Consider the following 56,878-nt stretch of genomic DNA (forward strand, 5'->3'; position numbering starts at 1 on the left):
CCCCTGGTGTCGACGGAGTCGACGGTGCCGGAGTCGACGGTGGACGAGCCTGCCGCCTCCGATACGACGTCGCTCCCGGCCGCCGGGCCGGGTGACGTCTCGACGTCGGGTCCCTGCTCGTCCCCGGACGCCGACTCGTTGTCGGACACCGGCTCGTTGTCGGACACCGGCTTGTCGTCGGACATCGGCTTGTCGTCGGATACGGCGTCGACGATCGTGCCCGCCCATCCGCCGACGGCGTCCCAGTCCCGGAAGTCGCCGACCCTGCCGCCGGACATCCGCACGTGCATCCGTTCGCCGACGCTCAGCCCCTCGGGGTCGAGTTTCCCGGCGAACATGCGATGTTCGCGTGCACCCGTGCGGTGACGGACGGTGAACACGTCGTACGGGCTGTTGACCGGCCGGTCCTGATCCGCGATCGGTCCGGACGAGAAGAGGAACACCGCCCGCCGACGTAGCTCTTCGGCGTGCGCGTCGACGAAGTCCTTGGCCGGGCGCAGCCAGCGCCCGCGGTAGACGGCGCTACCGATCACCACCGCGTCGTAACCCGAGATGTCGCGCACGTCGTGTGGTTCGACGACATCGACCAGCGCACCGCGGTCGCGCAGGGCCGCTCCGAGTGCTGTGGCTATCTCCGCGGTCGAACCGTGTCTGCTCGCCGCCGACACCAGAATTCTCATCCAAGCCTCCAGAGCACCCGCGTCCTTCCATGATCACCATGCCATCTCATCGCAAAACAGGGTCCAAAGTCTCTACACAACGGGCCTGCGACACGAAATAGGCGTTCCGTTCGGGACATTCCCCACATACGGTGGCAATGTGGGCGGCAGAGCTGCCGATCCCGGCAGCGAAGCCCGCAGCGAATGGGAGGACCGGGTGGCGACCACGAACCCGTCTGGGATCGAGTCGGTGGAGGAAACCGAACGCAAGTACACCGCCGACACGGATCTGACTCTTCCCGACCTGTCCGGATTGCCGGGCGTCGAGACTCTCACCGACGAACGCATCGAGCTGGCCGCGCAGTACTACGACACCCGGGATCTGCGGCTGCTCCGCGCCGGGATCACCCTGCGCCGGCGCGAGGGCGGCGACGACGCCGGCTGGCATCTGAAACTGCCCTCGGGCCTCGACACCCGAACCGAACTGCGTTTCCCGCTCGGCGACGACACCGGCACACCACCGGCGGAACTGCTCGGCCTGCTGCGCGGCGTGCGGCGCGATCGACCCGTCGAACTCGCCGCCCTGCTCACCACCTCCCGCCGGCGCATCCGCGCGATGGGACCCGGCGAGACGGTGCTCGCCGAGATCGTCGTCGACGATGTCGTCGCGGTCCGCGGAGCCGACGACGCGCAGGTGCAGTGGCGCGAGATCGAGGTCGAACTCGGCCGCAACGGCGCCGCGCAAGGCGGTGCGAGCCTGCTCGACGCCGTCGACGACCGGCTCACCGCGGAGGGCATCGAGCGCTCGCCGAGCCCGTCCAAACTGCACCGGGTTCTCGGCGATCTGATTCCCGACGAACCGAAGGTGGGTGGCCCGGCCGGGTACCTGCGCGACTACCTGGCCACCGAATTGCGCGAACTCGAGCTCACCGACATCGCGGTGCGGCGCGCGGCCCCCGACTCGGTGCACAGCATGCGCAAGGCCGCACGCCGTGCGCGCAGCGCCCTGCAGACCTACGCCGGCGATCTCGGCCTCGACGAGTCGGTGGTCGACGAACTGCGGTGGCTCGGCCGCCGCCTCAGCCCGTCCCGTGACCTCGAGGTGCAGTGGGAGCGGCTGCTCGACCGGGTAGCCGAGATCCCGGTGGAATCGCACCGGGAACCCGCCAAGGCCCGCATCGACGAGTACTTCTCCAGGCAGTCGGAGATCGCGGGAATCGAAGCGGTCGCGGCCCTCGATTCCGATCGCTACCTGCAGATGCTGCTCGCCCTCGACGCCCTGATCGAGGGATTGGCCACCGCACCGCAGACGTCCCGCAAGGTCCGCAAGGCCAAGGCCGGTGATCTGACCGGCTCGCTGGAACAGCTCGCGCAGAAGGTCTCGAAGCGGGTCCGTGCCGTCGGTCGTGCCGACACACCCGAGGAGCGCGACGCCCGGATGCACCGGGCGCGCAAGGGCGCCAAACGGATGCGCTACGCGATCGAGGTGATCCGCCCGCTGCATCCCAAACGTGCGGGCAAGGCACTCGATCACTTCGACGCGTTCCAGGACCTCCTCGGCGAATTCCAGGATTCGGTGGTCGCGCGCGAACACCTGCTCGACATCGTGTCCGAGCAGGGACACGCCGCCGAGTCCAGCTTCGGCCTCGGCATCGCGTACCACCGTGAGGCTCTGCTGGGCGAAGCCCAGGCGGTGCACCTCGACGACGCGTGGAAGGAAGCACTGCGCGCGGCGAAGCCGTTGTGGAAGTGAACCATCCGGGAGGGACATGAACACCGGACAGACGATGCGGGCGTGGCGGGTACAGACACCGGGACCCATCGCCAGGGGTCCCCTGCGCGCGGTGCGCGAACCGGTACCCGAACCGGGCGACGGCGAACTGCTCGTGCGGGTACTCGCGTGCGGCGTGTGCCGCACCGATCTGCACGTCGCCGAGGGGGATCTGCCGGTGCACCGGCAGCATGTGGTGCCCGGGCACGAAGTGGTCGCCGAGGTGATCGGCGGTGACCTCGGGACACATGCGATCGGTGACCGGGTGGGGATTCCGTGGCTGCGCAGCACGTGCGGACGATGCCGATACTGCCTGCGCGGCGACGAGAACCTGTGCCCGCAGTCCACCTACACCGGCTGGGACGCCGACGGTGGTTACGCCGAATTCGCAACCGTTCCAGCAAATTTCGCTTTACCGCTTCCGTCCGGGTACGACCCGCAGACGCTGGCACCGCTGCTGTGCGCGGGCATCATCGGCTATCGCGCTCTGTTGCGCGCGCAGGTTCCGCCCGGCGGCACGCTCGGCCTCTACGGCTTCGGCGGGAGCGCACACCTGACGGCTCAGGTCGCGCTCGCACAAGGAATTCGGGTGCACGTGATGACCCGCGGCGACGACGCCCAGCGGCTGGCACTCGACCTCGGCGCATCCTCCGCGCAGGGCGCCTACGACACGCCTCCGGAACCGCTCGACTCGGCGATCCTGTTCGCCCCGGCCGGGGAACTGGTGCCGACCGCCCTCGAAGCCCTCGACGCCGGTGGAACACTCGCCCTCGCCGGCATCCACCTCACCGACGTTCCCACCCTGAACTATCAGCGACACCTGTTCCGGGAGAGAACGGTTCGCAGCGTCACCGCCAACACACGCCGTGACGCACACGAATTCCTCACGTTCGCGGGCGAACACCGGTTGCACGTCACGACGACGCCGTACCCGCTGGACGGGGCCGACCGGGCACTCGAAGACCTGTCCGAGGGCCGATTCGCGGGGGCGGCGGTGCTCGTGCTGTAGACCACAGCACGACGCCACCCTCACCTGCCGCGCCAGCGGATAGTCTCGACCTGCAGTCCCTCACGAGAATGGAGGCTCAACGATGAGCACGCACGTGACCAAGGCCGTCGTCGCGGGTCTGGACGGATCCGACACCGCCACTGCCGCTGCCCGATGGGCCGCAGCCCTCGCCGCCCGGCTGGAACTTCCGCTGCGTCTCGTCCACGCGCTCCCCAGCGAGGGCATCTTCTACAGCGAGTCCGCGGTGCTCATCCAGTCCCAGATGTACGAGCAGCTCAAGGCCGACGGCGAGAAACTGCTCGCCGACGTCAGCGACCTGATCCGCGCCGAACAGCCCGGCCTCACCGTCGAGAGCTACATCGGCCCCGGCCCCGCCACCAACGCATTGCTCGAGGCAGCCGACGACGCCCGCGTCGTCGTGGTCGGCGCGACCGGCGCGGGAGCCATCGAGAACTTCCTGCTCGGCTCCACCGTGCTGCGCGTCGCCAACAACGCACCGTGCCCGGTCGTGGTGTGGCGCGGCGACACCGAGAATCCGCTGCCGAACGACAAGCCGATCGTCGTCGGTGTCGACGGCAGCGAACTGTCCAGAGCCGCAGTGTCGTACGCCTTCACGCTGGCGGACACCCTCGGCGTTCCGCTCGTCGCGGCGCACTCGTGGATCGGCGACGCGGCGCTCGGCACCGGCGCGACCGCCACGCTCGTGGACTGGGACGCGGTCCAGGAAGCGGAAACCGCGGTGTTCGCGGAAGCGCTCGCCGGTAAGCACGACGAGTACCCCGATGTCGAGGTGCGTCGCGTCGTCGAACGCGGACCGGCCGCGAAGGTTCTGCTGGGCCAACTCGACGACGCACAGCTCGTCGTCGTCGGCAGCCACGGCCGCGGACAGATCGCCGCAGCCCTGCTCGGCTCGACCAGCCAGAACCTGGTGCACAAGGCACCCTGCCCGGTCCTGATCGCCCGCACCAAGTAACGCCCGCGGCCGCGGCACCGTCTCCTTCGGTACCGCGGCGGGCGGCGAAACCTTCGTCAGCCCGCCGTGGTGCCGAACAGGTAGCCGACCGCGAACGTCACGGCCATCGCGATCGCACCGCCGATCACGACCCGCACCACCGCCCGCCCTCGCCGGGCACCACCGAGGTACGCACTGACGGTCCCGGTGAGTGCCAGCGCCACGAGCACCGACACGAACGTGATCGGGATGCGCAGATGCTCCGGCGGCAGCACCACCACCAGTAGCGGCACGAGCGCGCCGACGATGAACGACACCGCCGACGACAGCGCCGCCACCCAGGGATTCGCCAGCTCGTCCGGGTGGATGCCCAATTCGACCTCCGCGTGCGCGGCCAGCGCGTTGCGTTCGGTCAGTTCCTTCGCCGCCGCGCGCGCGGTGTCCGGTTCGAGGCCCTTGGCCTGCAGCAGCCCGGTCAGCTCCTCGAGTTCCGCCTCCGGCATCTGCTCGAGCTCTCGTCGTTCGAGGCGCAGCAGGGCCCGCTCGGTGTCGCGTTGCGCACTGACCGAGACGTATTCGCCGAGCGCCATCGATACGGCACCCGCCGACAGACCCGCGAAACCCGCGGTGAGGATCGCCGACACCTCGGTGGTCGCGGCCGCGACGCCCACGACGAGACCGGCCGTGGAGACGATACCGTCGTTGGCCCCCATGACACCCGCGCGCAGCCAGTTCAGCTTCGCCGCGGTACCGGTTCCGTGAGGTTCGCGGATGGGGCGGTGAGTGGATTCACGAGTCGACACTTCGTCAGGCTAGAACCATGCGACACAACGCGGTAGCAATGCGAGGCTGTCCTCACCTCGCGTCACCAGGGGCCCGGACCGACCATACGCTCGAGGCGTTCGGTGTCGGGCAGCGTGCCGTCGGTCGTGTCGATCACCTGCGCGGACGGCCACTCCTCGCGGCGATGCAGCTGCTCGTCGAGAACCGCCGGTGTCGCATCGGAAGCGTCACCGCCCTGCTCACGTCGGGAAATGATGCGGCGCAACAGAACTGCCGGGTCTGCGCAGCATTCGATCTCGATCACGTCGGCGCTCGCCTCGTCCGCGAGCCGCCGTGCTTCGCCGCGCCGCGACTCGACGAGCCAGGTCGCGTCGAGCACCACGGACGTGCCGAGCGACAGCGCGATCCGCGCGCGGCGCAGCATTTCGGCGTATGTCGCGTCGGTGTGTTCGCGCGTGTACAACCCGGAATCGACGTCGGTGGTCGCGTCGGTGGCCGGATCGAGACCCGCGAGTTCCTTGCGGATCACATCGCTGCGCAGCACCACCGCGTCGAGATGCGTCCCGATCAGCCGCGACACGGTGGTCTTGCCGGTCGCGGACAGGCCGCCGACGAGAACGAGCCGGACCCGGGCACGGTCGAGATTGCGGGCCACCTGGTCGAGCAGCCCGAGCGACACCTCCCGGGACGCCGCGTCTCCCTGATCGTGACGCAGCGCGGTGACCTTGGCCCGCACCAGCGCCCGGTAGGCGATGTAGTGGTGCATCAGCGAGGCGGGGCACGCGTCCCCGGAGAACTCCGCGTACGCGCTCAGCAGCCGGTGTGCGGCCTCGCGAGCGCCGAGCCGTTCGAGGTCCATCGCGAGGAACGCGATGTCGAGTGCACCGTCGCCGTAACGCAGTTCGTCGTCGAATTCGAGGCAGTCGATGATCCGCGGACCGTCGTCGAGGCAGAAGATGTCGTCGGCGAGCATGTCCCCGTGCCCGTCCACGGCACGGCCGTCGGCGATGCGCGCCGCGAACAGCGGCGCCCGCCCCTCCAGGTAACGGTTCGCGGACGTACGGATCCGCGCGAGCAGCCCGGCGGCGTCGATCCCGACCGGAAGCCGCTCGAGATGGTCGAGGCTCTGGCGCCACAGGTCCGTCAGGAAATCCACGCTCGCGCACCGGTCGATGGCCGGATCCCGCGGCGACGCGGCATGCAGCCCGGCGACCTGCCGGGCCACCTGTTCGACGACCGTGTCGATGTTCTCCCCGCGGGCGACGAGCGCGGCCAGCCGACGCTCGTCCGGCAGTCTCCGCATCTCGACGAGATGCTCGCAGACCTGCCCGTCGGGGCCGTGGACGTCGGCGACCCCCAGATACACGTCGGGCGCCAGCCGCCGGTTCAGATCGACCTCGCGGTGGCACACGCTCTCGCGCGCCGCGCGGGTGCGGTTGTCGAGGAAACCGAGGTCGAGCGGCTTCTTCATCTTGTGCACCCGATCACCGACGAAGAACACCACCGACGTGTGGGTCTCCCGGATCTGCGCGTACGGGCCGGTCTCGGACACCGTCTTCCCTCCGTTCCCGACGGGCCACCTCCGCTGTGGAAGCGCGTCGTGATCAACCTTGCCTCAGCGTGCACCCGTTCGCCCGGCGACGCCAGAGCAGCGGCTCCGTCGTGTCGTTGTACCGAGCAGAGCCCTGTTCACGCGGTAGTTTGCTGTGTGGGGCGGTACCGCAGACGGGGAGGCATGAGCGTGAACGAGCAGCGCGGCTCGGGGACATCGGGTGCGGGGGCATCAGAAACATCGAGCGGACCGACCGTGGTGGTCGCCGCGGCCACCACGTCGATCGAACGGGATCTGATCACCCGCTGGATACGTTCGGGTGGTCTTCCCGCCGAATACTCGGCGGACCCCACCCCCGCGGTTGTCGACCTCGACTCCCGGATCCTGACCACCGAACTGGTGCCGCGCACCGACGATCCGCTCATCGTGCCGGTGAAGGTGGTGTGGTTGCCTTCCGCCCGCGACGGTGCCCGCCGGGTGCGGTTCTCCGACATTCTGGCGCTGACCAATCCACGCAACCCGAACCGATTGATCCAGCAGTGGCTCGTCGGCCGGTCCCCGGACCGGCACCGCATCGTCGTGGCCGAACCGGCACGGCTGAGCGACCTGCGTTCGTCGCTGCACGCGGACGTCGGTGATCCGGCACCGGACTCGCTGGCCCGATACATCGTCCGGCGCGCGGTGGTCGCGCTCGAACGCGCCGAGCGGGCCGTCATCGGCGACCGCTACAAGGTGCCGCGGCTCGTGGCCGAGCAGATCATGGATTCCAGGTCGTTCCGCCGCAGGCTCGACGCGATCGCCGACGAGCACAACCTCCCCCGGGAGGAGGTCGACACGCGCGCCCGTGCCGTCCTCGGCGAACTCGTCGCCGTGCAGTCCCGCCTGGTCACGGACCTGTTCACGCAGGCGATGCGCCCCCTGCACTCGTCGGCGTGGAGTGTGCGGGCGGACGAGTCGGGACTGAGGGCACTGCGTGAACTCAACCGGCGGCGGCCGCTGGTGTTCCTGCCGTCGCACCGCTCGTACGCCGATGCGTTCGTGCTCGGGGACATCCTCGCCAACAACGAGTTCCCCCGGAATCACCTCATGGGCGGGGCGAATCTGACGTTCTGGCCCATCGGCCCGATCGCGCGTCGCACCGGCACCGTGTTCATCCGCCGCAGCTTCGGTGACGACGCCGTCTACAAGGCGGCACTCGAGGAGTACTTCGCGTATCTGCTGACGAAACGCTTCAACCTGGAGTGGTACTTCGAGGGCGGACGCACCCGCACGGGCAAACTGCGTGCGCCCAGGTACGGGCTCCTCAACTACGTGGCCAACGCGATCCGGACCGGCCGCGTCGAGGACGCGGCGCTGGTGCCGGTGTCGATCACCTACGAGGGACTCGCCGAGGTGGCCGCCGTCGCCGCCGAGCAGACCGGTGCGACGAAGAAGCCGGAGGGCCTGACCTGGCTGGCCCGGTACGCACGCAGCCAGCGGCGCAGCGCCGGCAACGTGTACGTCCGGTTCGGGGCGCCCCTGTCGATGCGCGAACTCCTGACCTCCGGGGGCGACCCCGCGCTGTCCGAGCCCGCCCGGGACGAGACCGAGCATCTGGATCGGACCCGGAAGGCACTGCAGAAGGTCGCGTTCGAGGTCGCGGTCGGCATCAACTGTGCCACCCCGATCACGGTGAACTGCCTGGTGACCTTCGCGCTGCTGGGGGTGCGCGACCGCGCGCTCACGCTCGAAGAGGTGCGGGCGGTGATCGCCCCGGTACGCCGGTACATCGAGGCCCGTGACGTGCCGCAGGGTGAACTGTCCGTCCTGGACGTCGAGGGCGGGCTCGCGAGGGTGCTCGACTCGCTCACCGACGCGGGGGTGGTCACCACCTATGCCGGCGGCGAGGAACCGATCTATTCGATCCAGCCCGGCCAGCACCTGGTCGCCGCGTTCTACCGCAACAGCGGCGTGCACTGGTTCGTCAACCGATCGATCCTCGAGCTGGCAATCCTCTACGCGCACCAGCATCCGGGTGAGAACCCCGTCACGTCCGCCTGGGAAGAAGCGAAGAAGCTGCGCGATCTGCTCAAGTTCGAGTTCTTCTTCCCGGATCGCGACACCTTCGAAGCCCAGATGCGCGACGAACTGGCGCTGCTGGTCGCCGACTGGAGCGACGAGCTGCCCGGATCCCCGCAGGACGCGCTCAACGCGCTCATCGAGACCGGGTTCTTCATGGTGCACCGCACGCTGCGGTCGTTCTTCGACGCCCAGCTCGTGGTCGCCGAACGGCTGGTGCCGCGCGACCCGACGCTGAAGCTGGACCGCAAGGCGTTCCTCGACGAGTGCGTGGCGGTGGGTACCCAGATGCTGCTCCAGGGCCGGTTGTACGGACCGGAATCGGTATCGTCGGAGTTGTTCGCGACCGCGCTGCAACTGGCGGGAAATCGTGGTCTGCTCGAGATCGGCGGCGAGGAGATCCGCGAGCGGCGCCGCGCGTTCGCCGAGGATCTTCTCGCGGTCGGTGAGCGAGTCCAGCTCGCGGAGTCCCTCGACGTGTCGAACAGGAAGGCGGATCGGTGAACATCGAGCAGGCACTGGATCGGGTCCGATCGGGGCCGCAGGGACCGCAGGTCGCAGCGCTCTTCGATTTCGACGGCACCATCGTGCACGGATTCTCGGGACTGCACTTCTTCCGGGACCGGTTGCTCGCCGGGAAGGTCAGCGCCGCGGAACTGGCCGGGACGATGCTCAACGGATTGCGTGGAACCGACAGCGAAGCCGATTTCGAACGGTTCGTGGCGATCGCGTTCAAGGCGTGGGGCGGGCATACCGAGGACGAGCTGTACGAGATCGGGCGGCGGCTGTTCGCGTCGACGATCGCCGGACACATCTATCCCGAAGCGTGGCAACTGATCCGGGCACACCAGGAGGCAGGGCACACGGTCGTGATCGCTTCGTCGGCGTCCCGCTACCAGATCCAGGCGTCGGCGGACGCGCTCGGTGTCGAGCACATTCTGTTCACGCCGCTCGAGGTCAAGGACGGGGTACTGACCGGCAAGGTCGACGGAAAGTCACTGTGGCGCAGCGGGAAAGCGGCCGCCGCGATCGCATTCGCGGAGGAACACGACATCGACCGCGCCGCGAGCTACACCTACTCGAACGGCGGCGAGGACGTCGATTTCCTTGCCACGATGGGCAATCCGACTCCCACGAACCCGGACAGCACCCTCACGAAGATCGCACTCGAACGTGAGTGGCCGATCCTGCAGTTCCGGCCGCGCGGCACACCCGGCGTCAAGGAACTGGTCCGTACCGCTGCGGCCTACGGCGGCCTGTTCGGATCGGTGTGGACCGGCATCGGGCTCGGCCTCGTGAACCGAAGCAAGAAGGTCGCACTGGATTCGATGTTCGGGATCGGCTCGGACGTCTCCCTCGCGCTGGCCGGCATCGACGTACGCGTGCACGGCGAGTCCAACGCGTTTGCACAGCGTCCGGCGGTGTTCATCTTCAACCACCAGAGCCAGCTCGACCCGGTGATCCTCGCGAAGGTCCTGCGGCACGACTTCACCGGCGTCACCAAGAAGGAGATGGCGAACGACCCCCTGTTCGGGCCGCTGCTGCGTTTCGTCGGTGCGACGTTCGTCGACCGCCAGAACACCGATCAGGCGAAGGCCGCCCTCGGCCCGGTCGTGGACACTCTGCGCGGCGGCACGTCCGTCGTCATCGCCCCCGAGGGCACCCGCTCGCTGACTCCCGAGATCGGGCGTTTCAAGAAGGGCGCATTCCACATCGCGATGCAGGCCGGCGTACCGATCGTGCCGGTGGTGATCCGCAACGCCGGTGAAATTCTGTGGAAGCACTCCACGTTGCTGCGATCCGGAACCGTCGACGTCGCGGTCCTCGAACCGATCGACGTCAGCGACTGGAAGCCGGAGAACCTCGACGAACACATCCGGGCCGTCGAGGACCTCTACCGCGACACCCTCGCCCACTGGCCGACAGACGCATGACGAGCATGAGTGAAACCGAGTCCGGCGAGCCTCACGACAACGACGGGGACCGCGACGACCGGAACAGCAGCGACAACGGCAGCGGGCTGGACGACAGCAGCGGCCGGGACGGCGCCGGGCGCGGCAGCGACGGTGCCACCGCGGACAGCGACAACGGCACCGACACCGACTCCGAGAACGGCAACGGCCTGAGACCGGCTCACAAGCGATACCTGAAGTGGATCGTCGGGGTCGTGCTCGTCGTCGTTCTGACGGTCGAGGTGGTGCTGATCTGGCCGGAACTGTCGACCAGCGTCAAGTCCCTCGGCGACCTGCACTGGCAGTGGGTCGTGGCCGCGATCGGGGCGTCGCTTCTCGAGATGTCGAGCTTCGCGCGGGTGCAGCGCACCCTGCTGTCCGCTGCCGCTGTCACCGTCACGCAGCGGCAGTCGCTGTCGGTGTCCTACGCCGCGAACTCGATGAGCGTCACCCTTCCCGGTGGTCCGGTCATCGGCACGACCTTCACGTATCGGCAGATGCGCAAGTGGGGCGCGAGCCCGGTGGTCGCGACCTGGCAGCTGGTGATGGCGGGCCTGCTGCAGGCCGCGGGCCTCGCGTTGCTGGGTCTCGTCGGCGCACTGCTCGTCGGTGCGACCACCAACCCGTTCTCCCTGATCTTCTCGATCGGCGGGTTCGCAGCATTCGTCGTGCTCGTGCAGTACGCGGCGAGCAATCCCGGATCGCTCGAATCGATCGGCATCATCGCGCTGCGCGGCTTCAACCGGCTGCGCAAGAAGCCGGAACACACGTGGGTGCGGGCCTGGAAACGGATCGTCGACCAGCTGGGCGCCGTCCAGCTGGACCGCCCGCACACGTTGCGTGCGTTCTCGTGGTCGATCCTCAACTGGTTGTGCGACGGCGCGTGCCTGGCGTTCGCGGCGTACGCGATCGGCGGCACCCCCAGCCTGGCGGGTATTGCGGTGGCCTACGCGGCCGGAACCGCGGCGAGCCGCGCGATCCCGCTGCTGCCCGCCGGGCTCGGGGTCATGGACGCGGTGCTCGTCCCGGCACTGACCGCGAGCGGCATGACCGGCGCGCAGGCCCTCTCGGCCGTCGTGGTGTACCGGCTGATCAGCTTCCTGATGATCGCGGTCATCGGATGGATCGTGTTCGCCCTGCGCTATCGAGGTGCACCGGCGGACGAGGAGCCCGGCCCCGATCTGGGCACCTTGTGGAAGGACGACTGAGCGACGGTCAGGGAAGGTGCATGAGCTGCCCCGCCAGTCCGAACAGCCGGTTGGCGAGCCTGATGACCGGGATTCCGAGTGGCAGCAGGAGGATCGTCACGCACAGGATTGCCCCGAGCAACCACACCACCGCCGCGAGCACTCCTACGACCGTGCCGAGCACGGCGGTCAGGAGTCCCACCACTACGCCGAGCAAACCCTTCAAAGCTCCCATGACCCACTCCAGGTGAAGAATCCCCTGGTTTCAGTGTCCTCTCCGCGGTCCTCTCCACGATGATCGTTGCCGTTCCGATTCGGGCACACACGACATTTCGTTTGGATAACACAGTCGCGCGGCGGGTTCGCCTTCCCGCGTCCGGTGTGGTCTGCTGTCTCCAGTACCCTCAACTATCACTTGAGACTTTAGAGTTTGGGGGTGCGGACGACCACCGTCCCGACACGCACAGGAGCAGTTCATGACACGCAGGACCACCCGTCACCGGATGCGTCTGACGAGTGCGGCCGCCGCCGTCACAGCCGCCGTCGCGCTCGCCCTTCCGACCGTTGCGTCTGCGGACCCCGTCGCCCCTGCCGCCGAGCCGGCACCCGTCGTGACCCCCTTGCCCGCGGTGCTCGACGCGCTGCACAGCACAGCGGGTGCGGACCCCACCGCGGTCGCCGCGGCGGAAGCCATCGCCGGTGCACGCGGCGGCGTCACCGATGTCGCCGACGCGAACCCCGTCTCCGCCTACCAGGACGCCATCGAGTTCCTGCGCAAACTCGGCATCGAGCCGTTCCTGTATCCGACCGGCGCACCGTTCTGCAACGAAGACAGCGGCCTGCCGCTCGGCATCGCCCCCGCCGTCGCGGGCGCAGTCCCCGGACCGTGGCCGGACCTGGCTCCGATCCCGCTGCTGAAGGATCTGAAGATCAACGCCGTCGACGCCGGACAGACGCTGTTCGCGTTCGTCCCGGCCGGGATGGAACGCGACGGCGAGAACACGACCGGCATGCAGGTGGCGTGGTTCAACGTCAGCACCTTCAAGGGCGGCTTCGTCCCGATGGGCACGATCGGGGAGGCCGCGGCTGCAGCGGTCCCGGACTCCGTTCCGGACCAGTTCAAGTCGCTCGCTGCCGGTGCCATCGCGCAGTTCTTCTCGAGCGCCGTCCCACTCGGTGGGGCCCGCGTCGCGCCGGTCGACACCGGTTCCGGCACGGTCCTCGCGGCCGTGTTCGGCACGGTCACCAACGGCGAGACGTCGTGCTTCTTCCTGCCGACCGTCGGCATCGTCGAGGTCCCGGCAGCAGCCGAATAGCACCGGGGCGCAACACCACTCACCCCATACAGCACCCGACCCGGTCCCACCCTCCGTGGGGCCGGGTCAGCTCGCTTTCTGCAACCGCTCCAGCCGGGAGAACACCAGCCCGACCGCGGTGTCCATGTGCGCGATCATCTGCTCCGCCGTCTGCCGTCCCGCAGCCCAGCTCACCAGACTCGACATCCACACATCGGTGATGATGCGGACCGCGTTCTCCAGTTCCTCGGTGATCGTCTCGATCCCCGCCGCGCGCGCGTACATGCCGGTGATGACCTTGCCGAGCCGGTCCAGCTCGGCCGCCGACGAGGAATCGGCGAACATCGAAGCCCGCACCAGCGCGTCGTACAGCCGGGGTTCGCGCTCGAGTTGCGCCAGCGCGCCGTGCAGCACCCACATGACCCGTTCCCGCGGTGACGAACCGGGGGTGTGCTCGACGTCGAACTGCTCGGCGAACTGCTCGAACATCTGCAGGGTGGCCACCACCAGCAGGTGGTTCTTCGAGGGGAAGTAGCGGTAGACGGTGCCGAGCGCGACTCCCGAGCGTTCCGCGACGGCGCGCATCTGCACCGCGTCGTACCCGCCCTCGGTGGCGAGTTCCTTCGCCGAGGCGATGATGCGGTCGTACCGGGCACGCTGCGCCGGCCTGAGTCCGGAACCCGGCGGCCCGTCCGCCCTCGTCGGCTGTGCTCGGCCCGTCGTCGGCTCCTTCGGCATCACGTCACCTTCCGTGTGGTCTACCGAACCAGCGTAGTGGAGCGGTTTCCGCGGCCTTCCGCACTCGACGACACTGCCTCGAGGCCCCGGGCCGGGCAGCGCACGTCCCACTGAGAGGGAACCCGGAGTGCGCACCCGCCGCCCACCGACCAGGGTGAATGCCGCGGTCGGACACAAAATCAGACACCTGTCCATAAAGTCCTTCCCCGGAAAGGTAGAACGCGTTACATTTCTTGCAGTCACCGGAAGAGAGAGGGAGCACCGTGCGCCACGGCATCACCCTGTTCACCAGCGATCGCGGCATCCGCCCCGACTCCGCCGCGAAAGCCGCCGAGGCCCACGGCTTCGACAGCTTCTACGTGCCCGAACACACCCACATCCCGATCAACCGGGAATCGGCGCATCCCGGAACCGGCGACGCGACCCTTCCCGACGACCGCTACATGCGCACCCTCGACCCGTGGGTGACGCTCGGCCTCGCCGCCGCGGTCACCTCGACCATCCGGCTCGGCACGTCGGTCGCGCTGCCGCTCGAGCACGATCCGATCACCCTGGCCAAGACGATCGCGACCCTCGATCACCTCTCCGGCGGCCGCGTCGCCCTCGGTGTCGGATTCGGTTGGAACGCCGAGGAACTCGCCGATCACGGGGTCGACCCCAAGAAGCGCCGGACCGCGTTGCGCGAGTACCTCGAGGCGATGGCAGCGTTGTGGACCCAGGAGGAAGCCGAATACCACGGCAAATTCGTCGAATTCGGCCCGAGCTGGGCGTGGCCCAAGCCGGTCCGGCAGCCGCGGCCGCCGATCCTCCTCGGCGCCGGCCCGACCGACCGCAACTTCGAGTGGATCGTCCGCTCCGCCGACGGCTGGATCACCACGCCGCGCGACCGCAACATCGACGAGCACGTCCTGCGCCTGCAGAAGATGTGGACCGAGGCCGGACGCGAAGGCAGCCCCGAGGTTCTCGCCCTGGCGGGCCGGCCCGACCTCGACGAACTGCGCGTGTGGCGCGAGGTCGGTGTCACCGAAGTGGTCTTCGGTCTGCCCGACCGCACCGAGGACGAGGTCCTCGCGTACATCGAACGCCTCGCGACCCAGATCGCGGAATACTGAGACCGCACGACCAGAACGGATCACCAATGACCTCTACTCCCCTGCACCCCCTGCGCGCCGAGGAGATCTCCGCCTGGGATTTCGAGGCCGACGTCGTCATCGCCGGCAACGGGATCGCCGGTGTCTGCGCGTCCATCGAGGCCGCGCGCGCCGGCGCCGATGTCCTGGTCCTCGAACGCACCGGCGGCTGGGGCGGAGCGGCCTCGCTGTCGGGCGGCATCCTGTACCTCGGCGGCGGCACCCCGTTGCAGAAGGCGCTGGGGTTCGAGGACACCCCCGAGAACATGAAGGCCTTCATGGCGGCGGCACTCGGCCCCGGTACCGACGACGCAAAGCTCACCGAATACTGCGAGGGCAGCGTCGACCACTACAACTGGCTGGTCGAGAACGGCGTCGTGTTCAAGGAGAGCTTCTGGGGTGAACCTGGCTGGGAGATCCCCGGCGACGACGGGCTGATGTACTCCGGTGGCGAGAACGCGGCGCCGTTCAACGAGATCGCGACGCCGGCGCCACGCGGACACGTGCCGCAGATGAGCAACAAGCGCACCGGCGAGCAGGGCGGCGGCTACATGATCATGAAGCCGCTCACCGAGACCGCCGAAAAGCTCGGTGTCAAAGCCGAATACGACGTGCGCGTGCAGCGCCTCATCGTCGACGACACCGGGCGCGTCGTCGGTATCTCGGCCAAGCGGTACGGCAAGGACCTGCACGTGCGGGCGCGTCGCGGCGTCGTCCTGGCGACGGGCAGTTTCGCCTACAACAAGGAGATGGTCGAGGCGTACGCGCCGCGGCTGATCGGCCGGCCCGGCGCCGCGGTCGAGGAGCACGACGGCCGCGGTATCCGCATGGCACAGGCCCTCGGCGCCGACGTCGCGCACATGGACGCCACCGAGGTCGCGTTCTTCGGCGACCCGCAGCTCCTGGCGCGCGGCATCCTCGTCAACGCCCGCGGGCAGCGGTACGTCCCGGAGGACACCTACCCGGGCCGGATCGGGCAGCTCACCCTCTTCGAGAACGGTAATCAGTCCTTCCTCGTCATCGACGAGGCGGCCTACGAAGAAGGTTGCGCCACACAGAGTTCCACGGCGTACTTCCGGTACCCGCCGAAGTGGGTGGCCGAGACGGTCGAGGAACTCGAAGCGGAGATGGGTCTGCCCGCCGGAACCCTGCAGGCCACCGTCGAGGTGTACAACCGGCATGCCGCGAACGGGGAGGATCCGGTCCTCGGCAAGAAGAGCGAGTGGGTCAAGCCCATCGGCACCCCGGTCGCCGCGCTGGACCTGCGCAACTTCACGGCCGGGTTCACGCTCGGGGGCCTGCGCACCACCGTCGACTCGGAGGTGCTGCACGTCTCCGGTGAGCCGATCCCCGGTCTGTTCGCGGCCGGTCGCTGCACGTCCGGTGTGTGTGCCGGCGGGTATGCCAGCGGAACCTCCTTGGGCGACGGCAGCTTCTTCGGCCGCCGCGCCGGCATCTCCGCCGCCAAGGGCTGACGCACCCCGCACCTGCGGACAACGGGTGCCTCTCTGCCGCTCGACGACACTCGGGCGACAGCGAGGCACCCGTCACCGGTCAGAAGACGGCGCCGAGGTCGCGGCGGACGATGTCGTCGGCGCCGAACTCGGCGAGCGCGGCGATCGTCATGGACGGATTGCAGGCTCCGGTCGAGCCGGGAATCTTCGCTCCGTCCACGACATAGAGACCGCGCTGGCCGTGCACGCGGCCGGCTTCGTCGCACACCGCATCGAACGTGGCGCCGCCGAGCGGGTGGAACGTGTTGACGTCCAACGCGTTCACGTCGAGCAGGATCGCGGCCGGGCCGGCGACCTGCCGGATCCGCGCCTCGATCGCACGGGTCAGTTCACGGTCGTAGGCCTGGTCCCAGGTGAGCACCGCGTCGTCGCGCGAGGCGTCGTAGTGCCAGCGGCCGAGGCCCTTCACCGTGCCGAAGCCGATCACCGAGGTGGTGCCCAGATCGACCGGGAACGGCACCGGGCCGGTCACGATCGTCAACGCGCCCGCCGGGTTGTCGAAGTCCCGGAACCCGACGCAGGCCGGACCACCCTGGAACGCACCGGGACCGAGCAGCGGCGTGGTCACCGAGAAGACACGATCGCCGTTGTTGCCCCACCCCGTGCCGACACCGTCCGGCAGGTCCGGTACCAGACCCTTCGCCTTCGCCTTGACGAGAAGCCGTGTCGTGCCGGGTGATCCGGCGCCGAGGAACAGCGCGTCCGCGACGATCCGCTTGCGCTCGACGACGGTGCCGTCGGTCGCGAGACGGTCGGTGTGCGCGACCCACCGTCCGTCCGCGCCGCGTTCGATGTCGTTGACGCGGTGCAGGGTTTCGACGTGGACGTTCCCGGTGGCCTCGGCGTCGGCGAGCCACGTGACGTCGACGGAGTACTTGCCGCCATTGTTGACTCCGTAGATGAGGTCACCGTTGGTGTACGAGGGCGACAGTTCCCCGGTCAGCTCGCGGCGCGCGAAATCCCAGTCGATGGGCATCGGCACCCGGAACGTGTCGAGGCCCTCGACGGCGGCGCGTTCGAGGAACCGACGTGAGGACCGGTACCTCTCGTGGTGCAGCAGGTCGTCGGGAATGGTGGCCAGGTGCAGCGTCCGGGCCACCCGCGGGAAGTACTCGCGGTCGAGCAGGTCGTAGTCGATCCGCGCGGACACCGACCGCGCGAACTGTTCGCCGTCGGGTTGCAACGTCATGCCGTGATAGAGCAGCGAACTGCCGCCGACCCCGGCACCGCACAGGATGTCGATGCCGTTGCCCTTCACCCGTTCCATCAGGCCGGTGTAGGGCGCCGACGGGATCGGAGGGGCACCGGTCATCACCGGCAGCGGCGACAGCCACGACGCCCGATGGTCCGGTGCGAACATGTGCGGGAAGGTCTGCGCGTTCGGACCGGTGGGCCAGCGCAGGCCGCGTTCGAGCACGAGCGTCTGCACACCGGCGCGACCCAGATGCGCGGCGGTGACAGCACCGCCGAAGCCACTGCCGATCACCACGGCGCGGTGACGTTCCTCGGTGACCTCGGCTCGGGCCCGCGGTGTGCGGGCCCGAGCCGAGGCCCGCGGTACGCGGGCGGCGGTCAGGGTGAGTGCGGCGGCCGCAGCACCGGCCAGCAGGGTCCGGCGGGACAGCGCAGTATCCACGTAGGGGCTCCTCGCGAGATGGACCGGCCCGCGACGACAGCGGGCCGTCACGGGCCGGTGCGTCAGATGGTGTGGTGTGCCTCGGTTTTCGACGCGTACTCGTGCGCCCAGCGGTAGTCGGGCTTGCCGCTGGGGGTGCGTTCCACGGTGTCGGACAACCAGATCGAACGGGGAATCTTGTAGCCGGCGAGCGTGCTGCGGGCGTGCCGTTCGACATCGCCGACGTCGAATGCGCCGGCCTCGCGGGGACGGATCACCGCGGCGACCCGCTGCCCCCACCGCTCGTCGGGCACCCCGATGACGATCGCGTCGTACACACCCGGATGCGCCTTGAGGACCGCCTCGACCTCCTCGGCGAACACCTTCTCGCCACCGGTGTTGACGACCATGTTGCCGCGGCCGAGCAGCGTGATCGTGCCGTCCCCCTCGGCGCGGGCACGGTCGCCGGTGACGACGACCCGCTCGCCGTCGATCACCTTGAAGACCTCGGCGGACTGCACCGGAGCGTTGTAGTACCCGGACGGCACATGGCCCTTCTTCGCGAGCCGGCCTTCTCCGCTGATGACCGGACGACCGTCGTCGTCGACGACGAACGAGCCCCGGCCCGCACCGATCCGCGGGCCGCCGTCCTGCACGAGCCCCTTGGACGCGATGCCGATTCCACTGAATCCGGTCTCCGAGGAGCCGACCGAATCGGAGATGAGCACCCCCGGAATCGCGTCGAACATCGCGTCCTTCACCGACTGCGAGAACAGTGCGGCACCGGAGGCCACCACACCGAGCCCGGTCGGGTCGTAGCCGCCGCCGACGAGCGCGTCGACGAGCGGGCGGCCCATCGCATCACCGGTGATGACCATGACCTGCGGCCGGTGCCGCTGCACGATCTCCCAGGAGCGGTGCCCGTCGAAATGGTGGTCGAGCAGCACCGTGTTGCCCGAGAACAGCGAATTGCACATGGTCATCAGGGCGGAAGTGTGGATGAGCGGCGGCAGCAACAGCCACCGGCCCGGTTCCGCGACGGAGGCTCCGAGCCGGGACTGGTGGTATTCGTCCGGGACAGGCTCACCGCTGTAGAAGTCGGAGCCGCCGGCCAGCGCACGCCAGATGTCCTCCTGCCGCCACACCACGCCCTTGGGCCGGCCGGTGGTTCCTCCGGTGTAGACGATGTACCGGTCGTCACCGGAGCGGGCACCGAAGCCGCGTTCGGGCGAGCTCGACGCGAGCGCGTCCTCGTACGAGGAAGTCTCCGCGGGCTCGTCGTCGACGACGAGACTGTGCCGCAGTCTCGGTACCGACGGCAGCACGTCCTCGACGACCTGCGCGTAGGTCCGGTGGAACACGAGGGCGTCGAGATCGGCGTTGTCGTACAGGTATGCCAGTTCGTCGGACGTGTAGCGGTAGTTCACGGTGATGGGCACCGCCCGGATCTTGAATGCCGCGAAGACCGTTTCGACGGCCTCGATCGAGTTGTGCAGGTGGATGCCGATGTGGCTGCCCTCGCCGAACCCGGCGCCGATGAAGTGATGGGCGAGGCGGTTGGCACGGGCGTCGAGCTCCCGGAACGTGACCTGACGGTCGCCGACGATCAGCGCCACACGATCCGGCACCGCGTCGACGGCGTGTTCGAACAGGTCCGCGAAATTGTGGGCCACGCAGAGATCCTTTCGGGTCGCGCGCTCAGACCACAGTGAGCGGCAAGGGAATTCCTCGATCTGCAAAGACGAAGTTCGACCCCGTGCTGAACCGGGTGATCGCGACCTCACCACATTCCTTCGCGGGCGTCGGCTCCACGATCACCTCGACGACGAGCGCATCGGCGTCCTCGGCGACGACCCGCACGCTGAAATGCGGATCCACCCCGCGCACAAGGGCGTTCAGCGCTTCGAGGTGCTCGCCGTCGACGAGCGTCGGCCAGGCACCGTCGGTGTGCGCTCCCCCGCTGCGGCGGATGCTCAGTTCGAGCCGGTGCCCGTCGAACCGGATGTCGCGGTCGACGTACTGCCGCGGCGCGAACACCGGGTGCACCGTCAGCACCGTCGCCAGTCCCTCGAGGTCGGTGGGAAGGCCGAGCGCGTTCCCGATGCGTTCGGAGGTCAGCCCGGCGATGCCGGTGAGCTGCTTGCGGGCGATCGTCAGCGCCGAGTTTTCGTCGGTCCGTTTGCGCACCCCGAGCAGGAATCCGAGCGTGAGCATGTGGTGCTGCAGGCACACCTCCTCGGCGATGCGCACGAGTGCGGAGTGGGAGAAGTCGCCGAAGCGCACGTCCGACAGCAGCGGCCCCGCGTAGTCGGCATTGCCGTCGTCGTCGGGGTCGATGGGACTCAGTTCCACCGCGACCGCGGCGGTCCGGCCGAGTGCCTCGGTGTGTGGTTCCACCGGCGGTGGCTCGTGCGACGGGTCGATGACGACGGTCCACGCGCAGTGCGGGTGCCGGTCCGCGGGCCGCCGCGGAGGCCGGTGGATCGGACGGACGTGCGCGTGCGGATTGGTGGCCAGGGCCGTGGCGTCGAAGGTGGGGTCCTCGATGTCGTGGCACATCGCGGTGACGTACTCGTCGCCGAGCGGCTCCACGTCCATCAGCGCACCGCAATGGTCGAGCCAGAACTCGCCGTGGTTGCGATCGTCCACGCGGTACCGGAAGTCCATGAACTGCGGCGGTGCCCCGATGTCGAATTGCATTCCCTTGAAGATCGTTTCGACGTCGTCGTTCTCGAAACGCAGCGCCCGCTGCATGCGCTTGGTGTACCAGGGGCTCGACGCCTGCCACTCCTCGATCGCAACCTCGGCCATGCCGTCGCGGCCGAACGCCGAGATCAGGTGCGCCATCCCGGATCTGTCTATGAGCTGCCCGCACAGCAGCAGCTCCGGGACGAGCACCGCCAGATCGCGGCGGGACAGCGCCGCGAACGACGATCCGGTAACCCGGTCCCCCGCGCTCACCACAGCGGTACCGGGGACTTCCCCACCGGATACCAGCCCGGCAGCTTCTCACCGGACATCGACCGCTCGATGCGCCTGTTCATGCCGTCGGACAGCGCTCCGGCGGTGATCATCTCGAGGAACAGGTGCGAGACGTTCCCGAAGTCGAAGAAGTCCCGCTGCCAGGACCACTGGAAGTTGCCGCCGTAGCGGAACCAGCTGCCGCCGATGCCCTGCACGGTGTAGTGCGAGCCGTCCTCGCGGGTGGCGTCGGAGATCTGCTTCCAGAAGCCGATCACGTCGCCGGTGCGTTCGTCGACGACGAACTGCTGGTAGGGGTACTCCCAGCCTTCGAGGCCGTCCATCTCCTGGCCGAGGGCCAGCTCACGGATCTCCTCGCGACCGACGGCCATGAACTCTTCCTTCGGGCCGTAGTTCCAGCCGTAGGTGGCGTCCTCGGTGTACATGTCGGCCAACGGTTTCCAGTCTCCGTCGGCCTCGGCTCGCTTGTTGGCATCGATCCAGCGCTGGATCATCTCGTCCAGCTCGGCACGATCGAACGGGGCCATGGTGCCTCCTGTTGTCGGTCTTCTGTTGTCAGTCGTCTGCTGTCGTCGCCTGTGGTCGGTCTTCGAGGATGCTCAGGGCTCGGGTGGGGCAGTACTTGACGGCTGCTTCGACATCGGCGCGCAGCGATTCCGGGACGGTGTCCATGAGGATCTCCACCGTTCCGTGCTTCGCGACCGCGAACACGTCCGGGGCCTCCATCGAACACATGGCGTGTCCCTGGCAGAGATCGAGATCCGCTTCGACCTTCACGGTGTCCTCACTTCCGGGCGCGACGGCGGTACCGCACCGCGCACGGCTGCGCGAGTTGCACCACCATCTTGGAATGATCGTTGTGGTACGAGTCGGCGGGCTGGGACATCTCGAATTCGAAGTCGCGCAGCAGGATCGAGAAGATCGCCTTGAGCTGCATGAGCGCGAACGCGGCGCCCACGCACCGGTGGCGGCCGGCGCCGAACGGAATCCACGTCCAGCGGTTGACGATGTCCTCCTGATTCGGGTCGATGTAGCGGCCCGGATCGAAGGTGTCGGGGTTCGGGAAGTCCTCGGGGATCCGGTTGGAGATCGCCGGGGTCGCGCCGACGAGGTCGCCGTCGGAGATGCGGTACCCGCCGACCTCGTAGTCGCCGCGGGCGACGCGCAGCAGCAGGATGAGCGGCGGGTGCAGCCGCAGTGTCTCCTTGAGCACCGCCTCCAGGACCGGGATCTGGCGCAGCGCATGGAAACTCACATCTGCGCCGTCGGCGTAGAGGGTGTCGAGTTCGTCGGTGACCTTCTCCAGGTACTCGGGGTTGCGCAGCAGTTCGATGAGCGCCCACGCCGCGGTGCCGGACGTGGTGTGGTGCCCGGCGAACATCATCGAGATGAAGATGCCGGTGACTTCGTCCGCGCTGAACCGCTCGGTGCCGTCCTCGTTCTTGATCGAGACGAGCACGTCGAGCAGGTCGCGATCCTCCTTGCCCTGCGGCGGATTCGCGATGCGGCCGTTCATGATCTCCTGGACGAGCGCGACCAGGCCTTCGCGGGCTTCGTCGCGGCGCCGGAAGCTCTCGATCGGCGCGTACGGGTCGACGAAGGCCAGAGCGTCCGTACCTTTTTCGAGGTCGTGATAGAGGTGCGCGAAGCGGTCGTCGAGTTCGTCGCGGAACTTCTTGCCGATCAGACAGGCCGACGAGGTGTAGATGGTCAGCTCGGCGAAGAACTCGAGCAGGTCGATCTCGCCCTCGTCGCCCCAGCCGGCGATCACGTCCTGGACCTCACGGTCGATGGTGGCGGCGTGACCCTTCATCTGCTCGCCGCGCAGCGCCGTGTTGTGCAGCATCTCCTTGCGCCGCTCCGGGCTGGCGTCGAAGACGACACCCTCACCGAAGACGGGCTTCATGAACGGGTAGGCGGCCTGCTGGTCGAGTTCCTCGTCGGCGGCGCGGAAGAAGAACTCGTTGGCCTCGGCCCCCGAGAGCAGCACGACCTTCTTGTCGGCGAGCTGGAAGACGCCGACGTCCCCGCACTCCTCGCGGACTCGCTTCATCAGCGCGATGGGGTCGGTGCGCAGTTCCTCGAGGTGGCCGTGCTCGTGTTCGCCGCCGGAGACGCGGAGCGGAGCCGTCGCAGTACCGGTCATGACTGGGCCTTCCGTTCGTTCTTCCGCAGGGGAGCTTCGGGCTGGACCTCGACGAGCACGATGTGGGCGCCGCGGGGCACGGAAACCACCGACACCACGGCGTCGGCGATGTCGGAGGCCCGCAGGAAGTAGGGGTGACGCGCCAGACCCCAGTGGATCCAGTCCTCGAGCAGTGGTCCGACGACCTCTTCCGGCTGGTCCATGCCGGCCGCGGTCTGGGTCGGGCCCGGGCGCACCGTCGAAGCGCGCACACCGGTGCCTTCGAGTTCCATCCGCATCTGCCGCACCATGGCTTCGAGGCCGGTCTTCGCCCCGACGTAGGCGCCGGTGCGGGGCCGGGCGTCGACCGCGCAGTCGGAGCCGATGACCACGAAGTCACCGCGGGCACGGTCGATCATCCCCGGCACGACCCGGTGGGCGAGACGCTGGGTGCCGCCGAGATGGACGTCGACCTGGAATTCGAAACGGTCCGGGTCCATTTCGTGCACGAGCGAGAAGTCCATGTCGCCGGCACCGGAGACCACGATCTCGGTCGGACCGTGCGCGGCCTCCGCGGCGGTGACGAAGGCGTCGACGGATTCGGTGGAGGACACGTCGAGGAAGTGCGCGATCGCTTCTCCGCCTTCGGCGCGGATCTTCTCGGCGATGGCCTCGCACTCGTCGACGCGGCGGGCGCCGAGCGCGACCGGATGCCCGAGTTCGGCGAGGGCGTACGCGGTGGCGGTGCCGATTCCGGAGGAGGCGCCACTGACGATCGCGGGGCGGCGCGCCGGGTGGGGTTCGAATCTAGGCATGGCGGCGGGTCACTTTCAGGGGCAGTGCGGCGAAGCCCCGGACGTTGGTGGAGTGGACTCGTTCACAGCGGTCGAAATCGACGTCGTAGTCGGCGACGTGGCGGGCGAACTGCTCGAGCGCGATGTTCGCTTCCAACCGGGCCAGGTGAGCACCGAGGCAGAAGTGCACTCCCCCACCGAAACTCGCGAGCTTGTTCGTGCTGTCGCGGCCGATGCGGTATTCGTCGGCGTCCTCGAAGACCTCGGAGTCGCGGTTCGCGGATCCGATGAGCAGCAGCACCTTGTCGCCCTCGCGGATGGTGCCGCCGTGCACGTCGATGTCAGCGGCGGCGGTGCGCGCGACGATCTGGCTCGAGGTGTCGTAACGCAGCGTTTCCTCGGTCCATTCGGGGGCGCGTTCCGGGTCGCGCAGCACCCGCGCCGCCTCGTCCTTGTCGACCGCGCCCCAGTACAGGGCGTTGCCGAGCAGTTTGGTGGTGGTTTCGTTGCCGGCGACGACCATCAGGAACATGAACCCGATGATCTCGTCGTCGGTGAGCCGGTCGCCGTCGATCTCCGCGTCGAGCAGCGCCGAGGTGAGGTCCTCGGTGCGGCGGGTACGACGTTCGGTGAGCATGTCGGCGTAGTAACCGACGAGGTGGAGCGAGGCCTCCATCGCGGCCACGGGGACGTCGAGCACGCCCTCCTCGCGGTGCACGACGAGGTCGGCCAGGCGGCGGATCTCGGCGCGGTCCTGCCGGGGAACGCCCAGGAGTTCGGAGATCACGTCCATCGGCAGCTTGCCGGCGAACTCGGCGATCCAGTCGAATTCGCCTGTCTCCACGGCAGGTTCGAGATATCCCAGGGTGAGCTCGAGGATGCGCTCCTGCATGTCGGCGACGCGGCGGGGCGTGAAGCCCTTGGAGACGAGCTGACGCATCCGCATGTGCCGCGGATCGTCCATCGCCAGGAAGGACATCACCTTGTGCGCGTGCGGCCCGTAGGCGGACGGATCGAGCGAAACACCGTTGGCGCTCGACAGTCTCGTGTTGTCGCGAAATCCGGCGACGACGTCCGCGTGGCGCGACAGGGCCCAGAAGCCGAGGTCGTCGTTGCGGTAGAGCGGCGCCTCCGCACGCAGCCGACGGTAGGTCGGGTACGGGTCTTCGTGGAAGCCGTAATCGTAGGGGTCGAACAGCAACGGCCCGAACAGTGACGTGTCGAGCGAGGCCTGAGTCATTGCTACTCCAATAGAAGTCTGGCGGAGGTTTCCAACCGATCGGCGAGCTTCGCGTAGGTGCCGTAACCCATTCCGGCGCGGACGAGCGCACCCGCGTACAGCAGTTCGAGGGCTTCGAGGACATTCGGGTCGCCGTCCAGCCCCAGGGCGGCCGACAGCCGCTCCCGGATGTCGAGGCCGATGCGGCCGCGCAGGTGTTCGACGTCGGGGTCGCGGCCGAGCAGTGCGCTGGTCACGGCCCCGGCGAGTTCGGGTTCGTCGTCCATGAGCATTGCGATGTTGCGCAGCACGGCGCACACCCGGTCGGCGGTGCTGCCGACGATGTCGGCGGGGTCGGGTGTGGCGGCGAGCCGGCGCCAGAACACCTCGGCGACGAGGTGTTCCTTGGACGAGAAGTAGGTGTAGGCGGTGGCGGGTGCGACCCCGGCCCTCGAGGCGACGGTGCGCACGGTCAGACCTGCGAATCCCTCCTCCCGGAGCACCTCGACCGCGGCGCGGGTGAGGCGGTCCACGGTGTCTGCCTGCTTCTCGGTGAGACGCCGGCGGGTGGATTCGAGATTCACATTTCTGGACACGTGTCTGGACATTACTACGGCAACCTCGCCGCGGCAATGCCCGATCAGGGCCGTATGCACGAAATCAGTCCTGCCGCGGGTGGATACGCACCGGCATCGCCTTGACACCGTTGACGAAGTTCGAGCGCAGTCGCCGCGCCGGTCCGGCCGGCTCGACGCGGTCGAGGCGCCGCGCGAGCGTCTCGAACATCACCTTCAGTTCGAGCCTGGCCAGATGTGCTCCGAGGCAGAAGTGCACGCCGGTACCGCCGAACGCGACGTGCGGATTGTGCTCACGTCCGATGTCGAAGCGGTGCGGTTCCTCGAAGACGTCGCCGTCCCGGTTCGCGGCCGGGTAGTACAGGACGACCTTGTCCCCGCGATCCACGGACTGCTCCCCGATCGTCGCCGGGCAGGTGGGGGTGCGGCGGAAGCCGATCACCGGGCTCACCCAGCGCAGGATCTCCTCGACCGCGCTCGGGACGAGTCCGGGATCGTGCTGCAGTCGCCGCCACTGGTCGGGATGGTCCATGAACGCCTGCATGCCGCCGGTGATCGCGTTGCGCGTGGTCTCGTTTCCCGCGATGACGAGCAGCACGAAGAACATGCAGAACTCCATCTCGGTGAGCGTGTCCCCGTGCTCGTCCGGCCGGACCAGCGCGGACACGATGTCGTCCCGCGGCTCGGCCCGACGCCGGGCGGCGATCTCGTTGGCGTACAGGAAGATCTCGGCGGCGGCGAGTTCGCCGTCCGCCTGGGTGCTGCCGTACTCGGGATCGTCCCAGCCGATCATCCGGTTGGACCAGTCGTACAGCTTGTCCACATCCTCGGCGGGTGCGCCGAGCAGCGCCGCGATCACCTCGAGCGGCAGCGGCGCGGAGACGAGCGGCACGAAGTCCACGACCGCGCCGTCGCGGCCGGCCTCGATCAGCTCGTCGACGGTGCGTTCGCAGATGTCGCGAATACGCCCTTCGAGCTGCTTGACGACCCGCGGGGTGAATCCGCGGCTCACGAGCTGGCGGAGCCGGGTGTGCTCGGGCGCATCGAGATTGATGAGCATAGCGGCCTGTTTGAGCCGGGTCTCGTCGTCGAACTCGTCGATCTGCGTGGTACCGAGCGCGGAGGAGAAGGTGGCGCTGTCGCGGGAGACCGCCGTGACGTCGGCGTGCCGGGTGAGCGCCCAGTAGCCGGGACCGTCGTCCTCCGGCTGCCAGTACACAGGACATCGCCGGCGGATGTCGTCGAACGCGTCGTGCGGCATTTCCTTCTCGTAGACGTCCGGGTTCTTGAGATCGGTGCGTGACGCCGTCATGGGGGGTTACCTCGGGTGTCGTGGAAGCAAGAAACGAATGGCTCTTGTTTACAAACTACTCACATTCGTTTGGAATGGAAGACCCCTAAGATCGCTTTATGGCACGTGACAACGAACGCCCCGTCCGGCGCCGTACGCTCACCCGTGACAAGGTGATCGACGCCGCGCTCGCCGTCGTGGACGAACACGGATGGCAGCAGTTGACGATGAGCACCCTGGCGGCTCGTGTGGGTGTAGTGGGCGCGTCGCTGTACAACCATGTGCGCGGCCTCGACGACGTCCGGTCCGAGGTTCAGATCCGGACGATGATCACCCTCGGCGACCGGCTGCGCGAAGAAGCCATGGGCCGCAGCGGAATCGACGGACTGCGGCACCTCATCGCGACCTATCGGTCGTGGGCGGTCGCGAATCACCGCCGTTACGAGGCCCTCACCGCCGCTCCGATCGACCGCGACGCACTCATCACCTCGGCGCTCGACGCGAACAGCGCTCTGCGCGCGATGCTCGTCTCGTGCGGTGTCCCCGATGGGGATTCGCTCGATACCGCGGTCGCGCTGTTCGCCGCGGTACACGGTTTCGCGATGATCGAGGGCACCGGCTTCCTCGGCGACGAGATGGATCTCGACCGCATCTTCGAGAAGGTGGTGGACAGCGCGCTCGCGTCGATCACCGCGTCACCGTCCCGCGACTGACCCCGGCTACCCTCCGACGAATCCCGCGATCTCCTCGATCGTCCACGGCGGCTCGGCCTTGTGGTCTCGCCATGCCAGCAGGCTCGGCCGGGGCCGCGGGAAGCGCCCGACGAAACATCCCGAGCCGGCGAAGATCTCGCCGGTGACCCCTGCCGACCGCCCGTCGACGAGATACGCGTAGAGCCGGGCGACGAACTCGGGCGGCGCCGGGTCGAGCGAGCCCTGATAACTCACATCGTCGAGCAGGCCCCGGCGGTGGAGCTGCTCGATCTGCCGTTCGTACTCGTCGCCCGTCGACAGCCGCGTCCGCGCCCCCGGGCACACCGCATTGGCCCGGACCCCCTGTTCGCGCAACTCCGCGGCGATCGCCAGGGTGAGGCTGTTGACCGCACCCTTGCCCGCCGGGTAGCCGGTACCGCCGTAATCACCGAGGAAGGCGAACGAACTCGTGTTGACGATGGCGCCCCCGCCGCGCGCCACGAGGTGCGGCGCGACGGTGCGGCAGGTCCGGAACGTGCCGGTCAGGTGGGCGTCGAGCAGTTCGTGCCACTGCTCGTCGGTCACCGACAGGATCGACGACCCGCTGGGCTCGGCGATACCGGCACAGTTGATCAGGGCATCGACGTCGCCGAACTCGTCGAGCGCGGCGGCCAGTAGCGCCTCTGCCACGCCCGGCGCCGCGGCCGATCCGGCGACCCCGACAGCGCGCCCACCTGCGGCTTCGATCTCCGCGACCGTGTCGTGCACCGCGTCCTCGGCCCGCCCGTTCACCACCACCGCGGCACCCGCGGCGGCCAGCTCGAGTGCCACCGCCCGGCCGATCCCCCGGCTCGCTCCGGTCACGATTGCCGCCCGATCCGCCATCCCGCCCCTCCCGTCCGGCGCGATATTGCACCGCGCATCTGCCCGAACTATAGTCCAGACAAGTGTCCAGATTATGAGGACCGTCACACGCTCCACGTCGACCGACGTCTGCCACCGAACCGCCAGAACGGGAGCACCACACATGGCCCTGCGCCCCAGGAACAGCCCGACCGACAGCACTCCCCTGCTGATCGACGGCAAACTCGTCCCCGGCTCCGGGGGCACCTTCGAGACCCGCAATCCCGCGACCGAGGAAACGCTCGGCTACGCCGCCGACGGCACCGCCGCCGACATGGACGCGGCCATCGCCGCCGCCCGGCAGGCCTTCGACACCACCGACTGGTCCCGCGACCACGCCTTCCGCGCCCGTTGCCTGCGCCAGTTGCGCGACGCGCTGCGCGGACACATCGAGGAACTGCGCGAGATCACCATCGCCGAGGTCGGCGCGCCCCGTTTCCTCACCTCCGCCGCACATCTCGAAGGCCCGGTCGACGACCTGTTGTGGTTCGCCGATCTCGCCGAGAAGTACGAGTGGAAGCAGGATCTCGGCAACGCGTCCCCCATGGGTATCCCGACGCACCGCTACCTGCTGAAGGAAGCGGTCGGTGTCGTCGGCGCGATCACGCCGTGGAACTTCCCGCACCAGATCAACTTCGCCAAGATCGGTCCCGCGCTCGCAGCCGGCAACACCGTCGTCCTCAAGCCCGCACCCGACACCCCGTGGTGCGCAGCGCTGGTCGGCAGGATCATCGCCGAGGAGACCGACATCCCGCCGGGCGTGGTGAACATCGTGACGTCGAGCGACCATGCGGTCGGCGCCCGGCTCGCCTCCGACCCGCGGGTCGACCTCGTCTCCTTCACCGGCTCGACCGCGACCGGCAGGGCCGTGATGCGCGCGGCCGCCGAGACGCTCAAGAAGGTCTTCCTCGAGCTCGGCGGCAAGTCCGCCTTCGTGGTCCTCGACGACGCCGACCTGAACGGCGCCTGCTCGATCGCCGCGTTCACCGTGTGCACGCACGCCGGGCAGGGCTGCGCGATCACCACCCGTCTCGTCGTCCCCCGCGAACGCTACGACGAGGCCGTCGAACTCACCGCGAAATCGCTGCGCGGCATCCGCCCGGGCAATCCGAACGAACCCGGAACCGTCTGCGGTCCACTGATTTCCGCTCGCCAGCGTGACCGCGTCGAGGGCTACCTGAAGCTCGCGGTCGAGGAGGGCGGAACGATCGTCGTCGGCGGTGGCCGTCCCGCCGAGCACGACAAGGGCTTCTTCGTCGAACCGACCCTGATCGCGGGCCTGGACAACAGCACCCGCGTCGCCCAGGAGGAGATCTTCGGTCCCGTCCTGGTGATCCTGCCGCACGACGGCGACGACGACGCCGTGCGCATCGCCAACGACTCTCCCTACGGTCTGTCCGGCTCGGTGTGGGGCACCGACCAGGACCGCGTCGCCCACGTCGTCGCCGGGATCCGCACCGGCACCCTCGGTGTCAACGGCGGCATCTGGTACGCCGCCGACGCGCCCTTCGGGGGCTACAAGCAATCCGGAATCGGCCGCGAAATGGGCGTGGCCGGCTTCGAGGAATACCTGGAGACCAAGCTCGTCGCGGAACCCGCGGCGCCCTAGAAAGGTTCACGACATGGGACGTTTCACCGATCGAACCGCCATCGTCACCGGTGGCGCGCAGGGAATCGGCGAGGCCTACGCCCGGGCGCTCGCCGCCGAGGGCGCGAACGTGGTGGTCGCCGACCTCAACACCGAAGCGGGCGAGCAGGTTGCCAAGCAGATCGTCGCGGACGGCGGCAGCGCCGTCTTCCTGCCCGTCGACGTCGCCGACCCGGACTCGGCCACCGAACTCGCCGCCAGGACCGTCGAGACGTTCGGCGGGATCGACCATCTGGTCAACAACGCCGCGATCTACGGCGGCATGAAACTGGACCTGCTGCTCACGGTGCCGTGGGACTACTACAAGAAGTTCATGAGCGTGAACCTCGACGGCGCACTCAACGTCACGCGCGCCGTGTGGCCGCACATGAGGAAGAAGGGCGGCTCGATCGTCAACCAGTCGTCGACCGCCGCGTGGCTCTACTCGGGGTTCTACGGCCTGGCCAAGGTCGGCGTCAACGGCCTGACCCAGCAGCTCGCGGTCGAACTCGGCGGCAACAACATTCGCATCAATGCGATCGCCCCCGGGCCGATCGACACCGAGGCCACCCGCACCGTCACGCCCGGCAACATGGTGGCGGACATGGTCGGCAGGCTCCCGCTCAAGCGGATGGGCACGCCCGAGGACCTGGTCGGCATGTGCCTGTTCCTGCTGTCCGACGAGGCCGGCTGGGTCACCGGGCAGATCTTCAACGTCGACGGCGGGCAGGTGATCCGGTCGTGACCGCGCCTTCCGACGTGTCCGTCGGCTACATCGGCCTGGGCAACATGGGTGCGCCGATGGCCAAGCGACTCCTCGACTGGCCCGGTGGACTGACGGTGCTCGATATGCGTCCCGAGGCCGTCCAACCGTTCACCGCTGCCGGCGCGACCGCCGCCGGAAGTGCTGCGGAACTGGCCGCCACGTGCGACGTCGTCTCCGTGACGGTGCTCGACGACGCGCAGGTCCGCGACGTCGTCGCCGGACCCGACGGCCTGCTCTCGACCGCGCGGCCCGGCACCGTCGTCGCCGTGCACTCGACGATCTCCGACACCAACGCCGTCGACCTCGCCGCGGTCTGCGCCGAGCGCGGCGTGCATCTGGTCGATGCCCCGGTCTCCGGTGGTGCGGTCGGTGCCGCGAAGGGCACGCTGGCCGTCATGGTCGGCGCGGACGAAGAGTCGTTCGCGAAGGTCCGCGAGCCGTTCGGCACCTGGGCCGGTCTTGTCGTCCACGCCGGTCCGGTCGGAGCGGGAACGCGAATGAAGCTGGCGCGCAACCTGTTGCACTTCATCTCGTTCAACGCGGCCGCGGAAGCCCAGCGGCTGGCCGAGGCCGCCGGGCTCGACATCACCGCACTCGGCAAGGTGGTGCGGCACACCGACGCGATCACCGGCGGTGCCGGGGCGATCATGTTGCGCGACACCACCGCTGCGCTGGCACCGGACGATCCGTGGTTCCCGATCCTCGCGCACGCGCGGTCGCTCGGCGAGAAGGACCTGACGTTGGCGCTGGAACTGGGCGAGCGACTGGGCGTCGACCTGCCGCTCGGCACCCGGGCACTCGCCGATCTCGGCACCGGGCTCGGTGTCGGCCCCGGCGAACTGGCACAACAACGTTCGACGAAGGAGAACGCGTGACCGACGAACGACGACAGCGGGGCCTCGACATGATGTCGAAGGTCTACGGCTGGGAGATGCAGGACGGGCCGGGCGATCACTTCGCCTACACCGCCGATCACCTGTTCGGGGAGATCTGGACCCGCCCCGGATTGAGCATCCGGGACCGTCGGCTGCTACTCCTGGGTGCACTGGCCGCGCAGGGCCTGACCGACATCGCCGAGATCCAGATCAACGCGGCGCTGCAGAACGAGGAACTCGACGAAGAGCAGTTGCGGGAGATCGCCCTGTTCCTGTGCCACTACGTCGGCTGGCCGCTCGGCACCAAGCTCGACACGACCGTCGGCAAGGTGCTGCATCAGCGCAGGGCCGCCGCGCGCTCGTGATCGCCACGCCCACCGATTCCGGGGCCCGGAACCGGTGGGCGTTTCACGCGGAATCGATGGGCGTTTCCCGCCGCGGGACCGCGACGACGCCGCTAGGCTCGCCGACATGACGAGCATTCCGGTGAATGTGGACAACTTCGTTCGTGCGGAAACGGATCGAATGTTCTCCGATCTCCAGCGGGACTGCGGCGGAGTCAACGTGCTGCGCCACAATCGCGAAGCGGCGTCGGTCGACCACCAGACGGTGATCCGGCTCAACCGCGACACCCTCTACAGCTTCGCGGTCGTCGACGTCTCGGCCGGTGCGGTCGTCACCGTTCCCCACTGCGGCCGCCGGTACGCCTCGGTGATGGTCGTCGACCAGGACCACTACGTGAACCGGATCCTGCACGATCCCGGCGAACACCGTCTCGATCCCGGCGACTTCCCCACGTCGTATGTCACCGTCGCGGTCCGGATCCTGGCCGATCCGGCCGACGCGGACGATGTGCGTACGGCGACCGAACTCCAGGACCGGTTCCGCATCGATGCGGGCTCGGCGGTCGCGTTCACGTCTCCCGGGTACGACACCGCAAGCCTCGATGCGACCCGCAATGCGCTGCTCGATCTGGCGCGCGGACTCACGGCGTTCGATCGGACGTTCGGCCGCAAGGACCAGGTCGACCCCGTGCGCCACCTCATCGGTACCGCCGCCGGATGGGGTGGGCTCCCGACCGAGGAGGCCACCTACATCGGTGTCGACCCGGGACTGCCGGTCGGCGAGTACGAACTGACGGTGCGCGATGTACCCGTCGACGGATTCTGGTCCCTGTCGGTGTACAACGCGAAGGGATACTTCGAACCCAACGACCGCGGCGTCTACAGTGTCAACAACATCACCGCCGTCCCGAACGACGACGGCTCGGTCACCGTCCGGTTCGGCGGTACCGACGGTGCCCCCAACAGCATTCCGATCACCGAGGGCTGGAACTACCTCGTGCGGCTCTACCGGCCGCGGCCGGAAATCCTCGACGGGAGTTGGAGGTTCCCCTCCCTCACTCCCTAGTCGCGGGGGCGAGCCGGGCGGTACCGGATTCCGCTTCCGATGATCTCGGGACGGTGGTTCCGCGGCTCCACTCCCGTCGGTAGTGTGAGCCACCGAACAGCAATCCAGCGAACGGAGACTGTGCCGATGACCCGCACCACGCTGCCCCGCGAGATGGTCGAACTTGCCGAGGCGACACCGGGTTTCATGCCGGAGGACGAGGGCACGGCGCTGCACGACGCGGCGGTGCGGTATCTCGGCGACGGCGTGGGTGTCGAGATCGGCACCTACTGCGGGCGCTCGACGGTGTACCTCGGTGCGGCCGCGAAAGCGACCGGCGGAACGATCGTCACCGTCGACCACCACCACGGGTCCGAGGAGCACCAGCCCGGCTGGGAGTACCACGACGAGACACTCGTCGACCCCCACACCGGCCTGCTCGACACGGCCGGACGACTCCGCCACACCCTCGCCGATGCCGACCTCGAAACGCACGTGGTCGCGGTGATCGGCGCCTCCGCGCAGGTCGCCGGGTTCTGGCGCACCCCGGCGTCGTTCGTGTTCGTCGACGGCGGTCACAGCAGCGCGGCCGCGCAGGCCGACTACGAGGGCTGGGCGCGGTGGGTGCGCGTCGGCGGCGCCCTGATCATCCACGACGTGTTCCCCGACCCCGCCGACGGCGGTCGTCCCCCGTACGAGATCTACTGCCGCGCACTCGACAGCGGCGAGTTCACCGAGGTGTCGGTGACGGGGTCGCTGCGAGTTCTCGAACGCACGGGCGGCACGGTCGGGGTCCTGCCGGGCGCGTGACCGTCCGCCGTCGAGAAAGTCAGCCGCGCGGGGCATACACCGCGCGGCTGTCTTTTCCGTCGGCCGGTGTCGGACGCGGCTGCTGTCAGACGCGGACGCCGCAGCCTTCGCTGCAGCGGTCGGCACCCACCAGTTCCACAGGCGCCGCCGCGTCACGGAACAGTCCGCTGCCACCGGTGGTGCGGGAGAGCGCGTCGGCGGCGAGAACCACCGCGGCGCTCGTCCACGAACTCTTCTCCACCGGCCAGCGTTTGCCGTCACTGAAAACCAGTCCGGTCCAGTACGATCCGTCCGGATCGCGCAGGTGCTGCATCGCCGCGAACAGTTCCTTTGCGCGCGTGTTGCTTCCGAGCGCGTCGAGGGCCAGGACCAGCTCACACGTCTCGGCGCCCGTCACCCACGGTTTGTGATCGACGCACCGGATGCCCAGCCCGTCCACCACGAAGTCGTTCCAGCGTTCCCGGATGCGTTCGTGCGCAACGGTTCCGCGGACGGCTCCCCCGAGGACCGGGTAGTACCAGTCCATGGAGTATTCCGGTTTGGGGGTGAACACCTCCGGGTGCCGCCGCAGCGCGTGCCCGAGCCGGTACAGCGCGAACTCCCACTCCGGCTGCGGATCACCCACGGCCTCCGCAAGACGCAACGCGCACCGGAAACCGTGATGGATGCTCGAACACCCGGTGAGGAGAGCTTCCTCCGCGATACCGGATTCGTTTCGAGCCCAGAAGATCTCGCCGCCGGGCGCCTGCATGGACAGCACATGTTCGAGGGCGGCCTTCACCGTCGGCCACATGTGCTCGACGAACCGGACGTCGCCGGTGACGAGATGGTGATGCCACACCCCGACGGCGATGTACGCCGCGAAATTACTGTCGGAGTCGGCGTTTTCGATCGTGTCGCAGCGGAACTGCATCGGCCACGACCCGTCCGCGCGCTGGGTGCGCCGCGACCACTCGAACGCAGCCTCGGCCTCCTCGCGCAGCCCGGTCACGGTCAGCGCCATCGCGGATTCGATGTGGTCCCACGGATCGGTATGCCCGCCCGGGAACCACGGGATCGCTCCCGAGGACTGCTGCATGTCGGCGATGGCGTGCCCGGTGCGGAGGCACTCCTGGGCGGAGAGCACGCCCGGCACCGACGGAACCGCTGGTGCGCCCCTGTCAGCGCGCCGCAACGGGGACGACCGGCTTCTCGACGTAGAAGACCACGCTCTTTCCCATGATCGGATCGAGGACCGATTCGAGGGTGCGGGTCAGCCACGGTTTGTGCATCAGATCCCACACGAGCAGCTTGTGATACGCCTTCGTCAGCACGTGATCGTCGTTGTCGACGCCGACCGCGCACTTGAGCCACCAGTACGGCGCGTGCAGGGCGTGCGCGTGGTCGCGACCGCGGATCTTCAGGCCGGCCGCGGTGAGCTTGGCGGCGAGTTCGTCGGCCTTGTAGATGCGAATGTGTCCACCCTCGACCTCGTGATAGGCATCGGACAGTGCCCAGCAGATCTTCTCGGGGAACCAGCGCGGCACCGTGATCGCCGCGACCCCGCCCGGCTTGAGCACGCGGGTGAACTCCTCGATCGCGCGCACGTCCTGCGGCACGTGCTCGAGCACCTCGGAGATGAGCACCACATCGAACGTCTCGTCGTCGTAAGGCAGTTCGAGCGCGTCACCCACTTCGGCGCGCGCGCGTGCCCCGGCGGGGACCTCGCCCTCGAGCTCCATCGCCGCGAACATCTCGGCGACCGCTTTCATGTCGTCCGCGCTCCGGTCGAACGCGACGACGTCCGCCCCGCGCCGGTACAGCTCGAAGGAGTGCCGGCCGGCGCCCGCGCCGATATCGATGGCGCGGTGGCCGGGCGCAACTCCGAGACGGCCGAAATCGACGGTCAGCATCAGTGGTTCGCCTTTCGTGTCTGCGCTGCGATCGCGTCGTCGTAGACGCATGCGGTCTGTGCGGCCACTGCCGACCAGCTGTACCGGTCGAGGACCCGTTGCCGGGCCGCCGCACCGAGCCGGTCCCGTTCGGCCGGGTCGTCGAAGAGCGCCGCGAGCGCCGCCGCGAGTTTCTCGCCGTCACCGGGGGGAACGAGCACACCGGCATCGCCGACGACCTCGGGGATCGCGCCTGCGCGGCTCGCAACGAGCGGTGTCCCGCATGCCATGGCCTCCACCGCGGGCAGTGAGAAACCTTCGTAGAGCGACGGGACCGCGGCGATCTCCGCGGAACCGAGGAGCGCGGCGAGCTCGGCGTCGTCGATGCCCGACACGGTGCGCACGATGTCCCCGATGCCGAGTTCGTCGATGAGCCGCGCGGTCACACCGCCTTCGGCGAGCTTCGAGACGAGCACCAGTTCGACGGTCCGCTCGGTCCGCAGCTTGGCGACGGCGCCGAGCAGCGTCGACACGCCCTTGAGCGGTGCGTCGGCGCTCGCCACGCACACGATGCGTCCCGGCACCCGGGCGCCGGCGGGAGGGGCGAACAGTTCGGTGTCGACGCCGAGCGGGATCGTGTGCAGATTTTCCGGGTCGACGTCGAACGCCGTGCGGATGTCGTCCGCCGAGGACTCGGACACGGTGAGCAACGTTCCGATCCGGCGGGCGACCCGTGCCTGCATGCGCAGGAAGCCGTACCAGCGGCGCAGGGTCAGTTTGCGGCGCCACGTGGTGGCCTGCGCGAGATCGAGTTCGCGGTCGCGGGTGATGGGATGGTGGATCGTCGCGACGAGGGGAAGCCCGGCGTCGGCGATGCGGAGCAATCCGTACCCGAGGCACTGGTTGTCGTGCACGACGTCGAATTCGCCGGCCCGTGCGCGAAGGAGCTTCGCCGCCCGCAGGCTGAACGTGAGCGGCTCGGGGAAGCCCGCGGTCCACATCGTCGCGACCTCCAGGACGTCGACGAGGTCGCGGAACTCCCGGGGTTTCGGGGTGCGGAAGGGGTCGTCGTCGCGGTAGAGGTCGAGGCTGGGGACCTTCGTGAGGGTGACGCCGGGATCGAGCTCCGGGTAGGGCTGGCCCGAGAACACTTCGACGTCGTGCCCGAGGGCGGCGAGTTCTCGGCTCAGATGCCGGACGTAGACGCCCTGGCCGCCGCAGTGCGGCTTACTCCGGTACGACAGGAGAGCAATTCGCACGGTCACCTCGTTCCTCGTCGCCGGCGGCGTCCGACCAAGATCGCACCACTCTAGAACATGTTCTTGTTCGAGGTCACGACACTGGGACGGCGCGGATACTTTCGGAAGATCAGTAACGGTATACGACGAAGGCCCGGTATCTCATCGATACCGGGCCTTCGTCTGAAGCGACCCTGACGGGACTCGAACCCGCGACCTCCGCCGTGACAGGGCGGCGCGCTAACCAACTGCGCCACAGGGCCATGAAAGAACCCTGACGGATTCTCACAGCAGGACCCACCGCGAACGGTGGGTCCGAAGTATGAAGTTATATGGTGGCCAGGGCCGGGATCGAACCGGCGACCTTCCGCTTTTCAGGCGGACGCTCGTACCAACTGAGCTACCTGGCCGGGACGGCACCCGAACCGAATGCCGATCGCATATTCTCTGCGACCCTGACGGGACTCGAACCCGCGACCTCCGCCGTGACAGGGCGGCGCGCTAACCAACTGCGCCACAGGGCCAGAACATTCTTCACTTGTACTGCACCCTCCGGCGTACACCGAAGAGTACCCCCTACGGGATTCGAACCCGCGCTACCGCCTTGAAAGGGCGGCGTCCTAGGCCGCTAGACGAAGGGGGCCCAGACCGGATTGCTCCGACCCGCACCCTCAACGGCGTTCGTGTTCCGTTGGGAGCTTGGATAGCTTAGGACACCGCTTTCCCGATTCACAAATCAGCAGGTCACAAGCTCTATTGCGGGGGATTCGCCGCGGCCGGCCAACCCTCCCGGTGCCACCGGTCGAGCCATTCCTGCGACGCCATCGCCTCGAGCGGGACCTCCAGGCACATCTCGAACCGCGCGCGTACGTCGCCATCGGAAGACGTCAGGTCGGTCATGTACCGCTGTCCCGCCAGCGCCGCGCTGATCACCTCGACGAAGCGCCGGATGTCGGCACCCGGCCGGAACAGCCCCTCGCGCTGCGCCTCCTCCGCGAGGCGATACCCGGCCGTTCCCCACACGGAGCCGCCCCGCAACCGCGCCTCGGATTCGAACTCCGGCTCGATCAAGAGCTTGAACTCGGCGCGGATGATGACGTCCCGCTGCAGGGCGTCCGCGAGTTCGGTGACCATTCCGTGCAGACGTTCGAACGGATCGAGCCCGGGAGCCTGCACCCACCGGTCGACGAGCGCTCGGTATCGCGCGAGCCCTTCCTCGAGCACGGCACGGGCGAGCGCTTCCTTCGAGTCGAAGTGGAAGTACATCGCGCCCTTGGTGGCGTTCGAATGCTCCAGAATCGTGTTGATCGACGCCGCCGCGTAACCGCGCTTGGAGAACTCCGCCGCAGCGGATTCCACGATCGCTGCCCGCGTGCGCCTCGCGCGTTCCTGTTGAGGTGCCATGGGGTGAAGCCTCCGAACCTGACCGCCCCCCTCAATAGTCTGCCCCCGCGGACAACTGTAGACGTCCACCGGATATCGCCGCCGCACCCGCACGTAGCAGCTCAAACGGTCCCCCGCGGCTACGCTGGAAGAACACACCGGGTGGTACGATTTTCTACGGCTCGGGTGCGACGCAGGGGGTGAGCATCCGAGCCGCCGAGAGATTTTCGGTTCCCGGATACCCCCGCGCGGCACTCTGTGGTTACACTGTGCGCCCACGCCCCTATAGCTCAGTTGGTAGAGCTACGGACTTTTAATCCGCAGGTCGTAGGTTCGAGCCCTACTGGGGGCACCGAGACGTGGCGGGCTGATCCGATCAGTCCGCCGCGTCGGACTTCCTCCTCTGCTCCAGCTCCCGCGCTTCCCGCTCGGCTGCCGCTTCCTTCTCGGCGCGCTGCAGTTCCAGTTCGCCGCGTGCGCGGCGCAGTTCGTCACCGCGTTTGCGGTGACGCATGCTCACGACGGCGGCGATCACGAACACCAGGGCCCCGAGGACGGCGCCGATGAGAGACGCACCCCGGAAGCCGGGACCGTCCACATCGAGGATCCGCTCCCCCGCGTGGGCCGCGTTGCCGCCGCCGAGCACGATGCTCAGAGTCATCAGATTCGGCACGGCGACCAGGAGCGCGACGATCGCGAGCACGATCTGCAGCCCGCGGTGATACCGCCAGTCGCGCACGCGCCACACCCACGACAACAACGCCAGCGGCACGAACGTGCACAGGAAGCCGAACATCAGGCCCCACAACGTTCCCCGCACCATCCCACCGTCGGCGAGGCCCGCGATCCGCTGGGCCCACCAGCGGGGCACGAACGCCGCGAGGACGAAGTAGAGGACGACCAGGGCCACCAGCCCCAGCAACACCCACGCGGTCCTCTTCACCCACTTCGGCGCGCCGGTCCGGGCGACCCCGGATTCGAGCGTCTCGTCCGACATGTCGCACCTTCCCTCTGTCCGTTTCGTGCGTATTCCACCCTACGGATCGCGGCACGGCCCCGCCTTTCATCCGGGAATCGGCGCCGAATTTGGATACCGTGTGGTCGCTCACGGAAACGATCCGACGATCGATGGGAGTGGCATGCGGAGTTTCGTCGACCTTGGTCTGTTCCTGTCCGCAATCGCAGTGGGGATCGGGACGTTCCTTCCCGTCGTCGGAGGCGTGCGGGCAACCGAGATTCCACTCGCCTCGCTGCGGGACGGTTTCGAGGGAGGCGACCTGAGCGCGCTCGCCGGCCCCGATCTGCCGTTGCACCTGTCCCTCGCATTGCCGTTGGCCGCAGCCGCGATCCTGCTGCTGGTCGCCGCACTGTTCGACTCGGTCGCGGCCGCGTGGGCCGGCGCGATCCTCGGCACCGCGGTCGTCGTCGTGCTGGCGGTGCGGGTGCAGCAGTCGTTCGGCGAGTACATCCGGGACAACCACAGCACCGTGCTCACGAACCAGAACGGATTCGTCCTACTCCTGAGCGGAACCGTGGTCGCACTGCTGTGCGGCCTGCTCTCCGTGCGCAGGCCCACAGCGCAATCCGGCGTGTGATCGAGAACGGACATTCGGTACACGAACGACGCGCGCCGAATTTGCACGGCTGACGGGGAACGACTGGTTAGGCTTCGCCACAACGGGCAAATCGCATCCTGGAGCGCCCCTTACCCAGACAGGTTCTCATGGCAACTCTCGACGACCTTCTCTCCCAGATTCCTGTCGCTCAGATCGCGGAGCGGCTCGGCGTGGACCAGCAGACCGCGGAGACGGCCGTGCGCGCCGCACTGCCGACCCTCGTCGGTGGTCTCGACGCCAACGCGAAGGATCCGGCCGGTGCCGCCTCGCTGCTCTCCGCCCTGGACAATCACTCCGGTGACCTCGTCGAGGGCGGCGTGAACGTGGCCGACGTGGACACCGAGGACGGCAGCAAGATCGTCGCCAACGTGTTCGGTGAAAACAAGGACCAGGTCATCAGCACCCTCGGCGGCGTCAACGGCACCGGTGGCAACGAACTGGTCGCCAAGCTCCTGCCGATCCTCGCGCCGATCGTGCTGTCGTTCATCGCCAAGCAGCTCACCGGCGGCGGACAGGGCGCGACCACGGCGACGGCGTCGGCTCCGAGCCAGGGCGGCCTCGGCGATCTGCTGGGCGGTCTCCTCGGCAGCGCGGCGGGCGGTTCCGGCGGCGCAGGCGCACTCGGCGACGTTCTCGGCAGCGTGCTGGGCGGCAACGCCGGCAGCGGGCTCGGTGGCCTGCTGGGCGGTCTGCTCGGCGGCGGCAAGCGCTGACCACAGCACCTCCACTCGGGGCGGCGACATCGCGATGTCGCCGCCCCGAGTCGTTTCACGCTCGACTTTCGTGCGTCCCGTGCATCACCGTGCGTCGTGATCGGGATCGCCCACAGGAGCCTGTACCGTGTCCCACGGCATGTGATGTGATCTGAAGCACTCGTCGGAAACGCTGAGATGCGCGCCACCGATCGTGCCTACAGTGCGTCCGAACGCAACCTACGGTGCCGTAGGCTGGAGTGCGTCAATCAACCACGGAGGGAAATCGGAATGACGCGAGTCATGACTCAGCTGGAGCTACTGCGCGAGCTGGAGCCCGTAGCGGAGGCGAACGTCAACCGACACCTCTCCATGACACGCGACTGGCACCCCCACGACTACGTGCCGTGGGACGAGGGCCGCAACTTCGCGGCCATGGGCGGCGTGGACTGGGACCCGGAGCAGTCGCGGCTCGGTGAGGTCGCCAAGGCGGCGATGATCACGAACCTGCTGACCGAGGACAACCTGCCGTCCTATCACCGCGAGATCGCCGAGAACTTCTCCCGCGACGGCGCCTGGGGTACGTGGGTCGGCCGCTGGACCGCCGAGGAGAATCGGCACGGCATCGTCATGCGCGACTACCTGGTCGTGACCCGCGGTGTCGACCCGGTCGCGCTCGAGAACGCCCGCATGGAACACATGACCAACGGCTTCTCCTCGCCCGGCGACACCGGAATGCTGCACTCGGTCGCGTACGTGACGTTCCAGGAGCTGGCCACCCGGGTCTCGCACCGCAACACCGGCAAGGCGTGCGACGAGCCGATCGCCGACAAGATGCTCCAGCGCATCGCGGCGGACGAGAACCTGCACATGATCTTCTACCGCAACATCTGCGAGGCCGCCCTCGACGTCGCGCCCGTCCAGACACTGCAGGCGATCACCCAGGTTCTGAAGAACTTCCAGATGCCCGGTGCGGGAATGCCTAACTTCCGCCGCAACGGCGTGCTCATGGCCAAGCACGGCATCTACGACCTGCGCCAGCACCTGGACGATGTCGTCCAGCCGGTGCTGCGCAAGTGGAACATCTTCGAGCGCGACTTCGGGGCCGACGGCGCCGAGACCCTCGACGAACTGGGCACGTTCCTCGAAGACCTGGAACGTCAGGCCGTGAAGTTCGAGGAGATGCGCGACCGCTCGCTGGCCCGTGAGGCCGCGCGCCGCGAACGCGCCGAAGCCGCGGTCTGACCGCGGCAATTCCGTGCCGGTGGCGTCCACCGGATATCCTGTGCCCGGCACCGAACGATTTCGGTGCCGGGCACAGTTGCTCAGTTCGGGCGGAATCTCGCCCCTGCTTCCGACATCGTTTCTTTCCGAGGTTTGCATGTCCCGCCTTCGCATCGGCTCGCTCGAACTCGACAGTCCGGTCGTGCTGGCCCCGATGGCCGGGGTCACCAACGTCGCGTTCCGCACCCTGTGCCGTGAACTCGAGCTCGAACGCGCCGGCAGCACGTCGGGCCTGTACGTGTGCGAGATGGTGACCGCCCGCGCGCTCGTCGAACGCCATCCCGTGACGATGCACATGACGACCTTCGGTCCCACCGAAACGCCGCGGTCGCTGCAGCTCTACACGGTCGACCCCGACATCACGTACGCCGCGGCGAAGATGATCGTCGACGAGAATCTCGCCGACCACATCGACATGAACTTCGGATGCCCCGTCCCGAAGGTGACCCGCAAGGGCGGCGGTTCCGCGCTGCCGTACAAGCGCCGCCTGTTCGGCCAGATCGTCGCGGCCGCGGTCCGGGCGACCGAGGGCACCGACATCCCCGTGACCGTCAAGTTCCGCATCGGCATCGACGACGAACATCACACCCATCTCGACGCCGGGCGCATCGCCGCGGCCGAAGGCGCCGCGGCGGTGGCCCTGCACGCCCGCACCGCGGCCCAGCGCTACTCCGGCACCGCCGACTGGAACGAGATCGCGCGCCTCAAGGAACACGTCACCGACGTGCCGGTGCTCGGCAACGGCGACATCTTCGACGCCACCGACGCCGCGAAGATGATGGAACAGACCGGATGCGACGGCGTCGTCGTCGGCCGAGGCTGCCTCGGCCGCCCGTGGCTGTTCGCGGAGCTGTCCGCCGCGCTGAACGGCCGTGAGATCCCCACTCCCCCGGCGCTCGGGGAGGTCGCGCAGATCATGCGGCGTCATGCCCGGCTGCTCGCCGATCACCACGGTGAGGACAAGGGCATGCGGGAAATCCGCAAGCACATCGCCTGGTACATGCGCGGGTTCCCCGCCGGATCCGACCTGCGCAACGGACTCGCGCGCGTCTCGAGCCTCGCCGAACTCGACGACCTGCTCGGCCGCCTCGATCCCGACGTGCCGTTCCCGAAGGACGCCGAAGGGCCCCGCGGTCGCCAGGGCTCGCCCAGTGCGGTGGCCCTGCCCGACGGATGGCTCGACGACCCCGAGGACACCCTGGTGCCCGCCGGTGCCGACATGATGCATTCGGGCGGCTAGATCGCACAGGCGCATACCGGCGCCTGACGCGCCGGACCGGCGAAGATACCGAGCATTCCGTCGGACATCTCGATGCAATACTCGTCGGTCAGTATCATGGCGGGGTCGCCGACACGGCGGATGCAACGAGAAGCGGAACATCCGCGGAGAGGCGAGGGATCGGTGGGAGAGGAGCACGACTCGGGCCTGCCCGACTCTCGCGCTCCCTGGGAACGTCCGATCGCGCACACCGGCCGCGTGGAGCGGCAGGACCCCGACCAGCCGCATCGACGGCACAGCGCTCCCGAGGCGACGTCCCGCCGAACCGAAGGCCGCAACCGCAGGGCCGCGCAGCCCGGCGATTCCGAGCAGCTCACCGTCGCCGACCTGATGAACAAGGTGGGCCGCGACAGCGCTCCCGTGGAACGCCGCGAGCAGGCCGCTCCCCCACCCGATCGGACACCTGCGCCGACACCGCCGGCGCCGATGCCACCCGTGGCCCGACGCGAACCGCCCGCGCCGGTACCGCCCCCGGTTCCGTCGGCACCGCCCATGCGGTCGATGCCCGTGTCCCGGCCGGTTCCGCCTGCCCGGCCCGCACCGTCGCCGCCGGAGTCGGCCGCCGAACAGACCCGGATCGCAGAACCACCCCGGGTTCCCGAACCAGCCCGGGGTGCCGCCCAGCCCCGGGCCGAGAGACCACCGGTCGTCGAACCACCGCGGGTCACCGCGACGACGCTGCCACCCCCGCGCCGGCCGCGCAGCGAACCGGTGGCTCCGGACGACGAACCGACCGTGCAGATCGAGGCGGTGGATCCGGGCGAGTCCGTCGAGCCCCCGGAACAGCCGGAGGAACGCACGGGCGCGGACACGCGGAAGCCGCCGGGCAGGACCGACGGGCTCAGCCGGCTCGCGCTCAGCAAACGCAGACGCAGGTCCCGGCTCGCAGCTCTGGGCCGGACAGGAGTTGCCCTCGCGTCGGTGCTGACCTTGGTCGGCACCGGCGGCATCTGGGGGTACATGCGGTCCACCGAGGCAGGCTTCTCCCAGATCGCCGCGCTGGACACCGAGTCCACCGACATCGTCGACCCGGTCGGGCAGACCGGCGACGAGACCTACCTGATCGTCGGTACCGACACCCGGGCCGGGGCGAGCGGCTCGATCGGCGCCGGCACGGTGGAGGACGCGGAGGGTGCACGTGCCGACACCGTCATCCTCGTCAACATCCCTGCGGATCGCAGCCGGGTCGTCGCGGTGTCGTTCCCCCGCGACCTCGATGTGGAACGTCCCGTGTGCCGCGGCTGGGACAGCGTCACCGGCGACTACTCGTCCGACATCTATCCGGAGGCCGAGGGCGACAAACTCAACGCGACCTACGCGCTGGGCGGACCGAAGTGCCTGGTGAAGGTGATCCAGAAGATGTCCGGTCTGAAGATCGGACATTTCGTGGGGATCGACTTCGCCGGGTTCGAATCCATGGTCGACGGCATCGGCGGCGTCGAGGTGTGCACCACCGCGCCGCTGATCGACGGCGAACTCGGTGAGATCCTCCCGAACGCGGGCCGGCAGACGCTCGACGGCCGGAAGGCATTGGACTACGTCCGCGCCCGCAAGGTCGAAGCCGAGGGCAACGGCGACTACGGCCGGATCGCCCGGCAGCAGAAGTTCCTGTCGTCCCTCCTGCGGTCGGCGCTGTCCAACAAGGTGCTGCTCGATCCCGGCAAGCTCAACGGCTTCATCAACGCGTTCACCCAGGCCACCTTCGTCGAGAACGTCAACACCGAGTCGCTGGTCAAACTCGGCCGTTCCCTGCAGAACGTCGACGCCGGTGCGGTCACCTTCCTGACCGTGCCGACGGACGGCACCAACGACTGGGGCAACGAGATCCCGCGCCTGGACGACATCAAGGCGATCTTCCAGGCCATCATCGACGACGAGCCGCTGCCCGGCGAGAAGCGGAACGAACCCGAACCGAGCGAGGCCGCGGCCGAGGCCACTACGGCGGCACCGTCGGCGCCGGCACCGGTGCTGCCGGCCCAGGAATTCGTCGACACGTCGTACATCACGCTGCAGGTGTCCAACGCGTCCGGTGAAGCCGGTCTCGCCGCGCGGACTGCGGAGACGCTGGGCGCGTACGGCTACTCCATCTACGCCGTCGGCAACTACTCCGGCACCAGCGCGCAGACGATCGTGCGGTTCACCCCCGGTCAGGAAGCCGAAGCCGCCACGGTCGCGTCGATGATCCCCGGTGCCGTGCTCCAGAAGCTGTCGTCCTCCGCCGATCGTCTCGGCGTCGTCGAGGTCGTGCTCGGGTCGGGCTTCGACGGCACGATCGCGGAACCTCAGCTTCCCGGCACGCTCCTGAAGCCCATGCCCGTCGAGGACGCACCCGCGGACGCGATCGAGCTTCCCGTCGATCTCGCGGTGACGAACGCCGGCGACGACTCCTGCAGCTGACCTGCTCTCATCGGGTGTCGGATTCGGATCGGTCGTTCATCGAGCATTCACCCAGCGCTCGTGACGTGGCCTTCTTACCGCCGTAGGCTTCGAGATTATGCGCGTCGCCTACAACGAACAGATGACAGAACTCGCCGATCTCCTCGGCGAGATGGCCGGCCTGGCCGGCCTCGCCATGGAACGCTCCACCGAGGCCCTCCTCCATGCCGATCTGCCACTGGCCGAGATCGTCATCGGTGAGCACGACAAGATCACCGAACTGAGTGCGATCTGTGAAGAGAAGGCGTTCGCGCTCCTTGCCCTGCAGGGGCCGGTGGCCGGCGACCTGCGAGGGGTTGTCAGCGCCATCCAGATCGTCGCCGACATCGACCGGATGGGGGCGCTGGCCCTGCACGTGGCGAAGGCCACGCGTCGACGCCACCCCAACCACGTGCTGCCGGAGGAAGTGAACGGCTACTTCGCCGAGATGGGACGCATCGCCGTTGCCCTGGGAGCCGCCACCAAGGAAATCCTCGAGACCCGCGACCCCGAGCGGGCGGCGCGGCTGCACGAGGAGGACGAGGCGATGGACGACCTGCACCGGCACCTGTTCACGGTCCTGATGGACCGGGAGTGGAAGCACGGAGTCGCCGCCGCCGTCGACGTGACGCTGCTCGGCCGGTTCTACGAGCGCTTCGCCGACCACGCCGTCGAGGTCGGGCGCCGGGTCGTCTTCATCGTCACCGGCAAGCTGCCGACCGACGAGGACTTCCGCGCCTTCCGTGACAAGGTCGACCACCTGACGGTGTGCCCGGAGCAGCAGTAGCACGCGCGAAGGGGCCCGGCCGGAACAGTTCCGGCCGGGCCCCTTTTTCGTCGGCGCCTTCGGATACTGTGCGATCCAGGGCGTGTCTCCCAATCCTCAGCCGAAGCGACCGGAGATGTAGTCCTCGGTGGCCTTCTGCGTCGGGTTCGAGAAGATCTTCTCGGTGTCGTCGATCTCGACGAGCCTGCCCGGCTTGCCGGTGGCCTCGAGGTTGAAGAACGCCGTCTGGTCGCTCACCCGCGCGGCCTGCTGCATGTTGTGGGTGACGATGACGATCGTGAAGTCCCGCTTGAGTTCGGTGATCAGGTCCTCGATGGCGAGGGTCGAGATAGGGTCGAGCGCCGAGCACGGCTCGTCCATGAGCAGCACGTCCGGCGAGACCGCGATCGCCCGGGCGATGCACAGACGCTGCTGCTGACCACCGGACAGACCGCCGCCCGGCTTGTCGAGCCGGTCCTTGACCTCGTTCCACAGGTTCGCGCCACGCAGCGATCGTTCGGCGATCTCGTCGAGCTTCTTCTTGTCCCGCAGACCCTGCAGCTTCAGGCCGGCGACGACGTTGTCGCGGATCGACATCGTGGGGAACGGATTCGGGCGCTGGAACACCATGCCGATGGTCTTGCGCACACCGACCGGATCGACCGACGAGTCGTAGATGTCCTCGCCGTCGAGCAGCACCGACCCCTCGACGCGCGCGCCCGGAGTCACCTCGTGCATGCGGTTGAGCGACCGCAGCACCGTCGACTTGCCGCAGCCCGACGGGCCGATGAACGCGGTGACGTTGCGCGGGGGTACCGACAGCGTCACGTCGGACACGGCATGGAACTTGCCGTAGTAGATGTTGACGTCCTTGAGATCCAGACGCTTGGCCATTACCGGCTCCCTACTGGTGTATCGATCTGGGCGAGTTGAGGCATGGGTGTCGGCCTACTTGGCGGTGCCGACCTGCGAGAAGCGGCCGATGAGCTTGGCGGCGACGTTCAGCACCGCGATGACCAGGATGAGGGTCAGGGCGGCGCCCCAGATGCGCATGGAACCGGCTTCGGTGGGGTTGTTCATCTCGGCGACCATGACGCCCGGTAGCGAGCCCATCTCGCCGCCGAACAGGTTGAAGTTGATGAAGGGTGCGTAGCCGACCAGGATCAGCAGCGGCGCGGTCTCGCCCATGACGCGGGCAAGCGCGAGCATGATGCCGGTGATGATGCCGGGAAGGGCCGTCGGCAGCACGATGCGGGCGATGGTCTTCCATTTCGGGACGCCGAGGGCGTACGACGCTTCACGCAGGTCCTGCGGCACGATGCGGAGCATCTCCTCGGTGCTGCGGACCACGACCGGCACCATGAGCAGCACCAGCGCCAGCGACACCGCCAGCGCCGACTTCGGGAACCCGAAGGTGGCGATCCACAGGGCGTAGATGAACAGCGCCGCGACGATCGAGGGAACACCGCTGAGGATGTCCACCATGAACGTGGTGATCCGGGCGAGCTTCGAGTTGCCCGCGTACTCGACGAGGTAGATCGCGACGAACACACCGAGCGGGATGGAGATGAGACCGCAGACCAGTCCCTGCATGAGTGTGCCGACGAGCGCGTGGTAGATGCCGCCGCCGGTCGACGAGGCGGTCAGGCCGCTGAACGAGTGGGTGAACCACGTTGCGGAGAGCAGCGCGGGCAGGCCCTTCGCGATCACGGTGATGAGCACCCACGCGAGCGGCACCAGTGCGATCAGCACCGAGAGCGTGACGAGGACGGTCGCGGTGTAGTCGGTCAGACGCCGGCGTGCTCCCACACCCCGGAAGGCCTTCCCCTTGACGGGGGTGTCGAGAACGGTGGTCGACATGGGTCAGTCCCTCTTTCCGGCGACGATCATGCGGGCCGCGGCGTTGACCACGAAGGTGAGCACGAACAGGACCAGGCCCGCGGCGATGTAGGCACCGGCCTGGATGTCGTTGTTGAACTCGGCGTATCCGAGGGCGATCTTCGAGGCGATGGTGGCGCCGCCGTCGAACAGCGACCACGAGAACGCCTGCGACGTGGTGCGCAGGATCATGTACAGGGCCATGGTCTCGCCCAGTGCGCGGCCGAGGCCCAGCATCGAGCCGCTGATGTAACCGGACTTGCCGAACGGGATGACCGTGGTCTTCACAACCTCCCAGCGAGTGGCACCGAGCGCGAGCGCGGCCTCGATGTGCGCGACGGGTGTCTGCACAAACACCTCGCGGCTGACCGCGGCGATGGTCGGCAGGATCATCACGGCGAGAACGATTCCCGCGGTGAAGATGGTGCCACCACCGACGATCGACCCGGAGCCGTCCGCGAAGAGCGGGAACCAGCCGAGGCTGTCGTTGAGCCACTGCGCGAACGGGCGGATCGCGGGCGCGAGCACCAGCAGGCCCCACAGGCCGTACACGATCGACGGCACCGCCGCGAGCAGATCGATGACGTACGCAAGAGGCCTCTTGATCCGCTCGGGGCAGTACGAGGTGAGGAAGATGGCGATGCCCAGCGCCACGGGCATCGCGAGGATCAACGCGAACACCGACACCAGAACCGTGACCTGGAACAGGTCGAGCACGCCGAAGGCCATCTTTTCGATGTCCTGCGTGACCCACTCACGACTGGTCAGGAAGTTGACGGTGTTGCGTTGCAGCGCCGGCACCGCTCGCCACACCAGGAACACCGCGATGGCGCCGATGATCAGCGAGATGAGGACGGCCGACCCGGAGGCCAGCGAACCGAAAATCCTGTCGCCCGGCCTTTTCACCGGCTTCCGGCGGCCGGTGTTGGACTCTGTAATCGTGGCCTCCGGGGTGCTGCCGTGCGGACCGCCCGCCCCCGCACCCCCGGAGTCGAGGGTCGCGGTGCGAGGTGCCGAAGTGGTGGGCGCGTCACTCATCTGCGCTCGCAATCTTTCTAGGCATGAATATAGTTCCGAGCGGTCGTCGCACTGCAGCGGATCAGGCGATGGCGTCGATGGACTCGGTCAGCTTGGCCTTGAACGAATCCGGCAGCGGGACGTAACCCTGCTCCGCCAGACCCGCCTGTCCCTCGTTGGCGGCGCTCGTGAGGAACGACTTGACCGCGGCCGACGTGTCGGCGTCGTAGCCGGCGGAGCACACGATCTCGTAGGTGGCGAGGACCAGCGGGTACGCACCGGCTTCGGTGCTGCCGTAGATCGAGGACAGGTCGAGGGTGAGGTCGCCGCCACCGGTGCTCGCGAACGCGGCGCCCTCGATGGCCTTGCCGGCGGTCGCCTCGCTGAGCTCGACGGGACCGGAACCGTTGTCGATCTGCGCGATGCTGAGATTGTTCTGCTCGGCGAAGGAGCTCTCGACGTACGTGACGGCACCCGGCGTGCTGCCGACGGCCTGCGCGACGCCGGCAGAGCCCTTCGCGCCCTCGCCGACACCGCCGGTGAAGTCGGAGCCGGCGCCGGTGGTCCAGACACCGGCCGAAGCGGCTTCGAGGTATTTCTGGAAGTTGTCGGTGGTGCCCGACGAATCCGAGCGGACGATCGGTGCGATGGTCGAATCCGGCAGGGCCGCACCGCTGTTCAGTGCTGCGATGGCCGGATCGTTCCACTTGGTGATGCCACCGTTGAAGATCTTCGCGATGGTGGGTCCGTCGAGCACCAGGTTGTCGACGCCCTCGAGGTTGTAGGCGATCGCGACCGGGCCGAACACGAGCGGCAGGTTCCAGGCCGGGTTGCCGGCGCACCGCTCGGCGGCCTGCGCAGCCTGGTCACCCTTGATCGCGGAGTCCGAGCCGGCGAAGTCGATCTGCTTCGCGATGAACTGGGTGCGGCCGTCACCGGATCCGGACGGGTTGTAGGCGACGTTGACGTTCACACCCTTCTCCGAGCACACCGCGATGTAGGTGGAAACGAACGCGTCCATGGCGTTCTTCTGGGCGGAGGACCCGGCGGCCGACAGCGTCGGCTTGCCCTCGCACGTCGCGGCCGAGGCGGACGCGTCGACGTCGACGTCGGCAGCGTTGTTGTCGGTACCGCACGCGGCGAGTGTGACGGCTCCTGCGGCCAGCGCGCCGAGCAGGGCGCCACTGCGCTTGAAGTTCACCTTGTCTCCTCCGGAATTCACGACCGAGCAGGCACCGGTCGATTCCGGTGCCGGGCCGAAGTGGCTCGACCCGTAGCGAAGCTAGAGGCGGACAGTGGCCGGTCAGGGGACCGTCGGTGAACGGAAGGTTAACCGGCACCGAATACATGATGGGTGTATTGGATCCGTCACATTCCGTTCACCGATGCGGTGACGTCGGTCATGTGTTTACGGGGTGGGGTCGGCGTCCCGCGCGTAGGCGACGTCGACGTGGAACCGGTCGAACCCGAGCCGGCCGTAGGTGTTCAGTGCCGCCGTGTTGTCGCCCTCGACGTACAGCAGGACCGTTCCCAGGCCGCGGTCGCGCAGATACAGCAGGCCCGCCAGCGTCAGCAACCGGCCGAGGCCGCGACCCTGCGCCTGCGGGTCGATGCCCACCACGTACACCTCGCCGAGTGCCGGTTCGGTGTCGGTGGCGGCGTGCACCTTCGTCCAGTGGAAGCCGAGCAGTCGCTCGGGGTCTGCGCGGTCGAACGCCAGGAACAACCCGGCCGGGTCGAACCAGGGTTCGGCGCGGCGTTCGGCGACATCGGTCTCGGTCCAGCGGCCCTGTTCCGGGTGCCACGCGAATGCGGCCGCGTTGACCCGCAGCAGTTCGGCGTCGTCCTCGGGCCCGCGGTAGGTGCGCACGAGCAGGTCGTCCGGGACCTCGACGCCGGGCAGTTCCGGGGTGGTGAGGGAGCGGCGCATCTGCAGCAGTTCGCGCACTCCGGAAAGCCCGAGCCGCGCCGCGACCGCGCGCGCCGCGGGCAGGTCGCCGTGAGCCCAGACCCGGGTGCCGTCGCCCCCGGCCGACAGGGCGGCCTCGACGAGTTGTGTGCCGAGCCCGCGACCGCGGTGGGCGGGATCGACGACGACCTCGGCCATCGCGCTGTGTTCTCCGTGGCCGGGCACGAGGACCGCCCAGCCCGCGACCTCACCGTCGGCACGCACGACGAGGTGACGGGTGTCGTCGTCGCGGCCGAGCGAGTGCACGCCCTGTTCCGAGACGGGAGCGGTGCCGTCGGCGGCGGTCGCGCGGTCGAGGACCGCGCGCACTGCGGCGGCGACGTCGGGTGACGGACGAGTGTCGAATTCCATCCCGCCGAGGTTAGTCGGCCAACTCGGTCTCGGGGTCCTCGAACTCGACGGTGGGGACGCCGCCCTTGCCGGACTTGGTCGTGGGCCGCACCGCCTTGTAACCGACGTTGCGGACGGTGCCGATCAGCGACTCGTACTCCGGCCCCAGCTTGGCGCGCAGGCGCCGGACGTGGACGTCGACGGTGCGGGTGCCGCCGAAGAAGTCGTATCCCCACACCTCCTGCAACAACTGGGCACGAGTGAACACCCTGCCGGCGTGCTGTGCGAGGTACTTGAGGAGTTCGAACTCCTTGTACGTCAGGTCGAGCGGCCGACCGCGCAACCGGGCGGTGTAGGTGCCTTCGTCGATGGTCAGCTCGCCGAGCGTGATCTTGCCGGTGTTCTCGGGCGCGACCGCGCCACCGGAACGCCCGAGCAGCAGCCGCAGCCGCGCATCGAGTTCGGCCGGCCCGGTGCTGGTGAGCAGGATGTCGTCGAGACCCCATTCCGGGTTGACCGCCACCAGACCGCCTTCGGTGAGCACGGCGACGACGGGAACCGCCGAGCCGGTACTGCCGAGCAGCCGGCACAGTCCGCGGGCCGCGGCCAGGTCGGTGCGGGCATCGACGATCGCGATGTCCGCAGAACCCGCCTCCAGCAGAGACGACACTTCGGTCGGCGCGGGCCGGACGGAATGCGCCAGCAGCGCCAGCGACGGCAACACCGCGTCCGGGTTGGGGTCGGAGGTCAGCAGGAGCAGTTCCACCGGGCCTCCATTCTTGGTGTCACGAGAGCGCTCATTCACGTATGAACGACGCGCTACAGATTAGCCCCCCTTTTGTTACCGCCGTGTAAGCAGCCGAATGGCGCGCGTCGTTGCGTCGGTAACAATGGTCTGGTGCGGAAACTGATCCTCGGCCTCGTCGTCCTCCTGGGACTCGCCCTTCTCGTCGATTTCGGCGCGGCGGCGTGGTCCGAGTACCGGGTCTCGCGTGCCTTGCGCGAGGGCGGCGCCCTGACCGCCGATCCCGCGGTGACCATCCACGGCTTCCCGTTCCTGCAGCAGGCCCGCAACGGCCACTACGAGAACGTCGAGATCCGCGCCCAGGGCGTCCACAGCGACATGCTCGGCGACATCACCATCGAGGCGAACCTGATCGGTGCGCATGCGCAGGCCGCAGACCTGCTCGACGGGTCGATCCGGTCGGTGCCGGTGGACCTGCTCTACGGGCGGGTCCGCATCGACGCGACCGAACTGGGACGCCTCTACAACATCCCTGACCTGCAGATTTCCGCTCCGCCGGCCAGTAAATCGGACGGCACCGGAGGTTCCGGCGGGTCCGGCCCGACGACCGCCGGCGGCGTCGTGCTCACCGGCACCGTCCCGGTCGGTCCGGTCACCGCGCAGGTGAGCGTCCAGGCCGATCTGCTGCTCGACGACGACAGCGTCCGCATCGTCGCCTCGGATCTGTACTTCGGACCGGAGGGCAACGCCGACTTCACGGTGCCCGATCCGCTGAAGCCCGTCGTGCTCGGTCTGTTCACCACCACGATCGAACCGCAGGATCTGCCGTTCGGTGTGTATCCGACGTCGGTGGAGGCGCGCGGCTCGCAGATCGTCATCGAGGGTGAAGCCCGCGATACCGTCATCGACCTCGAGGAAGTGCAGCGACTGTGACCGGAATCATCGTTCTTCTCGTGGTCCTCGTCGCCGCCCTCGGGGTGGGCACGGTCCTGCGGTCCCGGTCCGGCGCCGTGCGCGAAGTAGCCGCCGAACCGGACACGGCCGGCGTCGACCCGCTGCTCTCCGCGCTCGGAATCGGTGACGGCCCGGAACCGGTGGTGCTGCACTTCTCCGCACCGTGGTGTGGCCCGTGCAGCGCCGTGCGCCGCGTCGTCACGCAGGTCGTCGACAATTTCGCGGCCACGCAGGACGGCCTGCCGATTCCCCGGGACGTCGAGGTCGATCTCGACGAAAATCCGGAGCTGGCAAGGAAATTGGGAGTTCTGTCGCTACCGACGACGTTCCTGTTCGGCGCGGACGGCACCGAACGGTTCCGGGTTTCGGGAGTTCCGACCGCGGCGGATCTGACATCTGCCCTGGTGCCGTTGCGTGCCCCTGGGGATTTGCTTTCCTGAGAACTTCGCTACACTCCCTGACGTGCATTACCGCCAAGAGCTGATGCTCACCCGACGCCGCGCAGTCGATCTGTGCCGCCTCGGTGGCTGTTGTTGTTCCTGCTGATCACCTCGACCTCGACGTCCATCACCCTCCGGTACGTCACCAGCACACGCCCGATGTGATCGCCCCGCGGTCCACCGACCGCATCCGGCACCTCGATCCCGCTACGCGCGCGCCCTCGAATCCCGCAGGAGCACTCCGATGTCCGTTCCAATTCCACAATCCCGCACCGTCGACCAGGTCGACGTCCGCGGCCCCCGGTTCGCCGCCTGGGTCACCACCGCTGTCCTCGTCGTCGTACTGATCGTCGCGACGTTCTCCGTCCCGGCAGCCGGCGTACTGCTCGCCGCGCAGACCTTGGTGTTCGCACTCGGGGCGGTGTTCGGCCCGCGCCGTAGCCCATACGGACTGCTCTACGCGACGCTGATCGCGCCGCGTCTGGGAGCACCGACCGAAACCGAACCCGTGCCGCCGCTGCGTTTCGCGCAGTTCGTCGGTTTCGTGTTCGCCGCCGTCGGTACCGTCGGGTTCCTCGCCGGAGCCGTCGTGGTCGGATCCGTCGCCACCGGGTTCGCACTGTTCGCCGCGCTGCTCAACGCAGCGTTCGGCCTGTGCCTCGGCTGCCGGATCTACCCGCTGGTGACGCGACTGCGCCCCGCGTCCACCTGACCCGCCCCCACCGACTTCCTCAGTCACCACCGAAAGGAATATCCATGGCTCGCTCCGACGTCCTGGTCTCTGCAGACTGGGCCGAGCAGAACCTCAACGCGCCGAAGACCGTCTTCATCGAGGTCGACGAGGACACCACCGCCTACGACGGTGGCCACATCCCCGGCGCGATCAAGCTCGACTGGCGCAAGGACCTGCAGGACGGCGTGCGCCGCGACTTCCTGAACCAGGAGCAGTTCTCCGAGCTGCTGTCCGCCAAGGGCGTCGCCAACGACGACACCGTCGTGCTGTACGGCGGCAACAACAACTGGTTCGCGGCCTACGCGTACTGGTACTTCAAGCTGTACGGCCACCAGGACATCAAGCTGATCGACGGCGGCCGCAAGAAGTGGGAGCTCGACGGTCGTGAGCTGTCGAAGGAGCCCGTCACCCGCCCGGCCACCGAGTACAAGGCCGCCACGCCGGACACCTCGATCCGCGCGTTCCGCGACGACGTGATCGCCGCGATCGGCAAGGCCAACCTGGTCGACGTGCGCTCCCCCGACGAGTACTCCGGCAAGATCCTCGCGCCGGCGCACCTCCCGCAGGAGCAGGCGCAGCAGCGCGGCCACGTCCCCGGTGCCATCAACATCCCGTGGAGCACCACCGCCAACGAGGACGGCACCTTCAAGTCCGACGAGGACCTTGCAAAGCTGTACGCGGACAAGGGATTCGACGACTCCAAGGAGACCATCGCCTACTGCCGCATCGGCGAGCGCTCGAGCCACACCTGGTTCGTGCTGCAGGAGATCCTCGGCAAGAAGAACGTCAAGAACTACGACGGCAGCTGGGTCGAGTACGGCTCGCTGGTCGGCGCACCGATCGAGTTGGGAGCGTAAGAAACATGTGCGGAGCACCCGTTCAGAGCCAGAGCCTGCCTGCCGGCGTCGACGTCGAGAAGGAAACGGTCATCACCGGCCGGGTCCTCGACGCAGACGGCCAGCCCGTCGGCGGTGCATTCGTGCGCCTGCTCGACGGCACCGATGAGTTCACCGCCGAGGTCGTCGCCTCCGCGACCGGCGACTTCCGCTTCTTCGCCGCGCCCGGCACCTGGAAGGTCCGTGCACTCTCGAGCGTCGGCAACGGCGACTCCACCATCAGCCCGACCGCGGCCGGTGTGCACAACGTCGACGTGACCGTCGCCAAGTAACAAGCACCGACACAGCGAAGGGGCCCGTTCCGTATCGGAACGGGCCCCTTCGCTCGGTTCGCGTCAGTTGCCGGCCGGATCCCGGTCCCGCTCGGCGCGGGCAAGCTCGTCCCCGCGCTCGGCGCGGGCGAGCTCGTCCCCGCGCTCGGCGCGGGCGAGCTCGTCCCCGCGCTCGGCGCGGGCGAGCTCACTGATCCAGTCGACGATCTTCTCGCTCTCCCAGTACCACGGGTCGTTCGGGTTGTTGTTCCAGTACGCGATGTGCTGGAAGAACGCGAGGAAGATGTACGGCTTCAGGACGAGATCGACCACGCCGCTGTTGTCCTCGACGAAACCGGCGCCCTCGGCGCGCAGCTTCTCCTGGACGACCGGCATTCCGGGGCCCATGGCCCAGTCCAGCAGCTCCCGGCGCCGCTCGGGGCCGCGGTCCTCGCCGGGCACCCGGCGGCTCTGGTCCGCGACCGTGCGCAGGACGTCGAGCAGCGATTCGTCGGACTGCCACCAGTCCTCGTCGGAGACGATGTGCGCGGCCGCGCGGGCCGCCATCGCGGAGATCACCCGCTCACCGTCGGTGATCGTCTGCAGGGGGTTCGCGAGGGTGAAACGCATCTGCCCGAGGACGCCGAGCGCCAGTTCGAGGATCGCGATGTCCTCGGGGGCGTCGCACGCGATGTCGTAGGGGCGGCAGGAGTACCGGACGCGGTCGGCGAGGGCGCCGTAGTCGGCGGGTTCGGACGACATGAAACCGCCGCCGGCCGGGCCCGGCTCACCGAACGAATCGGCTCCTGCGGGCCGGTAGGGGTCGCCGATGAGAACGACCCCGGCGACGTCGTCGGG

56 protein-coding genes and 5 tRNA genes (1 of these 61 cut by a window edge) are annotated in these 56,878 nt (G+C 68.4%); 29 read left to right on the plus strand and 32 right to left on the minus strand.

The annotated features are described in order from the left end of the window. The coding region (locus tag M1M07_RS05840; protein ID WP_248673564.1) for a flavodoxin domain-containing protein at positions 1-680 on the minus strand (680 nt) is incomplete at its 3' end. A 139-nt stretch (positions 681-819) separates the two neighbouring features. Between M1M07_RS05840 and M1M07_RS05845 the strand changes: the two genes are divergently transcribed. The 3 genes from M1M07_RS05845 to M1M07_RS05855 all read left to right on the plus strand — a co-directional run bounded on the left by M1M07_RS05845 (position 820) and on the right by M1M07_RS05855 (position 4,412). Continuing rightward, positions 820-2,412 carry a CYTH and CHAD domain-containing protein gene (locus M1M07_RS05845; RefSeq protein WP_248673565.1) on the plus strand — a complete coding sequence of 531 codons (1,593 nt, stop codon included), beginning with the start codon at positions 820-822 and terminating at the stop codon, positions 2,410-2,412. Positions 2,413-2,446: 34 nt separating this feature from the next. Beyond that, positions 2,447-3,439 carry a zinc-binding alcohol dehydrogenase family protein gene (locus M1M07_RS05850; protein WP_197250404.1) on the plus strand — a complete coding sequence of 331 codons (993 nt, stop codon included), beginning with the start codon at positions 2,447-2,449 and terminating at the stop codon, positions 3,437-3,439. Between the two features lie 82 nt (positions 3,440-3,521). After that, complete coding sequence (locus M1M07_RS05855; protein ID WP_197250403.1) at positions 3,522-4,412, plus strand: universal stress protein; 891 nt, start codon at positions 3,522-3,524, stop codon at positions 4,410-4,412. Between the two features lie 56 nt (positions 4,413-4,468). Here the strand turns inward: M1M07_RS05855 and M1M07_RS05860 are convergent, their stop codons facing one another. Together M1M07_RS05860 and M1M07_RS05865 are read right to left on the minus strand one after the other, a co-directional pair. Continuing rightward, complete coding sequence (locus M1M07_RS05860) at positions 4,469-5,164, minus strand: VIT family protein (protein ID WP_248673610.1); 696 nt, start codon at positions 5,162-5,164, stop codon at positions 4,469-4,471. A gap of 92 nt (positions 5,165-5,256) precedes the next feature. Then, positions 5,257-6,726 (minus strand): bifunctional aminoglycoside phosphotransferase/ATP-binding protein, encoded by a 1,470-nt coding sequence (locus M1M07_RS05865; RefSeq protein ID WP_248673566.1) that lies wholly within the window; start codon positions 6,724-6,726, stop codon positions 5,257-5,259. Positions 6,727-6,909: 183 nt separating this feature from the next. Here M1M07_RS05865 and M1M07_RS05870 point away from each other — a divergent pair, with 183 nt between their 5' ends. The 3 genes from M1M07_RS05870 to M1M07_RS05880 are packed head-to-tail and all read left to right on the plus strand — an operon-like array spanning position 6,910 to position 11,944. Next, positions 6,910-9,288, plus strand: a complete 2,379-nt coding sequence (locus M1M07_RS05870) for a glycerol-3-phosphate 1-O-acyltransferase (RefSeq protein WP_197254539.1) — start codon at positions 6,910-6,912, stop codon at positions 9,286-9,288. After that, entirely contained in the window at positions 9,285-10,718 is a 1,434-nt protein-coding gene (locus M1M07_RS05875; RefSeq protein ID WP_197254540.1) for an HAD-IB family hydrolase, read from the plus strand. The genes M1M07_RS05870 and M1M07_RS05875 overlap by 4 nt, the downstream gene beginning before the upstream one ends. Positions 10,719-10,723: 5 nt before the next feature. After that, positions 10,724-11,944, plus strand: coding sequence for a YbhN family protein (locus M1M07_RS05880; protein WP_197254541.1), 1,221 nt, complete (start codon positions 10,724-10,726; stop codon positions 11,942-11,944). A gap of 7 nt (positions 11,945-11,951) precedes the next feature. Here the strand turns inward: M1M07_RS05880 and M1M07_RS05885 are convergent, their stop codons facing one another. Continuing rightward, complete coding sequence (locus M1M07_RS05885) at positions 11,952-12,158, minus strand: hypothetical protein (protein ID WP_197254543.1); 207 nt, start codon at positions 12,156-12,158, stop codon at positions 11,952-11,954. Positions 12,159-12,399: 241 nt separating this feature from the next. Between M1M07_RS05885 and M1M07_RS05890 the strand changes: the two genes are divergently transcribed. Beyond that, entirely contained in the window at positions 12,400-13,239 is an 840-nt protein-coding gene (locus tag M1M07_RS05890; RefSeq protein WP_197254545.1) for a hypothetical protein, read from the plus strand. Between the two features lie 66 nt (positions 13,240-13,305). On the opposite strand, the gene M1M07_RS05895 is transcribed toward M1M07_RS05890, so the two are convergent. Then, a complete protein-coding gene (locus M1M07_RS05895) occupies positions 13,306-13,956 on the minus strand; it encodes a TetR family transcriptional regulator (protein ID WP_197254547.1) in 651 nt (216 codons plus the stop codon). A gap of 263 nt (positions 13,957-14,219) precedes the next feature. Here M1M07_RS05895 and M1M07_RS05900 point away from each other — a divergent pair, with 263 nt between their 5' ends. Further along, positions 14,220-15,068 (plus strand): LLM class F420-dependent oxidoreductase, encoded by an 849-nt coding sequence (locus tag M1M07_RS05900; RefSeq protein WP_197254548.1) that lies wholly within the window; start codon positions 14,220-14,222, stop codon positions 15,066-15,068. A gap of 26 nt (positions 15,069-15,094) precedes the next feature. Continuing rightward, positions 15,095-16,561 (plus strand): FAD-dependent oxidoreductase, encoded by a 1,467-nt coding sequence (locus M1M07_RS05905; protein ID WP_197254550.1) that lies wholly within the window; start codon positions 15,095-15,097, stop codon positions 16,559-16,561. A gap of 79 nt (positions 16,562-16,640) precedes the next feature. On the opposite strand, the gene M1M07_RS05910 is transcribed toward M1M07_RS05905, so the two are convergent. The 10 genes from M1M07_RS05910 to M1M07_RS05955 all read right to left on the minus strand — a co-directional run bounded on the left by M1M07_RS05910 (position 16,641) and on the right by M1M07_RS05955 (position 27,222). After that, entirely contained in the window at positions 16,641-18,236 is a 1,596-nt protein-coding gene (locus M1M07_RS05910) for a GMC oxidoreductase (protein ID WP_248673567.1), read from the minus strand. Between the two features lie 62 nt (positions 18,237-18,298). Continuing rightward, positions 18,299-19,888, minus strand: coding sequence for an acyl-CoA synthetase (locus M1M07_RS05915; protein WP_248673568.1), 1,590 nt, complete (start codon positions 19,886-19,888; stop codon positions 18,299-18,301). Between the two features lie 25 nt (positions 19,889-19,913). Then, on the minus strand, positions 19,914-21,179 hold the full coding sequence (locus M1M07_RS05920; protein ID WP_197254552.1) for a hypothetical protein: 1,266 nt from the start codon (positions 21,177-21,179) through the stop codon (positions 19,914-19,916). After that, the gene (locus M1M07_RS05925) at positions 21,173-21,724 is read right to left on the minus strand and encodes a nuclear transport factor 2 family protein (protein ID WP_197254554.1); all 552 of its coding nucleotides are present in this window, start codon (positions 21,722-21,724) and stop codon (positions 21,173-21,175) included. Before M1M07_RS05925 ends, M1M07_RS05920 begins: the two co-directional genes overlap by 7 nt. 28 nt (positions 21,725-21,752) lie before the next feature. After that, complete coding sequence (locus M1M07_RS05930; RefSeq protein WP_197254555.1) at positions 21,753-21,974, minus strand: ferredoxin; 222 nt, start codon at positions 21,972-21,974, stop codon at positions 21,753-21,755. A 7-nt stretch (positions 21,975-21,981) separates the two neighbouring features. Beyond that, a complete protein-coding gene (locus M1M07_RS05935) occupies positions 21,982-23,343 on the minus strand; it encodes a cytochrome P450 (RefSeq protein WP_197254557.1) in 1,362 nt (453 codons plus the stop codon). Continuing rightward, entirely contained in the window at positions 23,340-24,137 is a 798-nt protein-coding gene (locus M1M07_RS05940) for an SDR family oxidoreductase (protein WP_197254559.1), read from the minus strand. The genes M1M07_RS05935 and M1M07_RS05940 overlap by 4 nt, the downstream gene beginning before the upstream one ends. Further along, positions 24,130-25,356, minus strand: coding sequence for a cytochrome P450 (locus tag M1M07_RS05945; protein WP_197254561.1), 1,227 nt, complete (start codon positions 25,354-25,356; stop codon positions 24,130-24,132). Before M1M07_RS05945 ends, M1M07_RS05940 begins: the two co-directional genes overlap by 8 nt. Before the next feature lie 2 nt (positions 25,357-25,358). Beyond that, positions 25,359-25,919: a TetR/AcrR family transcriptional regulator gene (locus M1M07_RS05950; RefSeq protein ID WP_197254596.1), complete on the minus strand. Its 561-nt coding sequence runs from the start codon at positions 25,917-25,919 to the stop codon at positions 25,359-25,361. A gap of 76 nt (positions 25,920-25,995) precedes the next feature. Further along, a complete protein-coding gene (locus M1M07_RS05955) occupies positions 25,996-27,222 on the minus strand; it encodes a cytochrome P450 (protein ID WP_248673569.1) in 1,227 nt (408 codons plus the stop codon). 98 nt (positions 27,223-27,320) lie between these two features. Here M1M07_RS05955 and M1M07_RS05960 point away from each other — a divergent pair, with 98 nt between their 5' ends. Then, positions 27,321-27,914: a TetR/AcrR family transcriptional regulator gene (locus tag M1M07_RS05960; protein WP_248673570.1), complete on the plus strand. Its 594-nt coding sequence runs from the start codon at positions 27,321-27,323 to the stop codon at positions 27,912-27,914. 6 nt (positions 27,915-27,920) lie between these two features. On the opposite strand, the gene M1M07_RS05965 is transcribed toward M1M07_RS05960, so the two are convergent. Continuing rightward, entirely contained in the window at positions 27,921-28,778 is an 858-nt protein-coding gene (locus tag M1M07_RS05965; protein ID WP_197254565.1) for an SDR family NAD(P)-dependent oxidoreductase, read from the minus strand. 142 nt (positions 28,779-28,920) lie between these two features. Between M1M07_RS05965 and M1M07_RS05970 the strand changes: the two genes are divergently transcribed. The 6 genes from M1M07_RS05970 (at position 28,921) to M1M07_RS05995 (ending at position 34,263) form a co-directional block, all read left to right on the plus strand. Continuing rightward, positions 28,921-30,405 (plus strand): aldehyde dehydrogenase, encoded by a 1,485-nt coding sequence (locus tag M1M07_RS05970; protein ID WP_197254567.1) that lies wholly within the window; start codon positions 28,921-28,923, stop codon positions 30,403-30,405. A gap of 13 nt (positions 30,406-30,418) precedes the next feature. Next, complete coding sequence (locus tag M1M07_RS05975) at positions 30,419-31,168, plus strand: SDR family oxidoreductase (protein WP_197254569.1); 750 nt, start codon at positions 30,419-30,421, stop codon at positions 31,166-31,168. Beyond that, positions 31,165-32,064, plus strand: coding sequence for an NAD(P)-dependent oxidoreductase (locus M1M07_RS05980; RefSeq protein WP_308200780.1), 900 nt, complete (start codon positions 31,165-31,167; stop codon positions 32,062-32,064). The genes M1M07_RS05975 and M1M07_RS05980 overlap by 4 nt, the downstream gene beginning before the upstream one ends. Further along, positions 32,061-32,429 carry a carboxymuconolactone decarboxylase family protein gene (locus tag M1M07_RS05985; RefSeq protein ID WP_197254578.1) on the plus strand — a complete coding sequence of 123 codons (369 nt, stop codon included), beginning with the start codon at positions 32,061-32,063 and terminating at the stop codon, positions 32,427-32,429. Before M1M07_RS05980 ends, M1M07_RS05985 begins: the two co-directional genes overlap by 4 nt. Positions 32,430-32,535: 106 nt before the next feature. Beyond that, complete coding sequence (locus M1M07_RS05990) at positions 32,536-33,474, plus strand: DUF1254 domain-containing protein (RefSeq protein WP_248673571.1); 939 nt, start codon at positions 32,536-32,538, stop codon at positions 33,472-33,474. Positions 33,475-33,600: 126 nt separating this feature from the next. Continuing rightward, complete coding sequence (locus M1M07_RS05995; RefSeq protein WP_248673572.1) at positions 33,601-34,263, plus strand: class I SAM-dependent methyltransferase; 663 nt, start codon at positions 33,601-33,603, stop codon at positions 34,261-34,263. Between the two features lie 85 nt (positions 34,264-34,348). On the opposite strand, the gene M1M07_RS06000 is transcribed toward M1M07_RS05995, so the two are convergent. The 8 genes from M1M07_RS06000 to M1M07_RS06035 all read right to left on the minus strand — a co-directional run bounded on the left by M1M07_RS06000 (position 34,349) and on the right by M1M07_RS06035 (position 38,776). Beyond that, positions 34,349-35,398, minus strand: coding sequence for a prenyltransferase (locus tag M1M07_RS06000; RefSeq protein WP_248673573.1), 1,050 nt, complete (start codon positions 35,396-35,398; stop codon positions 34,349-34,351). A 25-nt stretch (positions 35,399-35,423) separates the two neighbouring features. Then, the gene (locus tag M1M07_RS06005) at positions 35,424-36,155 is read right to left on the minus strand and encodes a class I SAM-dependent methyltransferase (RefSeq protein WP_248673574.1); all 732 of its coding nucleotides are present in this window, start codon (positions 36,153-36,155) and stop codon (positions 35,424-35,426) included. Continuing rightward, positions 36,155-37,393 carry a glycosyltransferase family 4 protein gene (locus tag M1M07_RS06010; RefSeq protein ID WP_248673613.1) on the minus strand — a complete coding sequence of 413 codons (1,239 nt, stop codon included), beginning with the start codon at positions 37,391-37,393 and terminating at the stop codon, positions 36,155-36,157. The genes M1M07_RS06005 and M1M07_RS06010 overlap by 1 nt, the downstream gene beginning before the upstream one ends. Before the next feature lie 168 nt (positions 37,394-37,561). Continuing rightward, positions 37,562-37,635: transfer RNA gene (locus M1M07_RS06015), tRNA-Asp, on the minus strand. A gap of 70 nt (positions 37,636-37,705) precedes the next feature. Continuing rightward, positions 37,706-37,782 (minus strand) — tRNA-Phe (locus tag M1M07_RS06020). Positions 37,783-37,822: 40 nt separating this feature from the next. After that, a tRNA-Asp gene (locus M1M07_RS06025) sits at positions 37,823-37,896 on the minus strand. 46 nt (positions 37,897-37,942) lie between these two features. Continuing rightward, positions 37,943-38,015: transfer RNA gene (locus tag M1M07_RS06030), tRNA-Glu, on the minus strand. A gap of 110 nt (positions 38,016-38,125) precedes the next feature. Then, on the minus strand, positions 38,126-38,776 hold the full coding sequence (locus M1M07_RS06035; protein WP_248673575.1) for a TetR/AcrR family transcriptional regulator: 651 nt from the start codon (positions 38,774-38,776) through the stop codon (positions 38,126-38,128). Positions 38,777-39,034: 258 nt separating this feature from the next. On the opposite strand from M1M07_RS06035, the gene M1M07_RS06040 reads away from it, so the two are divergent. Beyond that, positions 39,035-39,107, plus strand: a tRNA-Lys gene (locus M1M07_RS06040). Between the two features lie 24 nt (positions 39,108-39,131). Here M1M07_RS06040 and M1M07_RS06045 read toward each other — a convergent pair. Next, a complete protein-coding gene (locus tag M1M07_RS06045) occupies positions 39,132-39,752 on the minus strand; it encodes a hypothetical protein (protein ID WP_197253213.1) in 621 nt (206 codons plus the stop codon). A 142-nt stretch (positions 39,753-39,894) separates the two neighbouring features. Between M1M07_RS06045 and M1M07_RS06050 the strand changes: the two genes are divergently transcribed. The 6 genes from M1M07_RS06050 (at position 39,895) to phoU (ending at position 46,828) form a co-directional block, all read left to right on the plus strand. Continuing rightward, positions 39,895-40,350: a hypothetical protein gene (locus M1M07_RS06050; RefSeq protein WP_197253216.1), complete on the plus strand. Its 456-nt coding sequence runs from the start codon at positions 39,895-39,897 to the stop codon at positions 40,348-40,350. A gap of 128 nt (positions 40,351-40,478) precedes the next feature. Further along, complete coding sequence (locus tag M1M07_RS06055) at positions 40,479-41,084, plus strand: DUF937 domain-containing protein (protein WP_197253218.1); 606 nt, start codon at positions 40,479-40,481, stop codon at positions 41,082-41,084. Positions 41,085-41,354: 270 nt separating this feature from the next. Further along, positions 41,355-42,308, plus strand: a complete 954-nt coding sequence (locus tag M1M07_RS06060) for an acyl-ACP desaturase (protein WP_197253220.1) — start codon at positions 41,355-41,357, stop codon at positions 42,306-42,308. 136 nt (positions 42,309-42,444) lie between these two features. Further along, positions 42,445-43,587, plus strand: a complete 1,143-nt coding sequence (dusB, locus tag M1M07_RS06065; RefSeq protein ID WP_197253222.1) for a tRNA dihydrouridine synthase DusB — start codon at positions 42,445-42,447, stop codon at positions 43,585-43,587. A 465-nt stretch (positions 43,588-44,052) separates the two neighbouring features. Continuing rightward, a complete protein-coding gene (locus tag M1M07_RS06070; protein ID WP_248673614.1) occupies positions 44,053-46,023 on the plus strand; it encodes an LCP family protein in 1,971 nt (656 codons plus the stop codon). 97 nt (positions 46,024-46,120) lie between these two features. Further along, positions 46,121-46,828, plus strand: coding sequence for a phosphate signaling complex protein PhoU (gene phoU / locus M1M07_RS06075; protein WP_197253224.1), 708 nt, complete (start codon positions 46,121-46,123; stop codon positions 46,826-46,828). A gap of 96 nt (positions 46,829-46,924) precedes the next feature. Here the strand turns inward: phoU and pstB are convergent, their stop codons facing one another. The 6 genes from pstB to M1M07_RS06105 form a co-directional block, all read right to left on the minus strand. Continuing rightward, complete coding sequence (pstB, locus tag M1M07_RS06080) at positions 46,925-47,701, minus strand: phosphate ABC transporter ATP-binding protein PstB (protein ID WP_197253226.1); 777 nt, start codon at positions 47,699-47,701, stop codon at positions 46,925-46,927. Between the two features lie 54 nt (positions 47,702-47,755). Further along, positions 47,756-48,667, minus strand: coding sequence for a phosphate ABC transporter permease PstA (gene pstA, locus M1M07_RS06085; RefSeq protein WP_248673576.1), 912 nt, complete (start codon positions 48,665-48,667; stop codon positions 47,756-47,758). Positions 48,668-48,670: 3 nt separating this feature from the next. Continuing rightward, positions 48,671-49,723 (minus strand): phosphate ABC transporter permease subunit PstC, encoded by a 1,053-nt coding sequence (pstC, locus tag M1M07_RS06090; protein WP_197253228.1) that lies wholly within the window; start codon positions 49,721-49,723, stop codon positions 48,671-48,673. A gap of 61 nt (positions 49,724-49,784) precedes the next feature. Further along, entirely contained in the window at positions 49,785-50,903 is a 1,119-nt protein-coding gene (pstS, locus tag M1M07_RS06095) for a phosphate ABC transporter substrate-binding protein PstS (protein ID WP_197253230.1), read from the minus strand. 207 nt (positions 50,904-51,110) lie between these two features. After that, positions 51,111-52,022, minus strand: coding sequence for a mycothiol synthase (mshD, locus tag M1M07_RS06100; protein WP_197253232.1), 912 nt, complete (start codon positions 52,020-52,022; stop codon positions 51,111-51,113). Positions 52,023-52,032: 10 nt separating this feature from the next. Continuing rightward, positions 52,033-52,767, minus strand: a complete 735-nt coding sequence (locus M1M07_RS06105; RefSeq protein WP_197253234.1) for a response regulator transcription factor — start codon at positions 52,765-52,767, stop codon at positions 52,033-52,035. A gap of 132 nt (positions 52,768-52,899) precedes the next feature. On the opposite strand from M1M07_RS06105, the gene M1M07_RS06110 reads away from it, so the two are divergent. From M1M07_RS06110 to M1M07_RS06130, 6 genes are all read left to right on the plus strand, one after another. Then, positions 52,900-53,679 (plus strand): LmeA family phospholipid-binding protein, encoded by a 780-nt coding sequence (locus M1M07_RS06110; protein ID WP_248673577.1) that lies wholly within the window; start codon positions 52,900-52,902, stop codon positions 53,677-53,679. Beyond that, positions 53,676-54,140: a thioredoxin family protein gene (locus M1M07_RS06115; protein WP_197253236.1), complete on the plus strand. Its 465-nt coding sequence runs from the start codon at positions 53,676-53,678 to the stop codon at positions 54,138-54,140. The genes M1M07_RS06110 and M1M07_RS06115 overlap by 4 nt, the downstream gene beginning before the upstream one ends. A 22-nt stretch (positions 54,141-54,162) precedes the next feature. Continuing rightward, positions 54,163-54,246: a putative leader peptide gene (locus tag M1M07_RS33190; RefSeq protein WP_368862557.1), complete on the plus strand. Its 84-nt coding sequence runs from the start codon at positions 54,163-54,165 to the stop codon at positions 54,244-54,246. A gap of 138 nt (positions 54,247-54,384) precedes the next feature. Continuing rightward, positions 54,385-54,852, plus strand: a complete 468-nt coding sequence (locus M1M07_RS06120) for a DUF4395 domain-containing protein (RefSeq protein WP_197253238.1) — start codon at positions 54,385-54,387, stop codon at positions 54,850-54,852. Positions 54,853-54,896: 44 nt separating this feature from the next. Beyond that, on the plus strand, positions 54,897-55,730 hold the full coding sequence (locus tag M1M07_RS06125; protein ID WP_197253241.1) for a sulfurtransferase: 834 nt from the start codon (positions 54,897-54,899) through the stop codon (positions 55,728-55,730). A 5-nt stretch (positions 55,731-55,735) separates the two neighbouring features. Continuing rightward, entirely contained in the window at positions 55,736-56,041 is a 306-nt protein-coding gene (locus M1M07_RS06130; RefSeq protein ID WP_197253243.1) for a DUF1416 domain-containing protein, read from the plus strand. Between the two features lie 63 nt (positions 56,042-56,104). Here the strand turns inward: M1M07_RS06130 and M1M07_RS06135 are convergent, their stop codons facing one another. Further along, positions 56,105-56,878, minus strand: the 3' portion of a protein-coding gene (locus tag M1M07_RS06135) for a cutinase family protein (RefSeq protein WP_248673615.1). It continues 510 nt past the right edge of the window; the window shows 774 of its 1,284 coding nt (coding positions 511-1,284); its start codon lies off the right edge, out of view; the stop codon is at positions 56,105-56,107.

The sequence above is a fragment of the Rhodococcus sp. HM1 genome, assembly GCF_023218075.1.
GTDB lineage: Bacteria > Actinomycetota > Actinomycetes > Mycobacteriales > Mycobacteriaceae > Rhodococcus.

Bases quoted from the DNA above. Each gene is read 5' to 3' on its own strand.
- M1M07_RS05990 (WP_248673571.1), top strand. From the start codon at position 32,536: ATGACGAGCATTCCGGTGAATGTGGACAACTTCGTTCGTGCGGAAACG.
- M1M07_RS05935 (WP_197254557.1), bottom strand. From the start codon at position 23,343: ATGACCGGTACTGCGACGGCTCCGCTCCGCGTCTCCGGCGGCGAACAC.
- M1M07_RS06050 (WP_197253216.1), top strand. From the start codon at position 39,895: ATGCGGAGTTTCGTCGACCTTGGTCTGTTCCTGTCCGCAATCGCAGTG.
- M1M07_RS05945 (WP_197254561.1), bottom strand. From the start codon at position 25,356: ATGACTCAGGCCTCGCTCGACACGTCACTGTTCGGGCCGTTGCTGTTC.
- M1M07_RS05940 (WP_197254559.1), bottom strand. From the start codon at position 24,137: ATGCCTAGATTCGAACCCCACCCGGCGCGCCGCCCCGCGATCGTCAGT.
- M1M07_RS05880 (WP_197254541.1), top strand. From the start codon at position 10,724: ATGAGTGAAACCGAGTCCGGCGAGCCTCACGACAACGACGGGGACCGC.
- M1M07_RS05855 (WP_197250403.1), top strand. From the start codon at position 3,522: ATGAGCACGCACGTGACCAAGGCCGTCGTCGCGGGTCTGGACGGATCC.
- mshD (WP_197253232.1), bottom strand. From the start codon at position 52,022: ATGGAATTCGACACTCGTCCGTCACCCGACGTCGCCGCCGCAGTGCGC.
- M1M07_RS06120 (WP_197253238.1), top strand. From the start codon at position 54,385: ATGTCCGTTCCAATTCCACAATCCCGCACCGTCGACCAGGTCGACGTC.
- M1M07_RS06055 (WP_197253218.1), top strand. From the start codon at position 40,479: ATGGCAACTCTCGACGACCTTCTCTCCCAGATTCCTGTCGCTCAGATC.
- M1M07_RS06070 (WP_248673614.1), top strand. From the start codon at position 44,053: ATGCCACCCGTGGCCCGACGCGAACCGCCCGCGCCGGTACCGCCCCCG.
- M1M07_RS05975 (WP_197254569.1), top strand. From the start codon at position 30,419: ATGGGACGTTTCACCGATCGAACCGCCATCGTCACCGGTGGCGCGCAG.
- M1M07_RS05925 (WP_197254554.1), bottom strand. From the start codon at position 21,724: ATGGCCCCGTTCGATCGTGCCGAGCTGGACGAGATGATCCAGCGCTGG.
- M1M07_RS05995 (WP_248673572.1), top strand. From the start codon at position 33,601: ATGACCCGCACCACGCTGCCCCGCGAGATGGTCGAACTTGCCGAGGCG.
- M1M07_RS06045 (WP_197253213.1), bottom strand. From the start codon at position 39,752: ATGTCGGACGAGACGCTCGAATCCGGGGTCGCCCGGACCGGCGCGCCG.
- M1M07_RS06035 (WP_248673575.1), bottom strand. From the start codon at position 38,776: ATGGCACCTCAACAGGAACGCGCGAGGCGCACGCGGGCAGCGATCGTG.
- M1M07_RS05905 (WP_197254550.1), top strand. From the start codon at position 15,095: ATGACCTCTACTCCCCTGCACCCCCTGCGCGCCGAGGAGATCTCCGCC.
- M1M07_RS05850 (WP_197250404.1), top strand. From the start codon at position 2,447: ATGCGGGCGTGGCGGGTACAGACACCGGGACCCATCGCCAGGGGTCCC.
- M1M07_RS06125 (WP_197253241.1), top strand. From the start codon at position 54,897: ATGGCTCGCTCCGACGTCCTGGTCTCTGCAGACTGGGCCGAGCAGAAC.
- M1M07_RS05890 (WP_197254545.1), top strand. From the start codon at position 12,400: ATGACACGCAGGACCACCCGTCACCGGATGCGTCTGACGAGTGCGGCC.
- pstC (WP_197253228.1), bottom strand. From the start codon at position 49,723: ATGAGTGACGCGCCCACCACTTCGGCACCTCGCACCGCGACCCTCGAC.
- M1M07_RS05965 (WP_197254565.1), bottom strand. From the start codon at position 28,778: ATGGCGGATCGGGCGGCAATCGTGACCGGAGCGAGCCGGGGGATCGGC.
- phoU (WP_197253224.1), top strand. From the start codon at position 46,121: ATGCGCGTCGCCTACAACGAACAGATGACAGAACTCGCCGATCTCCTC.
- M1M07_RS05895 (WP_197254547.1), bottom strand. From the start codon at position 13,956: ATGCCGAAGGAGCCGACGACGGGCCGAGCACAGCCGACGAGGGCGGAC.
- M1M07_RS05870 (WP_197254539.1), top strand. From the start codon at position 6,910: ATGAGCGTGAACGAGCAGCGCGGCTCGGGGACATCGGGTGCGGGGGCA.
- M1M07_RS05885 (WP_197254543.1), bottom strand. From the start codon at position 12,158: ATGGGAGCTTTGAAGGGTTTGCTCGGCGTAGTGGTGGGACTCCTGACC.
- pstB (WP_197253226.1), bottom strand. From the start codon at position 47,701: ATGGCCAAGCGTCTGGATCTCAAGGACGTCAACATCTACTACGGCAAG.
- M1M07_RS05960 (WP_248673570.1), top strand. From the start codon at position 27,321: ATGGCACGTGACAACGAACGCCCCGTCCGGCGCCGTACGCTCACCCGT.
- dusB (WP_197253222.1), top strand. From the start codon at position 42,445: ATGTCCCGCCTTCGCATCGGCTCGCTCGAACTCGACAGTCCGGTCGTG.
- M1M07_RS06005 (WP_248673574.1), bottom strand. From the start codon at position 36,155: ATGCTGACCGTCGATTTCGGCCGTCTCGGAGTTGCGCCCGGCCACCGC.
- M1M07_RS06130 (WP_197253243.1), top strand. From the start codon at position 55,736: ATGTGCGGAGCACCCGTTCAGAGCCAGAGCCTGCCTGCCGGCGTCGAC.
- M1M07_RS06060 (WP_197253220.1), top strand. From the start codon at position 41,355: ATGACGCGAGTCATGACTCAGCTGGAGCTACTGCGCGAGCTGGAGCCC.
- pstA (WP_248673576.1), bottom strand. From the start codon at position 48,667: ATGTCGACCACCGTTCTCGACACCCCCGTCAAGGGGAAGGCCTTCCGG.
- M1M07_RS05970 (WP_197254567.1), top strand. From the start codon at position 28,921: ATGGCCCTGCGCCCCAGGAACAGCCCGACCGACAGCACTCCCCTGCTG.
- M1M07_RS05955 (WP_248673569.1), bottom strand. From the start codon at position 27,222: ATGACGGCGTCACGCACCGATCTCAAGAACCCGGACGTCTACGAGAAG.